Here is a 53,685-nt window from a genome sequence, read left to right as displayed (position 1 = left end):
TCACGGGCCGGCGACCGAGCGTGACCTCGCGTACTGGGCCACCCTCACCGTGACCGACGTGCGGCGCGGGATCGCGGGTGCCGCCGACCGGCTCGTATCGTTCGACCACGATGGACGCACGTTCTGGCATGGGCCCGGCGACGTCCCGACGTCGGCGTCGCCCGCCGGTCACCTGCTGCAGGTGCTCGACGAGATGTACCGCGGCTACCAGGACTCGCGCTGGATGATCGACGGGGAGGGCGTGGTGCCGCGGGTGCGCGAGACGGCGATCGGCATGGCGCTCGTGGATGCGCAGTTGGTCGCCGGCATGAAGCGCACGGTCAGCCCGAAGGCGGTCACGTTCGAGGTACGGCCACACCGGGCGCTGGAGGAGCGCGAGGTCGAGGCCATCACGGATGCCGCGGCGCGGTACGCCGAGTACCTCGGCCTCGAACCGCGGTTGGAGGTCGTCGACGGGTGACCGGAGCCTACGGCTCCTTCGTCGGCCGGATGACGCGGCGCGCCACGTTCTCCGCCGCGTCGGCAGGCACCTCCTCGGTGATCCACGGGCCGGTGCCCTCGCTGGGATCGATGATGCCCTGCTCGAGCCAGGTATAGCTGCCGTCGAGCACCAGTGCGGCAAGGCGCTCATCGGCGGCATCCGTGTTGTGCCAGAGCGCATCCAGCAGCCGCTCGATACGAAGACGGGACTGCTCGGCGAACGTGTCGGCGAGCTGGTAGGCGGCCTTGCCCTGATCCGGCGTGTCGGCGGCGATCATCGCCGCGCGCACGCACGACGCCGAAATGGCGAAGAGCTCGGCGCCGATGTCGACGACGCGGGCGAGGAAACCCTGCTTGCGTTCCAGACCGCCCTGCCAGCGGGCCATCCCATAGAAGGTCGCGCGCGCCAGCTTGCGACTCGTGCGTTCGACGTAGCGCAGATGGGGTGCGAGTGCGCCGAACTCGTCGTACGCGGTGGGCAGATCGCCTTTGCCGGTGACCAGCTGCGGCAGCCAGCGGGCGTAGAACCCGCTGGCCGAGGCGGCGGCCTTCAGCCGGCGGGCCATGTCGAGGTGCGGGTCGATCAGGTCGCCCGCGGCTTTGAGGTGCGCGTCGACGGCCTCGCGCGCGATCAACAGGCGCATGATCTCCGTCGAGCCCTCGAAGATCCGGTTGATCCGCATGTCGCGCAGCACCTGCTCGGCGCCGACCGCGCGTTCGCCGCGAGCCGCGAGCGACGCCGCCGTCTCGAACCCGCGTCCGCCGCGGATCTGCACGAGCTCGTCGGCGATGCGCCATCCCATCTCGGAGGCCCACATCTTGGCGAGCGCCGCCTCGATGCGGATGTCCTTGCGGTCCTCGTCGGCGAGCATGCCCGACAGGTCGACCACCGCTTCGAGCGCGAACGTCGTCGCGGCGATGAAGGCCACCTTGTGCGCGACTGCGGCATGCTCGCCGACGGGCCGGCCCCACTGAACGCGTGCCTTCGACCACTCGCGCGCGATCTTCAGGCTCCACTTGCCGACGCCGGCGCAGATGGCCGGGATCGCCAGCCGGCCGGCGTTGAGGGTCGTCAGCGCGATCTTGAGGCCTTCGCCCTCGCGGCCGATCAGGTTCTCAGCCGGAACTCGCACGCTCCGCAGCGAGGTCAGTCCGTTCTCGAGCCCGCGCAACCCCATGAAGGCGTTGCGCCGGTGCACGGTGATGCCGGGGGAGTCGGCCTCGACGATGAAGGCGCTGATCCCGCCGCGGTGTTCGTCGGACTTGGGCACGCGCGCCATCACGACGAGCAGTTCGGCGACCACCCCGTTCGTGGTCCACAGCTTGGTGCCGTCAAGTACGTACGCGGTGCCATCCTCGGTCGGCACCGCGGTGGCCCGCAGTCGGGCAGGGTCCGAGCCGACCTCGGGCTCGGTCAGCAGGAAGGCGCTGATCGCGCCCTTCGCGCAGCGCGGCAGGTACTGCCGCTTCTGCACGTCGGTGCCGGCGAGCATGAGCGGCTCGGGCAGTCCGACGGACTGATGTGCCGAGAGCAGCGCGCCGATGCTGGCGTTCATCGCCCCGATCATCACCAGCGCGCGGTTGTAGTAGTGCTGTCCCAGCCCCAGTCCGCCGTGCTCGACCGGGATCTTCATCCCGAAGGCACCGATCTCAGCGAGCCCAGCGAAGACCTCGTCGGGGATGCGCGACTCGCGCTCGATGAGCGCGACGTCGACGGTTCGCAGGAACGACTCGAGGTCGGCGAGGAACCTCTCGCCGCGCTCGATGCGGCCAGGTTCCGGTCGCGGGTGCGGATGGATCAGCGACAGGTCGAACTGCCCCAGGTAGAGGCCCTTGGCGAAGCTCGGCTTGCGCCATTCCTGCTCGCGCGCGGCCTCAGCGACGGCGCGCGACTGCTGCTCGTCGACGTGTTCGACAGGCGGGACGGTGGACTCACGAATGCTCACGCGAACCTCCTCGTTGAGCCCAATCTACGCCGCCGGAAGGCGCACGCCATGAGGTTGACGATGCCGCGTCGGATCAGGAAGCGCGGAGCAGCGTCGTGCGACCGAGCTCGGCGCCCTCGCGGCGCGCGGCATCCCGCGCCGACCTCCGCCCCAGCTCGGCGTCGGCAGTCGCGAGGTTCGGACGGAAGCCGATCGACGAGACATCCGTGATTCCCGTCCAGCGCAGCCAGTCCTCGAAGTAGGGCTGCTGGAAGTCGCTCCCGAACACGGCGGGCCGGCCGTCGCCGTACACCGCGCTCGTGTACACGACCGCCGCGCGGCGGCCGCTGAGCAGGCCGGTGTACCCGGTCTCGGGGTCGAAGTCGAACACCATGCCAGGCTGGCTGACGACGTCGATGAACTGCTTGGCGATGTACGGGATGCCGTGGTTCCACATCGGCAGGCTGAACAGGTAGAGGTCCGCCGCCGCGAAGCGCTCGAAGGCGAGGCGGGCGCGATGCCATGCGGTCTCCTGCGGCCCCGCCGGCTGCTCGCCGGCGAAGACCCGCATCTTCGCGCCCGCGCCGTCGGGGCCGAATTCGGGCAGCGATCCGTCCCACAGGTTCCACTCGTCGACGGATGCCTCGGGGTTCGCCGCTCGGAACGCCGCGACGAACTCGTGGGCGATCGCACGTGACTCGGATGCCTCGCCACGAGGTGACGCGGAGATGTGCAGCAGCGTGGTCATTGGTCCAGCCTTTCTTGTGTGCAGACGCACATAAATTGGATGAGACTGGACAGTAGCATGTACGTGCGCACGCACACAATTGCGCTAGGCTCGCATCATGCCGACGCCGAGTGATGCCGAACGCACGTGGGAGGCGATGCTGCGCCTGCACGCCGCACTGCTTCCGCGCCTCGACCGCGTCGTCGCCCGAGAAGGCGACATGCCCCTGAGCTGGTACGACGTGCTGCTCGAACTGCGCGACGCCGGTGGCCGCCTGACCATGGGGCAGCTCTCCGAGCGGGTGGTGCTGAGTCGCACGCGCGTGAGCCGGCTCGTCGATGAGCTCGTCGACGCGGGCCTCGTGGCCAGGGAGCCGAATCCCGACGACCGCCGCTCGGCATTCGCGCTGTTGACCGGCGACGGGCGGCGCAGGTTCCTCGCGGCGGCGCGGGTGTACCTGCCGGCCATCGATCGGGAGTTCGCGACCGTCGATCCCGCGCGACTCGCCGACGTCGCCGATGGGCTCGAGGCGTTGCTCGAAGCCGTGACGGGCGACGCGCCTCCCGGCACGCGCCCAGGCTAGCGCAGTCGTCAGTCGTCGGGCATCGAGCGGCGGTCGCCGACCGGACCGTCGGCGAGCGGGAAGACGAGCGAGCCGGCGCGCACCCACCACTCCATCACGTCATAGGAGAGCCGCCCCGCCGCAACCGATGGGTCGCCGTCCGACAGCCGTGCAGCCTCGGCATGGTCGCAGGCGAAGATCGACATGCCGCGATACGACGGGTCGCTCTGCTCGTCGAACGGCCCGTTCACGACCACCACGCCTTGCCGCACGAGCTCGGCGCGGTAGGCGAGGTGGCGTGCCTGGAGCGCGTCGAGCTCCTCGTCTGAGAACCTCGGCGCATCGGCCGGCCGCCGCAGCACCACGACCGTGTAGACGTCGAACGCATCGGGGATGTCAGGATTGCGTGGCATCCGAGAGCCCGTCAGGCGTTCTCGAGCTCGGAGATCACGATCTTCTTCTGGCCCAACATCACCTGCATCTAAACCTCCTTGTTCGGCCCGTCGCTTCGTCGCCTACGCTACGCGGATGCGCCGACGGCGGCGAGGCTCGCGTCGTGACCCACCACCGTCACCGGGATGCCAGGTGATCTTCGATCACGGCGTCGATCGTGCGCCGGGCCTTGAGTGCCTCTGATGCGGGGGAGTGCGAGCCCGCGATGCCGGCGGCCACGATCAGCGCCTTCCAGATCGCCCAGCCTCGGGCCCGGGCCCACGTGTCGGCGTCGAGCGCTCGGTGCTCCCGGAACGCCTCGCGGGCTTCCCCGCGGAACGTGGTCAATCCGATGACGAGGTCGCAGGCCGGGTCGCCGATGCCCGACGTGCCGAAGTCGATGACGGCGGCAAGCCGTCGGCCGTCGACGAGCAGATTCCCCTCGCTGACATCACCGTGGAACCACACGGGCTCCGCCTGCCACCGGGTCGAGAGCGCGGCGTCCCAGACGTCGCGAACGATGGCGGCATCGATCGTCTCGCCGAGGGCCTCGATCGCCTGCCGGGTCTGCGCGTCGTAGACGGCCGGCGAGTCGCCGCGAGAGAAGTTGTGAGCGCCCGGGAGCGGGCCGCCGGATGCATCCGCCCGCTGGAGCTCGGCGAGGAAATCGCCGAGATCGGCGGCGAACGTCGCGTCATGAGCGATCAGGTCGGCGGATGCCGCGTGGCCCGGCAGCCACCGGTACACCGACCATGGGAACGGGAAGCGCTCCGACGGCTGCCCTATTCCGACCGGCTCCGGCACCGGGACGGGCAGCTGCGGTGCCAGGAAGGGCAACCAGCGCTGCTCCTTCTCGACCTGGAGCACATAGTTCTCGTGGCTCGGCAGGCGCACGCTCAACTCGTCGCCGAGCCGGAAGGTGCGGTTGTCCCATCCGCCGGGCAGCACTGGGGTGACGGGCAGCTGGCTCCACTGCGGGAACTGTTCGGAGACGAGGGCAGTGACCAGTTCCACATCGATGCTCACGTCGACATCCATCTGCCAATACTTCGGGATCTGCGCGCCGGATGGCAAACGGCGGCCGGGCTCAGCGCTCGAGCTCGACGAGCAGCGCACTGCTTGCAGCGTCGCGCGCCACAGCCTGGCCGAGTCGCTCGGCGGCCTCGCGATAGGTGGGGTCGCCGAGCACCTCGGCGACGGCCCAGGCGATCTTCCGCGCCGGTGCGCGGCGTGATACGGCGACGCCGACACCTCGGGCCGTGACCCGAGCGGCATTGTCGGCCTGGTCGCGGCCGTGATGGAGGATGACGAGCGGCAGGCCCGCGGCGAGGGTCTTGATCACGGTGCCGTGGCCGCCGTGCGTGATGACGAGGCCGGCGTGACGCATCACCTCGCGGTGCGGCGCCGAGGCGACCACGGTGACGTTCGCCGGTGCCCGAATCGCGTACGGTGCGACAGCGGGGCCCGTGGTCACCAGACCTCGCACAGGCAGGCCCCCGAGCGCGTCCACGATTCGCTGCAGGCACGCCACATGATTCTGGAACGTCGAGGACATGGCCACCAGCACGAGCGGCCCTTCTCCAGCCGGCGGGGTCCAGGCCTCATCGGCCGCCCAAGCCGGATCGTCGAGGATCGGCCCCACGTAGCGGGCGTTCTGCGGCAGCGTGGCCGGGAAGTCGAAGGCCGCGGAGGTGAGCACCAGCTGACGACTCGCTCGCTGCATCTGGCTCCACGTCGTCGCGACCGGGTCGAGGCGGTGCTCGGCGCGGAGGGCGTTGACTCGTGCGAGCGCGTACCGGTCGATCAGCCGAGTGCTCGCGGCCGTCACGACCCGATCGCGCAGTCGCCCGAGCGGACCGCGCGCGGGCGACATTCCGGCGCCGAGCGGCGGCATGCCCGGCGCGGGCAGCGTGTAGATGTTCGGGATCAGGATGTCGAACGGAAGCCCGCGCGCCTCGGCCGCGATCATGGCGCCGAGGCCGACGAAGGAGGTCACCACGAGGTCGGGCAGCGTCGCGTCGATTGCCGCGGTCGCGTCATCCGCCTGGCCCGGAGCCGGTCCGACGAGCATGTGATCGACCATGCCTCGCGCGAGGCTCGTCGGGGTGCGCAGCTCCCAATCGCGGAACTCGCCGGCGCTCGACGTCCACGGCAGGAACACCGCCCCGGTGCGGCGCACCTGGTCTGCCATCGACTCGTCGGCGAGCACCGTGACACGGTGGCCCCGGTCGACGACTCGACGTGCGACACCGAGCTCGGGGGGAACGGTGCCGCCGGCGTCGGTGAGTGCGAACAGGTAGCTGCGAGGGGTGGTGGAAGTCGTCAGTCGTTCAATCTGAATCCGACTCATGTCTGAGGATACGACCGCCCCGTGGCTCGGCAACAGGCGCCGATACGGAGCGTCAACGACCTTCCCAAGCCATTCTTTTCGTCGTGGAACTTTAGCCGTCAGCAAGATATCTGCGTTGTCGCCAAAACAAGCGAATGGCACTTGTGAAGCTGAGCCAAAGTCACTAGGTTTCTTCCAACAATGAAGTTAATCGGAGGACCAAGTGGTGACGACGGTGGCAACGAAGCCAATACGGCGCAGTGATTTCAGATCGGCAATGATCTTCCTCATACCCGCCCTCATCGGGTTCCTCGCGTTCTTCGCGTGGCCCACGGTGCGCGGTGTGTATCTCAGCTTCACCGAGTTCAACCTCCTGCAGCCTCCAGAGTGGGTCGGCCTCGACAACTACGTGGCGATCGCCGGCGACCCCGTCTTCTGGAACTCGCTCGTCGTGACCTCCGAGTACGTGGTCATCAACATCGGAGTGCAGACGATCGCAGCACTCGTGCTCGCAGTGCTCCTCCAGCGGTTCACCCGATCGATGATGGTGCGCGGCGTGGTGTTGCTGCCGTACCTGATCGCGAACGTCGTGGTCGCGCTCGTCTGGTTCTGGCTGGCAGATTACAACCTCGGACTGATCAACTCCGGTCTCGATGCCCTGGGCTTCGATCGTGTCGGCTTCTTCGGCAATGAGGCACTCGCGATGCCGACGATCGCCTTGATCAACGTGTGGCGCCACCTCGGGTACACGACGCTGCTCATCTTCGCCGGGCTGCAGGCCATCCCGCGCGACGTCTACGAGGCTGCCGAAGTCGACGGCGCCGGTGAGGCTCGCACGTTCTTCGGGATCACGCTGCCGCTGCTCCGGCCGGTTCTCGCCTTCGTGCTTGTGATCACGCTCGTGGGTGCGTTCCAGATCTTCGACACGATCGCGGTGACCACCGGGGGAGGGCCCGTCGACGCCACTCGCGCGATCACCTATTACATCTACGAACGAGCGTTCGGCCGGTTCGACTTCGGGTACGCCTCGGCGATGTCGGTCATCCTCATGCTCATCCTCGGTGCTGTGGCCCTCATTCAGCTCCGGGTGCTCCGCGCCAACGACTCAGACCTGGAACGGTGAACATGTCGAACCTCACTCGCCTCCGCCCCGACGCCACCGGTAGCCCCGACACCACCGACGGCCCCAGCGTTTCCGAGAGCGCTCCCTCCACCGGTCGCGTCCGCGTCACCAAACGCTCCGGAGCAACCGATGAGGGATTCCGCACCTCGTCGCGCCGCTCACGGATCTTCGGCGGCATCGCCCTCGGCATCGTCGTGGTCGGCACGCTGTTTCCGTTCTGGTGGATGATTCGCACCGCGTTCAGCACGAACAACGCGATGTTCTCCGATCCGCTGAGCCTGCTGCCGGTCGAGTTCACCCTCGGAGCGTTCGAGCGGGTGCTCGGAATCGCCAGCACCAGCGATGCCCTCGCGGAGGGCGGGTCGGGCGCCGACATCAACTTCGGTCTCTACCTGCTCAACTCGGTCATCGTCTGCGTGCTCATCACGGTCGGGCAGGTGGCGTTCTCGTCGGCAGCGGCCTATGCATTCGGAGTGCTGCGCTGGCGGGGCCGGGACACGGTGTTCGCGATCTTCCTCATCGCCCTGCTGGTACCCGGGATCTTCACGCTGCTTCCGAACTTCATCCTCGTCAAGGAACTCGGCCTGCTGAACACCTTCGTCGGCATCGCATTGCCGTCGATCTTCATGTCGCCGTTCGTCGTGTTCTTCCTTCGCCAGTTCTTCCTCGGGGTGAACCGGAGCATCCTCGAGGCCGCCGTCATCGACGGGGCGGGAACCTGGCGGATCTTCTATCGGATCGCAGCGCCGTTGGTCGCGCCGCAGATCGTCACGATCGCGATCCTGCAGTTCATCTTCTACTGGAACGACTACCTCTGGCCCCTGCTGGTGGGTCAGACCGAAGACAGCAAACTCCTCACCGTGGGGCTCGGCATCTTCAAGTCGCAGACCCCGCAGGGCAGCCCCGACTGGGCAGGCCTCATGGCCGGTGCGCTCCTGGCGGCTGTGCCGATCTTCATTCTCGTCATCATCTTCGGTCGCCGGATCATCGGCTCCATCCAGTCGTCCGGGGTCAAGTAGCGCTCTGCTCGCTGCTGCGACTCCCGACGGGGCACCATCGCCCTTCCCACCCACCAACCCTTCCCACCCCCACCAAGGAAAGAAGCAGGACCATGAAGCGAATCACAATCGCCAGCACAGCCGCTGTCGGGATAGTTGCACTGCTCGCAGGGTGCTCAGCAGGAGCCCCGAGCGACGGCAAGGTGACCCTCAGCTACGGACTCTGGGACTCCAACCAGTTGCCCGCCTACGAGCAGTGCGCCGCCGACTTCGAGAAGACGCAAGACGACATCAAGGTCAAGGTCGAGCAAGTCGGTTGGGACGACTACTGGAACAAGATCACGACCGGGTTCGTGTCGGGTGAGAACTTCGACGTGTTCACCAGCCACGTCGCGTTCTACCCCGAGTTCCAGGCCAGCGGGCAGGTGCTGCCCCTCGACGACTACATCGCAGCCGACAAGCTCGACACGAGCATCTACCAGGACGGTCTCCTCGAACTCTGGCAGGACCCCGACGGCGTGCAGTACGGCTTGCCCAAGGACTTCGACACCATCGCGCTGTTCTACAACTCCAAGTTCACGGACGCCGCCGGGTACACCGCCGACGACCTCGCATCGCTGACCTGGAACCCGCAAGACGGCGGCACGTACGAGGACGTCATCGCGCATCTCACGGTCGACGCCAACGGCGTGCGAGGCGACGAGCCCGGCTTCGACAAGAACAACGTCGCGACCTACGGGCTCTGGATGGAGGCCTCCGGCGGTGCCGACGGCCAGACCCAGTGGTCGTTCCTGACCGCGTCGCTGGGCTGGAGCCAGACCGACAAGCCCTGGGCTGACTCGTACAACTACGATGCGCCCGAGTTCGCCGACACCATCTCGTGGTGGCACTCGCTCGTCGAGAAGGGCTACATGCCCTCACTCGAGGCGCAGACCGGCATCAGCTGGGCTGACCAGCTCATCGCCGGAAAGGCGGCCCTGGTGCCGAACGGATCGTGGATGACCGGTTACGTCTTCGACTCGGCGAGCGACGGCTTCGCGCCGGCGATCGCCGCGACCCCGGTAGGCCCGGACGGCAAGAGCTGGTCGATGTTCAACGGCCTCGCCGACAACATCGCCGCCACCACGAAGCACCCTGACGAGGCATGGGAGTGGCTGAAGTACCTGGCCTCCACTGACTGCCAGGACGTCGTCGCCGATGCTGCCGTCGTGTTCCCCGCCATCAAGACCTCGACGGAGAAGGCTGTCGCAGCCTTCGAGGCCAAGGGCGTGGATGTCGCGGCATTCGCCGACCACGTCACCGACGGCACGACGGTGCTCTACCCGATCACCGATCACAAGTCGGATGTGAACGCGACGATGACTCCGGTCATGGAAGCGATCATGTCGGGCAAGTCGGGAACGGATGCGCTCATCGCCGCCAACGATCAGGTCAACGCCCTCTTCAAGTAATTCTCATCAACCCGGTCGGCGTCAGGGGCAGCGAGCTGCTGACGCCGACCACTGTGTTCGGAGATCTTCACGTGGTTTCGCATCGCGACCAAATCGTCCTGACCGCCCACGGCGTCCAGCTCGTTCTCGACCTGTCATCGGGCGCACCGGTGGTCCGCCACTGGGGTTCGCCCTTGGGTGACGTCGAGAGCGATGCCCTTCGCCGGATGACGACGCCGCCGATACCGCACAGCATCGTCGATACGCCGCAAGACCCGGGTGTCATGCGCGAGCGGGGAAGAGCCTTCCACGGACGCCCCGCCCTGAGCGGGAATCGGAACGGACTCGACTGGGCGCCCCTGTTCACGATCGTCGAGCACCACGCGTCGGAGACTGAGGCGAGCGTCCGGCTCCGCGATGCCGAGGCGCGCCTCGCGATCGACTTGCGATATCGCATCGAGCCGAGCGGAATCGTGCTCGTCGACCTTGCGGCGGTCAACGACGGCTCGGAGCCCTACCGTCTCGAGGAACTGACCACCTGGATGCCCCTGCCCGAGCGAGCGGCCGAATCGCTCGACTTCACCGGGCGGTGGCTCAAGGAGCGGCAGCCGCAGCGCCGACCGATCGCGGTGGGCAGTTGGGTGCTCGAGTCCCGCGAGGGCCGCTCGGGCCACGGAGCATCCGTGGTGCAGTGCGCCATGACCGGCGGGGCCGGGTTCGCCGACGGAGAGGTCTGGGCGCTCGGCCTGCTGTGGAGCGGTGAGCACCGGCACCTGATCGAGCGGGGAACCGACGGCCGCTCGGCCATGGGCGCGGGCGAGCTCCTGCAGTCGGGGGAGATGGTACTGCAACCCGGCGATCGCTACGAGGCTCCGACGGTCGCCGCGGCGTACTCCGACGAAGGCCTCGACGGGCTCAGCTCGCGCTACCACGAGTGGCTGCGTGCCCGACCGGAGCACCCCACCCGGGTGCGACCGCGCCCGGTGACGCTCAACGTGTGGGAGGCGGTGTACTTCGATCACGACCTCGAGCGACTGAGTGCACTCGTCGATGTGGCGGCCGAGGTCGGCGTCGAACGTTTCGTGCTGGACGACGGATGGTTCGGAGCGCGCCGCGACGACCGTGCAGGCCTCGGCGACTGGGTGGTCTCCGACGAGGTCTGGCCCCAGGGCCTCGATCCCCTGATCGATCGGGTGACGGCCGCGGGAATGGAATTCGGGCTGTGGTTCGAGGGCGAGATGGTCAACCCCGACTCCGACCTGTATCGCGCGCACCCCGAGTGGATCCTCCATGTGCCGGGTCGCATTCCGCCCACCGGTCGCAACCAGCAGGTGCTCGACCTGACGCACGACGGAGCTTATGAGCACGTGCTCGGGCAGGTCGATGCGCTGCTGTCGAAGCATCCGATCACTTACATCAAGTGGGACCACAACCGGCCGCTCGTCGACCCGGCACATCTCGGACGCGCCGCGGTGCACAACCAGACCGTGGCGATCTATCGTCTCTTCGACGAGCTGAAGTCGCGTCATCCGGGGCTCGAGATCGAGTCGTGCGCCTCGGGAGGCGGCCGTGTCGATCTGGGCATGGCGATGCACGTCGACCGATTCTGGGCGTCGGACTCCAACGATGCCCTCGAGCGGCAGGAGATCCAGCGGTACTCGATGATCGCCATCCCGCCCGAGATGCTCGGCACGCACATCGGGCCATCGACCTCCCACTCGTCGAGTCGCTCGCATTCGCTTTCATTCCGTGCTGCCACGGCGCTCTTCGGTCACGCGGGCATCGAATGGGACATCACGGAGACGACGAACGCAGAGCGGTCGCTCCTCGCGGAATGGGCGGCCTACTACAAGGCGAATCGCGAACTTCTGCACTCCGGTCGCGTTGTCAGAGTCGATCACACCGACTCCGCGGCGCTCGTGCATGGAGTGGTGGCACACGACCGTTCCGCCGCGATCTTCTGCTACGCGCAGGTGGCTGCGGCGGGCGGGGTGCTGCCGTCGCCCGCACTCATTCCGGGCCTCGACCCCGACGCCCGGTACCGCGTGCGCCGAGTCGAGCCGGCAGGGCGTGCACCCGCGATGCAGCACGCCGATCCGATGTGGGTGGACGGGGTGATCACCACAGGGGCGGCCTTGGCCACGATCGGCCTGCGCCCGCCGATTCTGCATCCCGAGCAGGCTATTCTCATCGAGATAGTCCGCGCATGACCGGACAGCCCAGGGGGGTGGTGTGGTGGTAGAAGCAGTGCGCGCTGAGAGCGCGATTTCCGGCCCGACGCTGGAACTCGCTCGCACGGTGCTGATTCACGGCCCGATCTCGCGCACCGACGTGATGCGATTGCTCGACATGTCGCCGCCGACGCTCACCCGCCTCGCGCGTGAGCTCACGGCGGGAGGGGTCTTCGTCGAAGACGCCGAACCCGGCGGCGCCGTCGGTCGACCGCCGAAGTTCCTCGATGTGCGCTGGGACAGCCGGCGCTACCTCGGAGTCAAGCTCACCGGCACATCTGTTGTCGCGGTTTCGACCGACCTGCGGGCCACTGAGCTCGATCGGCGCGAGTACGTCTTCTCCGAGCAGTCCGTCGACGCGGTCTGCGACGCGGTGGTTCGCGCCCACGACGAGCTCTCGGGCGGGGGAGGGTTCGACGCCGTCGGAGTGAGCCTCGGCGGCACGGTCACGGATCGCCGCTTCGTCATCCGAGCGCCGTTCCTCGGCTGGCGTGACGTGGATCTCGGGCCCGAGCTCGAGCGCAGGCTCAGGGTGCCGACGGTGGTCGAGAACGACATCGTCGCGCTGACCGAGGCCCAGCACTGGTTCGGCGAGGGCCGTGGGCTCACCGACTTCGCCGTGATCACCATCGGGGCGGGCGTCGGCCACGGCTATGTCTGCGACGATCGCGTCGTACGATCCGACAAGGGCATCGGCCTCGCCGGGCACATCCGACTCGATCCGCTCGGCCCCGTCTGTCCAGAGGGCCATCGCGGATGTGCCACGGCAATGTTGACCATTCCCAGCCTCTGCGCCCAGGCCTCCGTCGCATTCGGGCGTGGCGTCGAGTTCGACGAGCTGATCGCCCTGGCCGCCGGGGGAGACCCCGTGGCCCTGGCCATCACCGAACCGGCGGGGCGAGCCCTCGGTCGACTTCTGGCGCTGGCGGCCAATCTCGGCATGGTGAGCACGATCGTGCTCGCCGGAGAAGGGCTGCCGCTCTACGAGGTGACCGAGCCCATCGTGCTCGAGGCGATGCGCGCCGATCGCGACGACGAAGCCGATGCGATCGATCTTCGGCTGGACGCCGCTGACTTCGTGGGTTGGGCCCGGGGTGCTGCGGCCGTCGCGATCCAGTCGTCAGTGCACCGTCTCATCTGACCTCGGAGCTACCCCGGCGGTCGAGTAGCGCCGCGAAGCGACGCGTATCGAGACCATTCCTCAGCCGCCGATCGGCGAGATCGAGCGATCCGCCCGCCCGCCGGCCGGGCCCGTCTCACCCGTGATCCACTCACTGAACCGGGTCGGAGCGATCGTCGCGTCGGGGCCGGGCAGCAGCTCGCGCTCATCGAGGTCGGTGCCGAAGTACCGCGCGAGCGGGTCGGCGACCAGCTCGCGAGGATCGTCGCGAATCCGGAGATCTTCTCGCATGAGCTTCCCGAGCCGGAACAGGTCCGGCCCGGCGAACTCGACGATGCCGTTCACGGGCGTGCCGAACGCGACCGCCTCGATCGCGGCCGCGACATCCTGCGCGGCGATCGGCTGGATGAGCGCATGCGAGAGGCGTGCGATGTGCTGGCTCGTCGCGGCATCCGCGATGCTCGCGATGAACTCGAAGAACTGGGTCGCGTGCACGATCGAGAAGGGGCGCCCTGATCCGCGGATGAGTCGCTCCTGCGCCGCCTTCGCGGCGAAGTAGCCGCCCTCGGTGCGCGCGAGCCGGTCGGTGCCGACCACCGAGAGTGCGACGTGATGCCGCACGCCCGCCGCAGCGCCGTGGGTCAGCAGATTGAGGGTCGAGCCGTAGAAGAAGTCGTTGGCGCCCCGCTCGTCGAGGTATCCGGAGTTGGAGACGTCGATGAGGATCTCCGCCCCGGCGAGGGCCTCCGCGAGACCCTCGCCGGTGTAGGAGTTGACGCCGGTCGCGCGCGACACGGAGACGACATCGTGGCCGTCGGCGGTGAGCCCCGCCACGAGTCGCGTGCCGATGAGCCCGGTGCCGCCGATGACCGCGACCTTCATGGCCATGAGTTTACGCGGCCGACTCGGCGGCCAGCCAGTCCGAGAACGTGGCCGATGACAGCTGCGCGCCGGGGCCGGGCACGAGCTCGTCGCCCGAGAGCCGCGCGCCGAAGTACTGCGCCTCGGGGTCGGAGATGACGGAGCGGGTGTCGCCCTTCGCCGCCAGGCCCGTGCGGATGAGCTCGTCCATGGCGACCTGTTCCGGTCCGCCGATCTCGAGGGTGCCGTTGATCGGGTCGCCCGCGGCGACGCGGGCGACGACGGCCGAGACATCCGCTGCAGCGATCGGCTGCATGAGCCCCGTGCTGAGGCGTGCCGTGCCGTCGACGGTCGCGGCATCCGCGATGCGCCCGACGAACTCGTAGAACTGCGTCGCCCGCACGATGGAGTAGGGCAGGCCCGAGTCCTCGATGAGCTGCTCCTGTGCGACCTTCGCGCGCAGGTACCCGCTCGAGGGCAGGCGGTCGGCGCCGACGACGGAGAGCGCGACGTGGTGCGTCACGCCGGCTTCGCGCTCGGCGGCGAGCAGGTTCGTGGTCGAGATGGTGAAGAACTCGAGCACGTCGGCGTCGGCGAACGACGGCGAGTTCGAGACGTCGACCACCACATTCGCGCCTGTGAGCACCTCGGCGAGTCCCTCGCCGGTGATGGTGTTCACGCCCGAGTTGGGCGAGGCGGCGATGGCCTCATGGCCGTGCTCGGTGAGGTGCTCGACGACCTTGGATCCGATGAGGCCGGTGCCTCCGATGACGACGATCTTCATGACTGGTGCCTTTCCGTCGTGGCGGCGGTGATTCCGCTGCCGTTACCAAGCTCTGACCGGACCGCCGCTGTATCTGTGACGCAACCGACGAATTCAGCCCGCATTCGGCCCTCGGCGCGTATCGAGACCACTCACGAAGTGTCGCTACCCCCGATGCGCGGCAACGGCCCGGGCAGCGACCGCGGCAGCCCGAACCAGGGCAGGACGCTGTTCTCGAAGCGGGTGAGGGCGCTGATGCGGTCGCCCGCGAGGGTCAGCACGAAAAGACCCACTCCGTGGTGCGTCTCGACGGGCCCGTGCAAGTACGCCCCGAACGCCGGCTGGCCGTTGGCTCGCGTCGGCACCAGGTCGAACCGTCGACCCGCGCCGAAGATGGCCGCGAAGAACCGTGCCGCCGCCTCGCGGCCCTCGTACTCGAAGGGCATCGGGGGCATGGAGATGAAGACGTCGTCGGTGAGCAGCGCCACGAGTGCTTCGAGGTCGGCTGATTCATAGGTGCGGGCGAATCGTGCCGCGAGCGCAGCCTCGGCCGGCGAGCCGGGACTCGGAGGCGACTCATCGCCGGCGGTCGATGGAAGCCGTTCATGAAGGGTCGCGCGCGCCCGCTTGAGCGCGCTCGTAACCGAGGCGACGGTCGTGTCGAGCATTTCGGCCACCTCGTCGGCGTGGTAGTCGAGCACGTCGCGCAGCACGAGCACGGCGACCTGACGTGGCGGCAGCAGTTGCAGCGCGGTCACGAACGCGAGCGAAATGGACTCGCTCTGCTCGTAGCGGGCCTCGGGGCCGAGTGGAGCCGTCGTGATGAGCGTGTCGGGGATCGGCTCGAGCCACACGACCTCGCCCAGTCGCGTCGACTCGGGCGGGTCGACCTTCGGTATGTCCCATGACTTCGCCGGTTGTCGAGCGGCGGTGCGTCGCGCGTTGAGACACCGGTTGGTGGCGATCCGGTAGAGCCAGGTGCGCAGCGACGAGCGGCCCTCGAACGACGCGATGCCCTGCCACGCGGCCAGCAGCGTGTCTTGCAGGGCATCTTCGGCGTCGTGGAGCGATCCCAGCATCCGGTAGCAGTGCACCTGCAATTCGCGGCGGTGCGGCTCGACCAACTCCCGGAAGGCGTCATCATCGCCCGCCTGCGCCCTCGAGATGAGTTCGGCGGCAATCGCGCTCACGTCAGGTCACCTCCTCGGGCACGGAGTGCTCCTCCACTGTATGGACACCGGGCGACGACCGAAATGGGCGGTCGGATGGCGCCCAGTTCGCGGCATCCGCGGTGTCTGCATCTTCGACGAAAGGAAACCTGATGATGCTGGAGAACAAGGTCGCGGTGGTTTATGGAGCCGGAGGCTCGATCGGCGGCGCCGTCGCTCGCGCCTTCGCCGAGGAGGGGGCCGAAGTCTTCCTCACCGGGCACCTGCTGGCAGGCGTCGACGCGGTCGCGGCCGACATCGTGGCAGCAGGCGGATCCGCGGATGCCGCGCAGGTCGACGCACTCGATGAGGGCGCGGTCGATGAGCACTTGCAGTCCGTCATCGAACGGGCAGGCAAGGTAGATATTTCGTTCAATGCGGTCGGCATCCCCGATGCCGGAGTCGTGGACGTGCCGCTCCTGGAGGTCGACGTCGAACGGTTCCTGCTGCCGATCGACGCGTACACGCGGTCGTACTTCCTCACCGCGCGGCTCGCTGCACGCCGCATGGTCACGGCTGGATCTGGCGTCATCATGCGCGTCACCGCCCTGCACGCGCGCACCGGAATCCCATTGGTGGGTGGCTACGGTCCGGCGATGGCAGCCATGGAGGCGCTCACCCGGCAGCTCTCGGCGGAGCTCGCGCCTCGAGGCATCCGCGTGGTCGGAATGCGGCCACAGGCCATGCCGGAGTCCAGCACGATCAGGGAGGCCTTCGAGCCACGTGCCGCGGCAACCGGGCTGACGTGGGAGCAGTGGGAGGAGCAGCTCGCCGGCAGAACGCATCCGCGACGACTCATGACGCTCGACGAGATGTCCGGCGTGGCCGCCTTCCTCGCCTCCGACCGGGCCAGGGGACTGACGGGAACCATCGTCAACCTCACGATGGGCAGTCTCGACGACTGAGCGGACGAATGCAACCTAAGGGTTGCAGTCTGGTTGACGATCTGCAACTATGGGGTTGCATCAATCCCGAAAGGAAGATCATTGTGAGTATGACCGACAACCAGCCATCCGTCATCGACGAAGACACGTTCACTGTTCGGCGCACCATCCGCATCGCCGCTCCCATCGAGAAGGTGTGGAGCGCCGTCACCGAGCCCCAGCACATCTCGCGGTGGTTCGGGCGCACCGTGCTCGATGGAACGGGCGCCGGGGCACTCGGCACCATCACGTTCCCCGACTACGGCGCCGTGCCATTGCGGGTCGAGGCTGTGGATGCCCCGCGCATGGTCTCCTACCGCTGGGGCAACGACGATGCCGCCGAACAGCTGCCCGACAAGCTCGACGAGGACCACTCGACCGTTTTCACCTTCACCCTCGAGCCCGTGCCCGACGGTACCCGGCTCACCGTCGTGGAGACCGGGTTCGACCGCACCTCCGACCCGGCCGCGAACATGGCGAGCCACAGCGAGGGATGGGTCTCCGAACTCGACAAGCTCGTCGCCCTGCTCGAGGGCGACGCGTGACCACGGGAACGCTGGTCCCGGTGTTCGCCGCACTCGGGGACGAGACCCGGTGGAGCATCCTGGCTGCACTCGGCGAGGGCGACGCGTCGGCGTCCGCCCTCGCCGGGCGCCTGCCTGTCTCACGCCAGGCCATCGCGAAGCACCTCGCAGTGCTGCAGGAGGTCGGCCTCGTCGAACCGATCCGCGTCGGGCGCGAGGTGCAATACCGGGTGATCGGGTCGCAACTGAGCGACACCGCCCGCCGGCTCGAGGCCATCGGGGCCGAGTGGGACCGCCGCCTCGCGACGATCAAGGAGATCGCCGAGGGGCTCTGACCGACGGATGCCGCGTTGCGCCGTCGTGGCCTCGGCGGGTGGCATCCGTCGGGTGTGCTCAGCTGGTGGGGGAGGCGCTCATCGACGCGAAGTCGAATCCGCGTTCATACGGAGCCGACCGCGCAAGAACGGCAGCGCCGGTGCCCGGTACACGAGCGCTGGCGGATGATGCGGTTCGAGAGCGAACTCGGCACGGCCGAAGCGCCATAACCGGTTGAACAGGAACACCCCGACAACTACGGTCTCGTCTGCCGGCACTTGCCACGTGCCGATTCCCCACTGGGCCGGCTGACCTCGTCCGGCGATCACGAGGGTCGGCTTGATCCGGGCGTGCAGCGCAAACCAGGGCTTGCGCAGCGTCAGTTCGATGCGGCGGGCCGCCTCGTCGTCAGAATGCATCGGGAGTTCGGCGGCATGAGCACGAACGCGCCCTGATCAGGGTCGGTTGTCCGCTCAAGCCGCACTGCCTTTCGTGGTTCGCTCCGGCTAAGGGTAGTCGTTGCCTCGGGCACTCGACACCGCCTGCGTTCGATCACACGTGCCCGATCCCGAAGTTCCACGGCGCGAACACCGCGTTGGACGACCCTTGCCACTCCCATGCGTTCACCGCGACCGAGTACGCGTTCTCGTAGTCGGAGTACGGCTGTTGCTCGCCGATCGGCTCGCCCGTCTCGACGCGCACCTGGTCGGCCCCGTTGCCGTACCACGGCTCGCCGAGTTCGGCGGCCAGCGCTTGCGCGTCGCCGCCGGGCTGGAATCCGTTGACGGTGCGCACCGTCACGCCGTCGCCCACGGTGGGCGCGGTGAAGACCACGCTCACGTTCATGTCGATCGGGCCGTTCCCCTCGTGGTCGTCGGTGGCCAGGAGTCCGTCCCACGAGTAGTCGGTGCGGGGAGCACTTTCCATGCCGCCGCTCAGCTCGCTCTGTTCTGGTGCGGCACCGAGCACCGTCGAGAGCGCAGCCATGAACAGGGATGCTTCGTCGTCATAGGAGAGCGTCGCAACGACCACGCCCTCGGCGTCATGGAGTTCCAGCAGTTCGGGGCGAACCACGATCTCGGTGACCGTGGTGAGCGGGTCGATCGGTTCAGCGGTCGGCGTCGGGGTCGGCGTCGGCGTGGATGCTTCGACCTGCTCAGGCGACGGGGTCGGCACCGGGCTCGGGCCGAACGCGCAGCCCGACAACACGAGCGCGGTGGCGATCGCAACGATGCCGGAGGAGCGGCGGGCTGAGGGTTCCATGGATCTCCGATTCGTGCGGTGAGCGGCTGGCGGCCTGCGCCCACCTTATGGTCTGCTTCCGGAGTGAGACGGATGCCGCGACATCCGAAATCCCAGAAGCTTCCGTGCGTTCGAGCGGGGCGTGTCGCCTTCGTCGCTGAGCAACCGGCGGGATGATGGGCGGATGTCTCCTGCATTCACCATCGCCGTGCCCGACGACGTGCTCGACGACCTGCGGTCGCGGCTCGCGCGCACCCGGTTCACAACCCCCAGTGCAGACGGCTGGAGGGCCGGCGTCGACCCGGCGTACCTGCGCTCGCTCGTCGCGTACTCGGCCGACGAGTTCGACTGGCGCGCGGCCGAGGCGAGGCTCAACGCGTATCCGCAGTTCATCGAACGCGGCATGCACTTCGTGCACCTCCGTCGTGACGCGACCCGACCGCCCGTGCTGCTGACCCACGGCTGGCCCAGCAACTTCGTCGAGTTGCTGCCGCTCGCCGACCTGCTCGACGTCGACGTCGTCATCCCGTCACTGCCCGGATACCTCTGGTCGGAGCTCCCCGACGGCCCGGCCACCCGTGCGGCCGTCGCCGAGACCTTCCACACGCTCATGACCGAGACGCTCGGCTACGAGCGGTACTTCGCCTTCGGCGGTGACATCGGCGGGTCGGCATGCGGATGGCTCGCGACCATGTATCCCGATGAGGTCGCCGGGTTGCACGTCATCCACGGGCCATTCCCCGCCGACTACGACGAGCCGATCACGCCGGCCGAACAGGTGTGGCTCGACTCCGAAGACGAGCGCAACGAGCAAGACGGCGGGTACGGCGCGATCATCGGAACGCGACCCGACACCATCGCGGCGGCGCTCATGGACTCACCCGCCGGCCTGGCCGCCTTCATCATCGACAAGCTCTGGGCTTGGAGCGACTGCGGCGGTGACCTCGAGTCGCGCTTCGACCGCGACAGCCTGTGCGAGTTGCTCACGCTCTACTGGGTCACCGATTCGATCGGCACGTCGTTCCGGCAGGACCTCGACTGGCCGCACAACGGCAAGCGGGCGACGATCCAGGTGCCGATGGCGGTGACGCAGAGCCACGAGTGGAACATGCCCCTCTTCCCGCGCTCGATCGCAGAGCGCGCAGCGAGCGACATCCGCCGCTACTCTGCGCCTGACCGCGGCGGCCACTTCATGGCGTTCGAGGAGCCCCGGCTGGTGGCCGACGAGCTCACCGCCTTCATGCGCGAGGTCGGCTAGGCGCGTCGCCTGCTGCCTCGACCTCGACCGGATAGGGGCGAGAATAGGAGGCGACGCAAAGGGGCACGACATGAGTGAGCTGACGACAGATTCGACGACGGATGCCTCGGCACCGACGCCGGCACCGGATGCCTCGCGCTCACCGCACGGCCCCGGACACCACGCCCTCGATTGTCCTCAGTGCTTCGAGGAGCTGCAGCGCAACCGCGACTGGTGGAAGGCGCGCCCCGAGGGGTCGCGTCTTGTGGGGCTCGTCGTCGCTCGTGACGACATGCCGTCGGTCGTCGAGCAGCGGAATGACCTGGCTGCCTTCGGCGTCGCGATCCTCGACTTCAAGCACCCGGCGGCGGAGGCGCCCGAGACCTGGGAGCAGCGGCTCGGCCGCTTGTTCGACACGCTGCGGGCCGGCGATGTGCTCGTGGTGGCGAACGAGCGCGCGCTCGGCCGCGATCGCGACGAGGTCACGCGCACGGTCCGAACCCTGCGGCGGCACAACCTCGTGGTGAAGGTGCTGAACCACGGTGCGCCGCACCTGGAGGATGCGCGCGGCTGAGTCCGCGCTCATGCGCGAAGTCGGGCGCGTCCGGCTCACGACGTATTGAGCTCCGTCGCGCGAGTTACGCAGCCACCTCGGTGGCGAGTGCCGCGGCGAGCCCGTTCAGCTGAAGTCGAGCGCTGCCTTCGAGGTGTGCCATGTCATGCGCGCTGTTGTCGGTGAGCTCGAGGAAGGTGTACTGCTCCGTCCATTCGAGCCGGGTGCCTTCCCCATCGGGCGCGAGGATGATCGTGCGGAGCGCGGCCCAGCGCACCACGTCGTCGAGCCGGACGGCATAGCTCAGCACGATTCGCTCGTCGGGCACGATGTCCCAGAATGTCGAGGCGTACTCGATGTGCTCTTCAGCTTCGAGCGGTGCGAACACGGCGGTCGCGATCTCGCTGCCGCCGGGGCGGAAATCCAAGTGGTACGTCTGACGAGCTCGGTCGCCTGGTTGACGGAACCATTTGCGACGCAACCCGGCTTCCGCGAACGCGGCAAAGACCTGCGACGGGGGAACGTCGAGCCGAACCGAATGGGTGAAGGAACCGCGAAGAGGCGCTGGCACGGCGTCAGCCTACCGTCCGCTCAGCGCGAGGCGCGCTGCAGACCCTTCACAACACGCTCGAGAACCGTGACATCCGGCGTGGAACGGGGGATGCTGGGGCGCATGGGAAGGGTGACGATCTCATTCGAAATGACGCTCGACGGGGTATTCGACCAGATGGAGCACTGGTTCAACGTCGAGGATCCGGAATTGGTGCGCCACTCCGATGAGCTGGTCTTCGGGGCCGACGCGGTGCTGCTCGGCCGGGAGAGCTACGAGTTCTTCCGCGAGTACTGGCCCGCGCAGACCGATGACCGCGGCTTCGCCGCGCACTACAACGCGCTCCCGAAGTACGTCGCGTCGACGACGCTGTCGGGCCCGCTCGACTGGAACGCGACCCTCATCGAGGGCGACCTGGCCGAGGCGGTGAGGCGCCTGCGCGACCAGTACGAGTCGATCATCTCGCACGGCTACGGCGGCTTGGCCGCCACACTCGTCGACGCCGGGCTGGTCGACGAGATCCACGCCGGCATCCATCCGTTCCTGGTGGGCAACGCCGAGAACCGGCTGCGCACGCCGCACCCGGTCGGCCTGCGACTGCTCGCCGTGCGGACCTACGAGTCGGGCATCATCGCCGCCAAGTACGCGCCGGCGTCAACCTGAGTCAGCCGCTGAAGCGGAGGTCGCGCCACCCGCGTCGTGAACTGCCGGATCCTGCTCGCCGAAGGCGCTCGCGTCCCAGACGCCGCTCGGCCCGAGGATCATGCGCCAGAGCCACTCGGATGCAGTCGCGACGGGCGGACGCGGGTCGCGAGCGAGCCACACCTCGATGACGCCGAGCGCCGACCCCGCGATGCCGGCGCCGACTACGTCGAGGGGGAGGCCTTCGAACGCGCGTACGCCCGACCTTGCGATGCCGTCACGCACGATGGACTCGAGGCGGTCACGCAGGCGTGCCATGACGACGACCGACCCCTGCGGTCCGAGCACGCGCCGGTAGACCTCGGCGTTGTCATCGAGGTGCGTGAGGTAGTCGAACATCGACGGCGGCGGTCCGGCGGGCGGTTCGGCAAGCTCAGGCAGCTCGGCCAGCGCGGCGCCGGCCTGCTCCACGGCGGCGTCGAGCGCATCGGCGAGGAGTGTCTCCTTATCGGAGTAGTGCTGGTAGAAGCTGCTGCGGTTGACGCCGGCTCGGGTGACTATGTCGGCGATCGTGAGTTCCTCCAGTGGGCGCTCCCGCGCGAGCGCGAAGAGCGCCTCCTGCAGGGCGCGGCGCGTGCGCTCGATACGGACATCCATACCTGAATTCTGCCAGCCGGATGCGCCGAAGCCTGACAATTTCCAACGAATGTTGGAAATCCGACAATTGTCGGTTATCCTCGAGTCCGGCCCGCCCAACTGCGCCGCCCACCACGAACCCGAAGGGCATTCCCCCATGGCTGAACTCCTCTACCGCCTCGGCCGCTTCTCCGCGCGTCGACCGTGGGTCGTGATCGTCGGATGGATCGTCGCGCTCGCGCTCGCCGCCGGCGCGCTGCTCACGCTCGGCGGCACGTTGACCTCGAGCATGAGCATTCCTGGAACCGAGACCGACCGGGTGAACGCGCAGTTGCAGGATGAGCTCGACGGGCTCGGCGGCGCGACCGGCACGGTGGTGTTCCAGTCCGACGACGGCTCCGAGTTCACCACACAGCAGCAGGAGCAGATCGGCGACCTGCTCGGTGACATCGGCGAGCTCGATGGCGTCGCCGACGTGGTGGATCCGTTCGCCGCGGCATCCGATCGCGCCGATCAGGAGCAGCAGCTCGAGGATGGCGCCGCCCAGCTGGGTGCGGCCGAGGAGCAGCTCGAGGATGGCGCGGCACAGCTCGACGCGGCGCAGGCCGAGCTCGACGCCGGGCAGGCCCAGCTGGATGCGGCGATTGCGCAAGCGCGCGCGCCCGGAACCTACGAGCAGGCTGCGCCGCAGTTCGAGGCGCAGCAGACCCAGCTCGACGCGAGCCAGGCGCAGCTCGACGAACAGCGCTCCCAGCTCGAGGATGGCGAAGCGCAGCTCGCCGACGAGCGAACGCAACTCGATGACGGCCAGCGACTCGTCGACGCGGCATCCGAGATCCGTACCGTCTCGACCGACGGCAGCGTCGCGACCGGGGCCGTGATGTTCGAAGACGACCTCTTCGCCCTGTCGAGCGAGCTCAAGGCCGCCGTGGCGGCCGAGCTCGACGGCGCCGACATCGAGGGCGTACAGGTCGACTACTCGAGCGAGATCGCCGCCTCCACCAGTGGGCTCATCGGCGTCGGTGAGATCGTCGGCGTCTCGCTCGCGCTGCTCGTGCTCATCATCGTCTTCCGCGCGCTGCTCCCCGCCGTGTTGCCGATCGTCTCGTCGCTCGTCGGCGTCGGCGTGGGCGTCGCGGGGTCGCTCGCGTTCTCGGGCGCCGTCGACATGTCGTCGGTCACGCCCGTGCTCGGCGTCATGCTCGGGCTCGCCGTCGGCATCGACTACGCGCTGTTCATCTTCAACCGCCACCGGCGACAACTGCTCGCGGGGATGGAACTCGGCGAATCGATCGCGCTCGCGAACGGCACGTCGGGCAACGCGGTCGTGTTCGCCGGCTCGACGGTGCTCGTCGCCTTGCTCGCGCTGAACATCACGGGCATCCCGTTCCTCGGCGTGATGGGCACTGTAGGGGCCGTGTGTGTGCTAGTCGCCGTGCTCATCGCGGTCACGCTGACGCCGGCGCTGCTCGGGCTCATCAAGCTGCGCGTGCTGAACCGAAAGGCCCGCACGCGGGTCGACCACGGCTCGCACAGCGAACCGGAGCTGACGCCCATGAAGACGTCACGCGCGCTGCTGCGCGCGGTGGTCGCCATCGTCGCGCTGCTCGTCGTCGCGATCCCGGCGCTGTCGCTGCGGCTCGGGCTGCCCGACGGCTCGTCGGAGGCTGCCGACTCGACGCAGTACCGGGCCTACACCGCCGTGGCCGACGCGTTCGGCGCCGGCCAGAACGGCTCGCTGCTGGTGACCGCCGCACTGCCCGAGTCGGTCGACGAAGCCGACGTCCTCGCGACCCAGGCCGACCTCGCCGACCGGCTGCTCGAGCAGGATGGCGTCGTCGCCGTCGCCCCGGTCGGCGTTTCGGACGACCGCGACTTCCTGGCGTTCCAGGTGGTCCCCGCCGACGGCCCGTCGAGCGAGTCGACGGAGCAGCTCGTGCACGTGCTGCGCGGCCTGTCGCCCCTTCCTGGCGAGGTTGCGGATGTCGGCGGCGTGATCGGCCTCGGCGTCGCCGGCCAGGCGAGCGGCAACATCGACATCTCCGAGAAGCTCGCCGGGGTGCTGCCGATCTACCTGGCGCTCGTGGTCGGCCTCTCGCTCATCATCCTGATCCTCGTGTTCCGGTCGATCCTCGTGCCGCTCATCGCGACCGCCGGCTTCGTACTGTCGCTGTTCGCCGCGTTCGGCGCGGTGGTCGCGATCTTCCAGTGGGGATGGTTCGGGGCGGTGTTCGGCGTGCACGATCCCGGTCCCGTGCTGAACTTCGCGCCGATCATCATCATGGGCGTGCTGTTCGGGCTCGCGATGGACTACCAACTCTTTCTCGTCTCGGGCATGCGCGAGGCGTGGGTGCACGGCGTACCCGCCCGCAAGGCGGTCGTCGCGGGCCTTCGGAACGGCCGTGCGGTCGTGACCGCGGCAGCGATCATCATGACCGCGGTGTTCGGCGGGTTCGTGTTCTCGCACCTTACGATGGTGCGCCCGCTCGGCTTCGGCCTCGCGATCGGCGTGCTGTTCGACGCGTTCATCGTGCGGATGCTACTGATCCCGGCCGTCATGCACCTGCTCGGCGAGTCGGCGTGGTGGCTGCCGAAATGGCTCGACCGAATCCTCCCGGACGTCGACGTCGAGGGCGCTGCACTCGAGCGGAGCCACCCCGTTCACGGCGCGGCCGACGGCCCGCCCCGGGGCATCCGACCATGACCGTCGAGCGAGCGGATGACGCGGCCGCGGCCGCGACGCGGCTGCGCATGTCCGACGTGCACCCCGAGCTGCAGCGCGCGTATCGCCGCCTGCCGCGCACGGGGATCCGCCATGGCTGGCAGCGCCGGCTGGTGCGCGCAGCAATGCGGTTCATGCCCGAGGCGACCCTCTCCGACGGGCAGAGCCTCGAGCGGATCGACTTCGAGACGCGCGGTACGGGCGTGCGGGTCGTCACGCCCGCGGGCGGCGGCAGCGGCGGCGCGCTGCTGTGGATCCACGGTGGCGGCTTGGTGATCGGCGCCGCGACAATGGACGACCGGCTCTGCGCGCAGCTCGCCGCGCGGCTGGGCATCGTGGTCGTCTCGGTCGAGTACCGGCTGGCCCCGGAGCATCCGTTTCCGGCACCACTCGACGATTGCGCCGCCGCCTGGCAGTGGCTGCGGGATGCCGCATCCGCGCGTGGCGTCGACCCGCACCGCATCGCGGTCGGCGGGCAGAGCGCCGGGGGCGGACTCGCGGCCGCGCTCGTGCAGCGTGTGCACGACGCCGGCGGGCCCCAGCCGATCGCACAACTGCTGTACTGCCCGATGCTCGACGACCGTACCGCGGCCCGCCGCGACCTCGACGCCGTGCGCCACTTCGCATGGAACAACCGCGACAACCTCGTCGGCTGGTCGTCGTACCTCGGCGGCCCGCCCGGCGCGGCCAGGGGGCCCGACCACGCCGTGCCCGCGCGTCGAGCGGATGTCTCGGGGCTGCCGGCGGCGTGGATCGGCGTCGGCGACATCGACCTCTTCCACGACGAGGACTTGGCCTACGCCGCTGCGCTCCGCGACGCAGGCGTCGAGTGCACGGTCGACGTGGTGCCGGGGGCGCCGCACGGTTTCGAGCCGATCGGCTGGGATGCGGAGCTCGTGCGGGCCTTCCAGGCACGGGCGCAGGCATGGCTGGGGGAGCGGCTCACCGCGACGCGGGGCGTGTGAGGCGCCGACGCCCCACCCGCTCCGCCTTCGACTGCTCTCGGGCAGACATACGACCGCGCTCAGTCCTCGATGTGGGTGGAGGCTCCGTTATCTCCGGAGATGCGGGAGACGATCTCTTGCCCGAGGCTGTGAAGCTTCGTGTTGCGGGTGTTGGAGACCGGCTAGCCATACAGGCCAGTGCTCAAATAGCGGAGGCCGGAGTCGACCATAACCGTGGCCACTGTTGCTTCCGGCCCAAGCCGCTTAGCCGCTCGAAGAGCGGCAACAACGTTTCCCCCGGACGAGGTACCGGCGAAAATACCTTCCTCCCGGGCGAGCCGACGGGCCATATCAGCGGCTTCCTCAGAGGACACTTGGTCGACCACATCGACCTCCTGCGGTTCCCACAGCGGCGGGATAAAGCCGATCCCAATCCCTTCTATGCGATGGGACCCTGTCGGCCCTCCCGACAGTACCGCCGACTCGGCTGGCTCCACAGCAATGACATGAAGCCGTGGTTGATGGCTTCGAAGGGCGCGGGCCGCGCCGTGGATGGAGTGGGCGGTACCGACGGACTGGACAAGGGCATCTACCCGCCCGCCTGACTGGTGCCAGATTTCCTCCCCCAAGGGCAGGTACCCATTGATGGCGTCATGGTTGTTGAGTTGGTCGCAGGGCCAGTGGCCCGGCAGGGTGCTCACTTCCCCCGCCCTGGCAATCATCGCTTTGATCAGCTTCTCGGTGATCCGTCCCTGGTCGCTGGGGACATCCTCCACTATTGCCCCGAGCGCCTCCATGGTGCGTCGTTTCTCGTTGCTGAAGGCGTCAGAGAAGACGACGTGAAGCTTGTACCCTTTTGCCGCGCAGACGAGGGCCAGGGAGATGCCGGTTGTGCCTGCTGTGTATTCGACGACGGTGTCCCCAGGTCGTATCTCGCCACGTTCCGCAGCACCATTAATGGCCGCCAGCGCCATCCGGTCTTTCATGCTTCCGGTCGGATTCGCCCATTCCAGCTTGGCCAGTATTCGAGCCGATCCCGTAGGGACGATGCGTTGCAGCTCAACCAGGGGCGTAGAGCCAATTGCTGCGAGGACCCCGGGACCAAAGTCCGTTATGCCTTCCATACCGTCGCTCCTCGCATTACGCAAGCATCTTGGTGGTATCGGATAGTGCATACCGGTGAGGGAGCAATATGCAACTCCGTATAGGGCTCCACTGCTCCTCGGGTGGACCGCCGTGGCCCGATACGCCCAGTCCTACTCGTCGCCCTCTGCCAGTGTCAAGAGTCTGCAGGAAACCGAGCAAATCCCCGGTCGGGGCTCTGACCTGTGGTGCCGCACCCTTGCAACGACCGCGAGCCTCGGACCCCGCGATTTGGAGGACTCGGAACGCCCCGCGATCGTGGAGTTCCACGATCGCGGGGCGTTCCATGCGGCTCATGCCGGCCCCGTGACGACGACGGCTCAGTTCATCTTGCGACGGTAGATGGCGATCGCGAAGCCGTAGGAGATGACGAGGATGCCGACGCACCAGGCGAGCGCGATCCAGATGTCGCCGCCAACGGGTTCCTGCGCGAACAGGGCTCGGATGGTGTCGACGATCGACGTCACCGGCTGGTTCTCGGCGAACCACGCCACCGGGCCCGGCATCGTGTCGGTGGGTACGAACGCCGAGCTGATGAACGGCAGGAAGATGAGCGGGTAGCTGAACGCGCTCGCGCCGTCGACCGTCTTCGCGGACAGGCCGGCGATCACCGCGAGCCACGTCAGCGCGAGGGTGAACAGGATCAGGATGCCGGCGACCGCGAGCCACGCGGCCACGCTCGCCCCGGTGCGGAAGCCCATGATCAGGGCGACCCCGATGACGATTGCCACCGACAGCAGGTTGGCGACGAGCGACGTCAGCACGTGCGCCCACAGCACGGACGACCTCGCGATCGGCATCGACTGGAATCGTTCGAAGATGCCGCCCTGCAGGTCGAGGAAGAGCCGGTACGCGGTATACGCGATGCCCGACGCGATCGTGATCAGCAGGATGCCGGGGAGCATGTAGTTGACGTACGACTCGTCGGATCCGGTGTTGATCGCGCCGCCGAGCACGTAGACGAACAAGAGCATCAGCGCGATCGGGGTGACCGCGGTGGTGATGATCGTGTCGGGGCTGCGGAGGATATGGCGCAGTGAGCGGCCGGTGAGGACGCCGGTGTCGCCGAGGACATGCGTGGTCATCGCGATTCCTTTCCTGCCGGCACCGGACCGCGGTCGCGGTCGTCGTCGGCGTCGTTCGTGCCGTCGTCACCGACGAGCGTGAGGAAGACCTCTTCGAGGGTCGGCTGCTTCTCGACGTACTCGACCTTCGCGGCGGGAAGCAGCTGCTTGAGTTCGGCGAGGCTGCCGTTCTGGATGATCGTGCCCTTGTGCAGGATCGCGATGCGGTCGGCGAGCTGTTCGGCCTCGTCGAGGTATTGCGTCGTGAGGAGCACGGTGGTGCCGGCGTCGGCGAGCGACTTCACGGTCTGCCAGACCTCGATCCGCGCCTGCGGGTCGAGGCCGGTGGTCGGTTCGTCGAGGAAGATGATCGGGGGATTGCCGATCAGGCTCATCGCGATGTCGAGGCGGCGGCGCATGCCGCCCGAGTACGTGGACGCCTTCCGTCCGCCGGCCTCGCTCAGCGAGAAGCGTGCGAGCAGGTCGTCGGCGATCGCACCCGGGTTCTTCAGGTGGCGGAGCCTGGCGACCAGCACGAGGTTCTCCCGGCCGCTGAGCACCTCGTCGACGGCGGCGAACTGCCCGGTGAGGCTGATCGATTCCCGCACGTCGCCGGGGCGCGCCGCCACATCGAAGCCGTGGACCGAGGCGGTGCCCGCGTCGGCCTTCAGCAACGTGGACAGGATCTTCACGACCGTGGTCTTGCCGGCTCCGTTCGAGCCGAGCAGGGCGAAGATGCTGCCCCGCGCCACGTCGAAGTCGACGCCCTTCAGCACGTGCAGGTCTTTGAACGACTTCTGCAGGCCCTGCACCCGGATGGCTGCTTCGGCGGTCATCGCTGCTCCCCTCGCTCGGCGTCTTCGACCGCCTTGAGCAGGCGGGCGCGTTCCTTGTCGATCCACTGCGTGCCGCCGTAGGCCTGCGTGAACGTCTCGGCGAACTCGACCGGGTCGTCTCCGACGATCGCGCTCACGGGCGTTCCGTCGACTGCGGCGCGCTCCCAGAGGTCGGCGAAGTCGCCGAACATCTTGACGATGGTGTCGCCGTCGGTGATGCCTCCGTAGTACATGAAGTACCGCTCGAAGGCCTTCGCGGCGGTGGCGTACGGCTCGGGGAGGGCCTCGATGCGGGCCTTGTACTGCTTGTACTGCTTCTTCTGCTCGAGCGACCCGGTGAGGGTCTCGATCCACTTCGCGGCCATGGTCACTTTCCTTCTTCCTTGCGGAGCTGTTCGATACGTTCTGCGAGGAAGCTCCACGTCCCCCAGAACTCTTCGAGTTCGTTTCGTCCCTGCGTATTGAGCGAGTACACCTTTCGCGGCGGACCCTTCTCGGACGGGACCTTCTCGACGTCGACGAGGCCGCGCTGCTCGATCCTGACGAGCAGCGCGTAGATGGTGCCCTCGGCGATGTCGGAGAAGCCCTGCTCTCGCAGCCGCGCGGTGATCTCGTATCCATACGCCGGCTGCCCGGCCAGGATCGCGAGGACGATGCCCTCCAGAGTGCCCTTGAGCATCTCGGTCATCTGCTTTCCCATCACTCCTCCTTTCACTACTCGGTGTTGCTGGGTACCGGTACATAGTTACACAGATGACCGGTAGATAGCAAGACTGAATACCAGTACTCGGTCTAACTGATGAGCGGCGCTTCGCGGCCCCGTCACGACCCGCCTCCCGAAGCGTCGACGTGAACGACCACTCGCCGTGGCGGAGCATCCGCGAACCGACCGTGCTGGAGCGCATGGAGCGATCGGATGCCGCAGCCGAGGTTCGTTCGATCCGAGTCGCCCGCCCCGACGGTGCGGTGATCGCCGCCAAGTACGCGCCCGCGTAGCGGGCCTCCCGTCGGTCGTGCACTACCGACGGTCGCCCGCAGTGTCAGGCTCGCGACGGGCCTCAGGCAGGCCCGGACCCGGCCCGGGACGCGGCCATCGCCTCGCTGAGCACGGCGCGTGGGTCGCGCGGGGCTCGGCCGATCGCGTGGAACTCGTCGAACCCGACCGGGAAGTACCGAACCTCGTTGCCGCTCAGCTCGGCCAGCATGGCCGCCACCTCGGCGACCGGGGCATCCAATTCGTACACCGACGCGAAGTGGCCCGCTGCGAGACCCACCGCGAGTTCGTCCTCGAACGCGAGCCTGGCCCGATCGAACCGGTGAGGCCCGGGCGAGCCGCCCCGCCCGGGCACCTTCTCCAGCGGACGGCTACATCATCGACTGCAGCAGCTGCGTGGCTCGCTGGTTGTCGCTCGTCGCGAGGACGACGCGATTCCTGGACGCCACGTAGACGAGGGCGATGTTGATCCCGGCGTCGCCGAGCGCGCGCGTCATCGCGCCGAACCGGCCCGGCGTGTCCACGTCGGGGTCGGACAGCGGTGGACTGACGAGCACGTCCGTCTCGGCCTCGACCGTGATGCCGGCACTCTCAAGCGCCGCCTTGGCACCGGCGACGTCATCCACGAGCACGTGGACGGCATTCTTCCCCCCGACCACCACGACGCAGAGGCCCTCGATGTTGACACCCGCGTTGCCGAGCGCCTCGCCGAATCGAGCCCCAGAGCCGGGCACGTTCTCGAGGTTGACCAAGAGATCCTTCGCCATTGCGGCACCTCCTTCTCGGATGCCTCAGGTCTACGCCCGAGCCCGCCGCGCGTCAACGCTTGGCCAGCCTGTTGTCCGCAGCCCGTCGACGACGATGGCGACGACCTCAGGGGCGCAGCGCCCGAACCCTCGCCGCAGCGTACGTGGAGAGCCCAGTTCAGTCGGCGCTCGGTGCGATATCCACGTTCTTCGGCGTCGCTGGAACCTCGGGCACGCCGGCCCGAAGGATCAACTCGACCATTCGGATGGCCCGCTCGGGAAGCACTTCACCCGAGTAGTACTCCTCGTAGAGCTCTTCGGCTTCGGCGAGCGTCGCGATGCCGCAGATCGCCATCAGCTTCGCGGCATCCGTGTCATCTCGGCCGGGTCGGTTGGCCTTGAGCTTCATCGCCAGCAGCGCTTCGGGCGAGGCGACCTCGATGACGACCTCGCCGTCGTCGTGGAGCGTGACCCACTGCACCGGCGTGGCGCCGTATTCGGGGATGAAGCCTGCCGCCTTGTTGTTGAGCCAGTCGTCGGGCCAGTCGTTGGCGCGCGCGATCGCCCTGGCGGCCGCTTCGACGGCGTCGGTGGAACCGATGAAGTGCGCATCGATGTCGACGGTGGAATCCCGTTCGAAGTAGCGCAGGGCGATGGCGGCGCCGCCGACGATGCGGATGCCGCTGCGGGTGCCCGATTCCCGGAGTCGAGCGACGAGTTGACGCAAGCTCTCTTCGAGCAGGTCGCGGTCGAAGAGGGTCATACGCTGCGCAGGGTGTCTTCGTCGATGAGCACGCGCCGCTCACGGAACGCTGGAGGCACACGATCGGACTCGGGCGCCAGTGTGTACGGGCCGACCCCGAACACCCAAGAACGCTTCAAGAAGCGTGACGGATGCGTCGCCCACTCGGGAACCGGCAGGTGCTCCTCGGTCAGGTGATGCGCGACGAGGGCTGCGATCGCGGCATCCCACTGCTTGGAGCCCGTCGATTCGGGTTCGGCGATCGCGAGTGCGAACCGAACCGCGCCGTGCTCGGAGACCAGGTTGTCGTTGAGCTGGATGAAGCGTCGCAACGCTCGCTCGGGGCGCCCGAATGCCAGGTCGGCGCGGATCTCGGAGCCGATCACGGCCGCGTCATCTCGGAGGGTTGGCACGGCGACCAGGCGATGGCCGGCGCCTCGAAGCGCGCGCTCGACGGTGTCGAATGACGGGTTCTGGCGGTCGCCCTCGATGAGCGAGAGGTGCGACTGTGTCAGGCGCGTGCGGCGCCCGAGGCTCGCCTGCGTGAGCCGTCGACTCTTTCGAGCCGAGCGAATGAGGGTACCTGCGGTCATGAAGCCCTCCTAAAAATACGCTCTGTTGAATATTCTACTCCATTGCTGCGCGTCACGAGATCTCGACGACGCGGTCGGGCACGCGATGAACGCTCAGCGATCGGGTACGGCTCGCAGCGCCTAGCCGAGTTCGTCGCGGCGGTGTGACAGGTAGGCGGTCTCGGCGGTGTTGCCCGCGAGAGCGATGGCCCGGTCGTAGGCCGCGCGCGACTCCGCGCGGCGCTCCAGCCTGCGCAGCAGTTCGGCGCGAGTGGCATGGAAGGCGTGATATCCATTCAGCGCGTCGGTGAGGCGGTCGATGATCGCCAACGCGACATCCGCACCATCGAGCTCTGCGACCGCGATGGCACGGTTGAGGGCGACTATCGGCGAGGGGTCGAGGCGCACCAGCTGGTCGTAGAGGGCGACGACCTGCGACCAGTCGGTGTCGCGGGCGTCTCGCGCGTCGGTGTGCACGGCGTTGATCGCCGCGAGCAGCTGGTAGCGGCCGGGAGCGGCCCCGGAATCCAGGCGTTCTCGCACCAGCCGGTGGCCCTCCGCGATCAGCTCAGCATCCCAGGCGTCGCGGTCCTGCTCGCCGAGAGGGACGAGCTCGCCCGCCGCTGAGACGCGGGCGGGGCGACGAGCCTCGGTGAGCAGCATCAGCGCCAGCAGGCCGGCCACCTCGCCGTCGTCGGGGAGCAGCTCGCGGATCAGACGCGTCAGCCGGATCGCCTCGGCGGTCAGGTCGTGCCGCACGGGGTCGGTGTCGGGGCCGGTCGCGAGGTAGCCCTCGTTGAAGACGAGGAACAGTACGGCGAGCACGCCCGTGATGCGCGCCGGCAGATCCGACGCGGACGGCACTCGGTAGGGGATGCCGGCAGCCGCGATCTTGCCCTTCGCGCGGGTGATCCGCTGCCCCATGGTGCTCTCCGACACGAGGAAGCCGCGGGCGATCTCGGGCACGGTGAGGCCTCCGACCAGGCGCAGCGTCAGCGCCATCCGTGCCTCCATCGCCAGGGCCGGGTGACAGCAGGTGAAGATCAGCCGAACCCGGTCGTCGTCGATCGCGCCGAGCGGCTCGGGCGGGGAGTCATCCGTCAGCATCAGAGCCTCCCTTTGCTTGTCAGTGCGCTTGTGCTCGCGCCGGATCCGGTCGATCGCCTTGCGATTCGCGGTCGTGGTGAGCCACGCGCCGGGGTTGGGCGGCACGCCGTCGGCCGGCCACCGCTCGACGGCGGTCGCGAATGCCTCGGCCGCCGCCTCTTCGGCGATGTCGAGGTCGCCGAAGCGTTTGGCGAGTGAGGCGACCACCCGTGCCCACTCCTCGTGATGGGCACGGGTGATTGCGGCGCTCGCGTCGATCAGGCTCCTACCGCCAGGATCGGTCGCACCTCGAGGCGACGGTTGCAGGCCTTCGACCCATCGGCCATGAGCTCGAGCGCGACGTCGAGGTCGGGGGCGTCGATGATCCAGAAGCCGGCCATGTGCTCCTTCGACTCGATGAAGGGCCCGTCGGTGAACACCGGCTCGTCACCTCGGCCGTCGATGACCGTCGACGTGCTCGGTGCGGCGAGGCCGGCCGCGAACACCCAGTGGCCACCCGCCCGGAGGCGGTCGTTGAACTCGTCGATCGCCCGTGCCTCTTCCGGCGTGCCTGAGTTGGTCTTGTCGTGGATCACGGAAACGAGGTACTGCATCTCACACCTCCAGGATGTGGTTCACGGCCATACTGCTACGAACGCTGCCTGCTACGCATACTGCGGGCGCCCGCCCGGCCGGTAGGTCTGCACCGTAATGCCAGTCGGGAACGTGCGCGATTCCACCAGGTCGAGTGCGATGTCCCTGCCCGCGTCGGGGAACAGCCGCGTGCCCGCGCCGACGATCACGGGGAAGACGATCAGCGTCATCTCGTCGACGAGTTCGTGTTCGAGCAGCCAGCGGATCAGCTGGCCGCTTCCGTGCACCTGCAGCTCGCCGCCCGGCTTGGCCTTCAGCTCGCGGATGGCTGCCTCGAGATCCCCGGAGAGCACGGTCGTGTCGGCCCACTGCGGGTCGGTGATCGTGTTCGACGCGACGAACTTCGGGCGTGAGTTCAAGGAGCTGACGAACGGATTGTCGAAGTCGTCTCGCACGCCCCAGTAGCCGGCGAACAGGTCATAGGTGCGCCGGCCGAAGAGGAACGCGTCGGCGCGCTGGTAGAAGTCGCCGATGTAGCCGGCTGACTCCTCATCGCCGAGCGGCAGCGACCACCCGCCTCGGTCGAACCCGGGGTCGAGCTGCGGATTGTTCCCACCATTCGCCTGCATCACGCCGTCGACGGTGATCTGGGTGTTGGTGATCAGCTTCATGATCGTGGTCCCTTCTCAGGGCGCCCCTCGCGGGCGACCTCTCACCCTTGCTACGAACGAGGTTGACGTGATCCGACACCGCCCGCGAAGAATTCTCTGAACGACGGATGCCGCGGGCGGCTCGCGCGGTCGCGGCATCCGTCACGCTCGAGCGTCAGCCGACTCGCGCGAGGAACTCGAGCACGCGATCTGTGAGGAGCCGGGTCGCGCCAGCGTCGTAGCTCGGCAGGCTGGAGTCCGCGAAGTAATGCTGGTTGCCGGGATAGAGGAAGAGTTCAGCGTCGTCGGCTGACTCGACGAGCTCGCGGGCGGCATCGACGTCGCCTTCCCCCATGAAGATCGGGTCGGCGTCCATCCCGTGGATCTGCGCAGGCAGGTCGGCCGGCCACGCGCCGAACTCCGAGGGCGGGAGGCAGGAGTAGAAGAACAGCGCGCCCAGTGCACCAGGGCGGGTCTGGGCGAGTCTCTGCGCGGGCACGACTCCGAGCGAGAAGCCTGCGTAGACGAGCTCGTTCGTCAACGCCTCCGCCGCGCGCTCGCCTCGCGCCATGATCTCGTCCCAGCCGACCTCGCTGGCGTACCCGACGCCCTCTTCGATCGAGCCGAAGGTGCGCCCCTTGAACAGGTCGGGCGTGTGCACGGTGTGGCCGGATCGGCGCAACTCGCTCGCGAAGGCATGCAAACCCTCGGTCGGGCCGAGTGCGTGGTGGAAGAGCAGTACATCTGACATCGTGATCTCCTCGTTCGCCGATGGATCTCCGATCGAACGAAAGCTACTCGCTCGACCCAGCGATGTCGATCGGTCAACGCATCACGGTGCGCAGGATGACCGACCGACGTGCGCCGCGGCCTCGCCCCGTACGTGTCGGAGTACCTCATTCCGCCCTCTCTCTATCCCGAAGACGTGGAAGTCCTCCTCGATGAGGAGGGCTTCCACTACAAGGACGGCGCACGCGGCCGCAACCTGCTCCTCTCGGCGCTCGCCGCACCGATGCCGGTCTTCGGCGAAGACGTGCATCCGACGTTCGATGAGAAGGCGGCGGTGCTGCTCCTGGCGGTGATGCGCAATCACGCGCTCGCCGACGGCAACAAGCGGCTGGCGTGGTTCGTGACGGCCGCGTTCCTCGAGCTCAATGGCGTCGATCTGGTGGTCGACGATGTTAATGGGGCTGATCGGATTGTTCGCTCGGTCGCGTCGGGAGACGTCGAGCTGGGAGACGTTGCCGATTGGGTTCGAGAACGGATGCATCCGCTCGCGTAGCACTGCACCGCGCGAACGTGACATCACTCGCCCCGAGGTGCCTCTGCCTCTCAGCCGCTGATCCGCAGATCACGCCACCTGAACCCGCCGGGCTGGGCAGGCTCTCGCGGATCTGCTCGGCCGTGAACATGCGCCGCGGTCGCAGGTCATCGGGTACGGATGCCGCGGGCGGCGCGGCATCCGTCACGCCCTCGGCGAGCATGCGCACCTGCGCCTTCGAGACGAGCGGCACCTTCATCGTCCACTCGGTCACCTGCGCCAGCGCATATTGCGCCCACACCGGCCACGGCACCACGACCACGCGACGATCGACGACGGATGCCACGCGCCGCACGGCCGTCGATAGCATCAGCTGCTCAGGTCGAGCGACGCTCCGAGCAGGTCGAGCAGCTCGATGGTGCCGCGTTCGCGCTCCGCCGGGTCGTCGTGGCCGTCGAAGAACGCGCCCTGCTCGGTGAGCGTGAGGCGCGTGCCGCCGTCGATCGGCTCGAACACGAGCGTCGCGAGCGAGGCCGAGAGCTTCGCGCCATCGACGATCATCGTGTAGCTGTACACGATGCGCTCGTGCTCGACGATGTCGTGGTAGATCGCCTCGAAGGTGTGGATCCGCCCTTCGTAGGGCCCGCTGTTGAGTTCGCGACCACCCTCACGGAAGTCGAACTCCCAGGTGATCTCGGGGCCACCGGCGGGATCGGCGAACCATTTCGCCTTCTCCCGTTCGTTCGAGAACGCCCCGAACACCCGCGTCGGAGGGTGCGGGTACTGCCGTTCGAGGGCGAAGGTCGAGTGAACGGTCGTGTGCTCGGTCATGCGGATTCTCCTGTCGGTCGTGGTTGCTCGATGGTCGAAGCGGATGGTTCGGTCGTGGAGCGCTCGGTGGTCGCCCCGCCCGTGCGAAGGAGTATGGCGGTAAGCACGGCAAGCGTCACGAACACGGCCGAGCCGATGCCGGCCGCGACACCGACACCGGCAGTGAATGCCGCGCGGGCGGCATCGAGCAGCGCCCCGGCAGCTTCTGCGGGCAGGCCCCCCGCTGCCGTGGCGGCCGACGTGATGCCGTCGAGGGCATCACGGCCCGAGTCATCCGGAACCGACAGCGGCAGGGTCGCGGCCAGCTGGACGCGGTAGACCAGGTTCGCCAGGCTGCCGATGACTGCGATGCCGATCGCGATGCCGAACTCGTTCGCGGTCTCGTTGACTGCGGCGGCCGAGCCTGCCTTCTCGGGTGGGGCCGCACCGAGCATCAGCGCGGTGAGCAGCGACATCGGGAACGAGAGCCCGAAGCACGCGAGGACGAACCCGCCGATGATGAGCACCGGGCCATCGACGAGCCCGGTCTGGGTCACGAGGGCGAATCCGATCGCACCCAGCCCGAAGCCGAGGGCGACGATGGTCGGCGCGCTGAGCCACTTCGCGAGCAGCGGTGGAACCTGGAAGCCGATGATCATCGCGATGCTCTGGGGGATGAGCCAGAGCCCCGCGACGAGCGGTGAGAGGCCGAGCACGGACTGCAGGTACAGCGCGATCAGCAGCGAGAATCCCGACATGATGATGCCCGCGACGAGCATCGTCCCCAGGGCCGTTCCGAAGACCCGGTTGCGGAACAGGCCGAGGTCGAGGAGCGGATCGCCGATCCTCGACTGCCGACGCACGAAGAGCACGCCGATCGAGATTCCGATGATGATTGCGACGGCCGGAGCGACCTGCAGTCCATTCCGGGCGAGGTCCTTCAGCCCCCAGACCACGGGGAGAATCGCCGCGAGCGAGAGCGCGACGCTGACGAGATCGATGCGGCCGGGGTCGGCGGCGCGGTACTCGGGAAGGAAGATCGGGCCGAGCACCAACAGCAACCCCATCACCGGGACGCCGATCAGGAACACCGAGCCCCACCAGAAGTGCTCGAGAAGTGCGCCGCCGATGAGCGGGCCTACGAGCATTCCGCCCATGAAGCAGCTGAACCAGACGCCGATCGCAATACCCATCTGCCTGGGATCGTGGAACATGTTCCGGATGAGCGCCATCGTCGAGGGTGCGAGTGTGGCTCCGGCGATGCCGAGCAATGCCCGCGCGGCGATGAGCATCTCGGGTGTCGTCGAGAACGCTGCGAGCACGGATGCCGCAGCGAACATGCTTCCTCCGATGAGCAGGAGTCGGCGTCGACCGATGCGGTCACCGAGGTTGCCCATCGTCACGAGAAGTCCGGCAAGGAGGAACGAGTAGATGTCGAGGATCCAGAGCTGCTGGGTCGCGTCGGCGTCGATCGCGGCGCTGAGTTGCGGCAGCGCGAGGAAGAGCACGCTCACGTCGATCGACAGCAGCAATGTCGGCAGCGCGAGGACGCCTAGGCCGACCCATTCCCGACGGGTGGCGACGGCGGCATCCGCTTCGACCTGAGTTCTCGTCATGACGACACGACCCGATCGGCGGCGAACTCGGCCGTGACGAGTTCGCTCACTCCCTGCAGGATGCTCATGTCGACGGGGTTGAAGCGGTTCTTCGTCACGGCGACCGACACACCGGTCGCTCGATCGGCATGTGCACCGCTGCCTCCGATGCCCACCATGCCGAACATCGTCGGGAAGTCCTCCGCGGCGGACGTGCCGGGCCACCCGACGCAGTACCCGAGCGACCACACTGACGGGCCGCCCGTCATCTCGTCGATGAAGCCCCCGGTCGCGAGGGTCGACATCTCGGCGAGCCGCTCTGGCGAGACGAGCCGAACACCGTCGACGTCGTCGAGCAGCGCAGCGTACATACGTGCGATCGCCCGAGCACTGAGCGTTCCCTGGTACGGAAGATCGGCGGTGAGCACGTCGACACGGTTGCCGAAATCGGCGTCGGGCACGACTTGCCGTGGCGCGGCGGCGAAGAGCGGGAACTCATCCGGCAAAGATGCGAAGATCGCGTGCCCCTGGGGATCGTTCTCGAGCACGGCGACACGCTGGAGTTCGGCAGCGGGAACCCCGAATCGAAGCTCGTGTTCGATTCCGAGCGGTCCGCCGATTTCTTCGGCGAGCACCTGCGAGATCGTCTTGCCCGTGGCGCGCCGGACGAACTCGCCGAGCAGGTGACCGAACGTGCCGGCGTGGTAGCCGACTCGCTCTCCCGGCGCCCACAGCGGCTCGGCGTCGGCCAGCATCGCGGTCATCCAGTCCCAGTCGCAGAGCTGCTCGACCGACACGTCGCGCGGCAGCGCCGGCACGCCGGTCGAGTGAGTGAGGAGGTGGCGCAACGTGGTCGACTCCTTTCCATGCGCGCCGAACTCCGGCCAGACCTCCACAAGCCGTGAGTCATAGCCGAAGGCGCCGCGCTCGACGAGCACGTGAGCTACGGTGGATGCCACGGCCTTGCCCGTCGAGGCGGAGTAGACGAGCGTGTCGCGCGTCATAGGCCGTCGGGATGCCGCGTCGGCGAGGCCGGCCGCGATGTCGAGCACGAGCTCGCCGTGGCGATACACGGCAACCTGCACTCCCTGCTCGGTTCCGTTCTCGATCGCGGTGGCGACGAGCCCTTCGATGCGGTCGGGGAGGTCAGTCATGGCTACTCCTGGTGGTCTGGGTGGTGGGGTCCTGTGTCAGCGCTTCGGCGTCGGCGTCGAGGTGATCGCCGAGTCGATCGAGCCGCTGATCCCAGATGGTGCGGCGATCGTGGATCCATTGCTCCGCCCGGCTCAGCACGTCGGATTCGAGCGTGCACGTGCGCACCCGGCCGGCCTTCTCGGAGCGCACGAGCCCGCTGGCTTCGAGAACCGAGAGATGCTGCATCACCGCCGGCAAGGACATGTCGAACGGCTCGGCGAGCTGCGACACCGATGCCGGCCCGCGGCTCAGCCGATCGACGAAGCTTCGTCTGGTCGGGTCCGCGAGTGACTGGAATACACGATCCAGATCGAGATAGTTAGGCACGTACTTAACTATAGGGAGATTCGAGCGATAGTCAAGTAATCGCTTAAGTGTGCGCTGCCTGGGCCGTCTTCACGCGGACTCGACCTGCGGCCATTGACCTGCAATCAATGGGTTGCAATTCGTGCAGGAACCTGCAATCATAAGGTTGCAATAACCGACGAGTGAGAAATGGAGGCGGCGTGATGCTGCTGGAGAACAAGGTGGCCGTGATCCATGGCGGTGGCGGTTCGATCGGAGGGGCGGCGGCACGAGTGTTCGCCCGCGAGGGCGCACGGCTGTTCCTCGCGGGGAGGAGCCTGCCGCGGCTCGAGGCCGCGGCATCCGTTGCCAGAGCCGAGGGGGCGGATGTCGCGATCGCCGTCGTCGACGCGATGGACCAGGCCGCGGTCGACCGGCACGTCGATGAAGTGGCGGATGCCGCCGGCCGCATCGACATCGCCCTGAACACGGTGGGTTTCGACCACGTGCAGGGCCTGCCGATCGCCGAGACGTCGCTCGAGGACTACCTGCACCCCGTGGTCGGGTACCTGCAGACGAACTTCGTGACCGCGAAGGCCGTGTCGCGGCACATGATCGCGCAGGGGAGTGGCGTGATCCTCACGATCTCGACGCCCGGTGCGCGGCTCACCGGTCGCGGGCTCATCGGCAACGCGGCGCAATCTGCCGCGCTCGAGGGGTTCTCACGCGCGCTCGCCGGCGAGCTCGGGCCCGACGGCGTGCGGGTGGTCTGCGTGCGTCCGCACGCGATGTCGGATGCCCTCGCCACCTCGTACACGGGCGAGATGTTCGGCCGCATCGCCGACGCAAGTGGGGTCCCGATGGAGCAGTGGCTCACCGGCTTGGTGGGCATGACACTGCTCGGCCGGCTCCCGGTGCTGGGCGAGGTTGCGGAGTACCTCGCGTTCGTGGCATCCGATCGCGCACGCTCCATCACCGGAGCGATCGCGAACCTGTCGGCCGGGGCGCTCGTCGACTGAGCCCGATGTCGGCACGGGCTCGCTGGGGCACGCAAACGAGCGAGCGGTCAGGCATGACCGCCTCGTAGCGGGCTTCAGTCTGCGAAGCGAATCGAGTCCGCGATCTCGGAGTACTCCGAGAGGTTCGCACCGCCCTCGGCGTCGTCGACCTCGATGGCCAACGTGCCATCGCCATAGGCCAGCAGGTAGAGCCGCATGGTCAGTCCGGGAATCATGGCGTGCTCGAGCTCCGAGGGTGGCTGGCCGATGAACAACGGAACGATCCGGAAGTCCTCGCGACCGTCACAGTTGAGGCCGCCGCCGGCCGCGAGGGTCAGGTCCAGCACGCGACCGTCGAGGCCGCCCACTTCCACCGCTCCGCCGTCGGACACTACGAGAGCCGGCTCGGCGGCCAGCCGCGCGGCGATCTCATCCGGTGTGCGTCCGGTGCCCGCCAGCGCGGCCGTGCAACTGAGCTCCAGGGCCGCAATCGACGTATAGATCCCGATGTAATCGCTCGTGCCGGCGTCCACCCCTTCAAGGCTTCCGGTGGGCGGCACGAGTAGGAAGTTGCCGGGGAGGTCTTCGAAGTTGGCCCAGCCTTCAGGGACCTCGTAGGTGATACCGGGGGTGAACCGCTGCGTCGTATAGGTGCCAGGGTCCAACGGACCGAGGCAGCTGCCTCCATGCGGATTCGGGCACGCGGGGACGCTCGGCGATGCCTCCGGAGGAGGTGCGGGGGAAGCGCAGCCGGCGAGCGCTGCGATGAGTGCTCCGACGAGGACGGCCGACGCGTGTCTGAACTGAGTCCGACTCATGATTGAGGGTAGGGCACGTCGGAGCTCGGTGAAAATGCAGCAGACGTCGCAGTCGAAGTGCGGTCGGCACATGCTCGCGGTGGCGGGCGAGAGGGTGCTGCGGCGGCGACCTCCCCGGGAGCGGGCACAATTGGGACATGGTCGAGATCTCCGATGACGACTTCGAGCGGTTGGTCGCAGAGGAGTTCGACGCGCTTTCCGACGACATGGTGCGGGGCATCGAGAATGTCGCGATCCTCATCGCGAACCAGCCGCCGGGGGAGCGCCCGCGGCTCTTCGGGTTGTACAGCGGGCGTCCGCTGAAAACGCGCGGGGTGTACGGGTACGGCGAGCTTCCCGACCGCATCACGCTGTTCAAGAACAACATGCAGGAGCACAGCGCCGACCTCGACGCGCTGCGGTCGCGGGTCCACATCACACTCGTGCACGAGATCGGTCACTACTTCGGGCTCGACGATGCCCGGCTTCGAGAACTCGGCTGGGCGTAGGCCGCTGACCCGTTCGCGTGAGGTATCAACTTGATACCTCCGCGGTAGAATGAGCTTCGACGAAAGGAGCTGCCATGGCGATGACCCTGCGCCTCGACGAGGAGCACGACCGCCTGCTCGCGGCTCTCGCTGCGAAGTTCGGGCGCTCGAAGACCGAGGTCGTCGAGATCGCCCTCGACGAACTCGCGGCTCGCGCCGACAAGTCGGCTCGCACTCGGGCCGCGTTCGAGCGTGTTCGTGCCCGCGATGCCGACCTCCTCGACCGCCTCGCCCGGTGACAGAGTTTCTCGACCCGGAAGACGTGGAAGCCCTCCTCGATGAGGAGGGCTTCCATTACAAGGACGGCGCACGAGGTCGCAACCTGCTGCTCTCGGCGCTCGCCGCACCGATGCCGGTCTTCGGCGAAGACGTGCATCCGACGCTCGATGAGAAGGCGGCGGTGCTCCTCTTGGCGGTCATGCGCAATCACGCGCTCGCCGACGGCAACAAGCGCCTGGCGTGGATCGTGACGGCAGCGTTTCTCGAGCTCAATGGCGTCGATCTGTTGGTCGACGATGTCGATGGGGCTGACCGGTTTCTTCGATCGGTCGCGTCAGGAGACGTCGAGCTGGGAGGCGTTGCCGATTGGGTTCGAGAACGGATGCATCCGCTCGTGTAGCTCTCCGGTCGAAGGCCGAACGGGTGTTGGCAACGAGTTCAGCGCCTTGGCTGACCTTCGCCGCTGACCCGCAGGTCCCGCCATCCGAACCCGCCCGGTTCGGGCAGGGTGCTGCGGATCTGCTCAGCCGTGAACATGCGCCGCGGCTTCAGATCATCGGGCACGGATGCCGCGGGCGGCGCGGCATCCGTCACGCCCTCGGCGAGCATCCGCACCTGCGCCTTCGCGACGAGCGGTACGGTCATGGTCCACTCGGTCACCTGCGCGAGCGCGTACTGCGCCCACACCGGCCACGGCACCACGACCACGCGACGGCCGACGACGGATGCCACGCGCCGCACGGCCTTCGACAGCAGCAATTGCTCGGCGCCGACGACGGCGACGGTCTCACGCGGCATCCGACCATTGACCGCGGCCTCGAGGATGTCGGTGAGGTCGTCGATCGGGATGGGCCGGATGGGCTTCTCGCGGAAGCCGACCGTCGCGAACACGGGAAGTGTCTGCACGGTGCGGCCCAGGTGATCAATGAGGTGATCGCCGCGGCCGTAGACGACCTCGCACTCCTCGAATGCTCGCGTCAGCGCGTCGACGTCGCTGGTGTCGACCCCGGTGCGTCGCGAGATGACGACGGATGCCTCAGGGCCGAGCCGTGCGGCCAGGTGGCGTCCGACGAAGCCGGTGCCGCCGGTGATCGCGGTGCGGGGTGGGGTCATGGGGCGAGTCTACGGATGCGGCGTGACGCATCGTGACGAGCGGATGCCGGCGCGACGGTCACGTTCGACAGCCTCGCTCCGGTCGGATCATGCCCCTGCGATCCGCCGCAGGATCCGGTGCGCGAGGCGCATGAACTGCCCGGTCGCCGGCGAGATCGCTCCGCCGCGGCGGGTGACGAACGCGTAGTGCTCCTCGATGGGCGGGTCGAGCGGCGCCCAAGTCATGCCGCGCGCGGCGATGAGTGAGCGGCCAACGTGGTACGACACGAGCGAGTCGCCGACGCCCTCGGCGGCGAGCTCGAGCGCGTGGGTCTGGAACTCGACCTCTACGATCGGCTCGAGGGTGATCCCCTCCCGCTGGGCACGCTCGAGCAGCGAGACGCGCAGCGGGTCGTCATGCGACCAGCGGGCCTCTGACAGAATGAGGGGCCGCGTCGCGAGGGTGCGGATGTCGACCGGCGCCTGGGTGTGCTCAGGACGCTTCGAGACGTACACCACCTGGTCGGTGAAGACGGATGGCGTGACCTCGAGTTCGCGGTCGTCGACGGGCAGTTGCACGAGCCCGGCCTCGAGCCGGCCCTCGCGCACCCCGTCGGCGACCTCCGACGAGTTGAGTCCGACGACCTGGATCCGCACACTCGGGTGGAGCGTGTGGAAGTCCCTGATCAGGTCGGTCAACAGGTAGAGGTGCGCGCTGTTGAACGTGCCGAACGAGACGGTTCCCTCCTCGATCGATCGGACGCGTCGGCTCCACTCCGCGAACTCCCGCATGTCGGTCACGGTCTGCTCGGCGAGGGGAAGCAACTGCTTGCCGGCATCCGTCAGCAGCAGCCGACGCGACGTTCGCGTGAACAGCGGCACCTCGAGCGACCGCTCGAGCACGGAGATCTGCTCCGAGAGGCTCGGCTGCGCAATATGGTGCTCCGCAGCCGCGCCGGCGAACGTGCCGATGCGAGCTGCGGTGATGAAGTATTCGAGCTGCCGGATGGTCGGAAGCACCATGAAATGCCCTTCTGATCAAGGTTCTACCTATGTCTAGCATCGCGGAATAAGCATTGTCCTGTGAATCCTCGGCTGGTGCACTGGATTTCCAACACCACGAACGTTAGGAACCGTCGAACATGCAGGACACCACGGGCACCGTCATCGTCACGGGCGCCGCATCGGGAATGGGACTCGCGACCGCCGAGGTCTTCCTCCGCCACGGCTGGACCGTGGTCGGCCTCGACGTCGTCGAAGCCCAGCCGGCGCTGGCCGCCGACACCGATGGAACTGCGGGCACGTTCCTCGCCGCGGTCGCCGATGTGCGCGACCGCGACGCTGTCACGGCGGCGATCGACGCCGTGCTCCCGGCCGGCGCCGCGATCGACGCGGTCGCGAACATTGCCGGCGTGTACCCGCCCACAACGCTCGACACCTACGACGAGGCGTCCTTCCGCCGCATCTTCGACATCAACGTCCTCGGTGTCCTCAACGTCTCCGCTGCCGCACGGCCGCGCATGGGCGCCGGCTCGGCCATCGTGAACTTCGCCTCGGTCGACGCCTTCACGGTCTCGCCGGGCCAGCTGCTCTACGGCGCCTCGAAGGCCGCCGTGGTGATGCTCACCAAGTCCCTCGCGCTCGAGCTCGCGCCCGCCGGCATCCGGGTCAACGGCATCGCGCCCGGCTGGGTCGCCACCCCCGGCAACGCCGCGACGGGCCGAATGGATGCCGCGGCCGCGTCGATCCCGCTCCGCCGGGTCGCCCAGCCCGGCGAGATCGCCGAATGGGTACGGTTGCTCACGAGCTCGCAGGCCGGATTCATGACGGGGGAGACGGTCGTGCTCTCCGGCGGGGACGTGATGCGCTGATGACCCCGTCGACCTCCGTCGTCGTCGTGACGGGCGGTGCACGCGGCCAAGGCGCCGCGCACGCGGCGCATCTCGGACGCCCCGGCACTCGCGTCATCCTCACCGACGTGCTCGCCGACGAGGGCGAGCGCACCGCGGCGGTCCTCCGCGCCTCGGGCGTCGACGCCGTCTTCCACGCGCTCGACGTCGCCGACGAGCGCGCGTGGGCCGGGCTCGCCGACCGGATCGCCGCCGAGGGCATTCCGCTGCGCGGCCTCGTGAACAACGCCGGCATCCTGCGTCACGCCTCGATCGCCGACACCACGGTCGACGCGTGGACGCTGCACGAGCGCGTCAACGTGCACGGGACGTTCCTCGGCATCCGCGCACTCGCGCCCCTCATGGCGGCGTCGGGCGGCGGGGCCATCGTCAACGTCTCGTCGACCGCGGCCCTCGTCGGCTCCGCCGGCTACGCCGCCTACTCCGCATCGAAGGCCGCGGTGCTCGCGCTCACCCGCGTGGCCGCTGTGGAACTCGCCCCGACCGTGCGCGTCAACGCCATCACCCCCGGCGGCGTCGCCACGCCCATGAACGACGACGAGCCGGCCGGCGGCACGAGCAGCGCTACGCCGCTCGGCCGTCGCGCCCAGGCCGAGGAGATCTCGCCGCTCATCGCCTACCTGCTCTCACCGGCGTCGTCGTTCGTCACCGGCTCGGTCGTCACCATCGACGGCGGCCTGACCGCCGTCTGATCCCGCACCGCAACGCACAACCGATCAACCCGTTCCCCCACCGAAGGAGTCATTCCATGACCGCCACTCGCACCGCCACTCGCACCACCATCCGCGCCCTCTCCGCCGCGACCGCCCTCGGGCTCGCCTCCATCGCCCTCGCCGGCTGTGCCACGTCGTCCGCCTCCGGGTCGGCCGTCGCCGAGGACTGCACCCCCGCCCACGACGGCCTCACGACCTACACCGAGGGCGTGCTCACGGTCGGCGTGCCCGAGAACCTCCCCTACACGCAAACCGAGGGTACGGATGCATCCGGCCTCGAGATCGACGTCATCAAGAAGGTCGCCGAGGCCGAGTGCCTGGGCATCGCGTTCGTGCCGATCACCTACGCCAACGGCATCCCGATGATCAGCGAGCAGAAGAAGACCGACCTGATCAGCGGCGGATGGTACGTCACCGAGGCCCGCGCCGAGCAGGTCGGGTTCACCACCGCGACCTTCTACGACACGATGGGCATCATCTCGGCCGACGGCGCCTCGACCGTCGAGGAGCTCGAGACGATCGGCGCGGTCGGCAGCGGCGCCGGGTTCTCGTGGGAGGCCGACGTCAGCGCCATCCTCGGCGACCAGTTCAAGACCTACCCCGGCACCATCGAGATGAAGCAGGACCTGCTGAACGGCCGCATCCAGGCCGCGCTCGACGGCTATGCAGTGGCGGTCGCCGCCTACGCCGACACCGATTTCAAGGTCGAGCCTGCCGAGGTCGACGACCGCGTCGCGATCACCACCGAGATGCCGCGAATCGCGTTCCCGATCGCGAAGGAGAACACCGAGCTCACCGCCGCGATCAGCGCCCTGATCGACGAGTATCGCGAAGACGGAACGCTCGCCGACCTGCTCGCCGACTACGACCTGCCGGCCGACCTGCTCGTTCCCGCCGACCAGTCGTCGACCGAGTTCTGATCCCCTTCCGGGCGCCGGCCCCGACCGGCCGGCGCCCGGCCCCAGCCACCATCCGGCCCCAAGCCCAGTCCCAGCCGCCTGAGGAGCCATCCGTGAACGTCCCACTCATCACCGAGGCGAACGAGCTCGCGATCGCCGGCGTCGAGATCTCCGACCTGTCCAAGCGGTTCGGAGACCACCTCGTGCTCGACGGCATCTCCATGAGCGTGAAGCCAGGCAGTGTCACCGCGCTGATCGGCCCGTCGGGCTCGGGCAAGAGCACGCTGCTGCGCTGCGTGAACCTGCTCGAGACACCCGACGGCGGCACCGTCACGGTCGGGTCGCAGACCATCCGCGCCGGCGAGCGCGTGAAGGACCGTGACCTGCTCGCCCTCCGTCGCCAGGTCGGCATGGTCTTCCAGTCGTTCAACCTCTTCCCGCACTTCACGGTGCTGCGGAACATCGCATTCCCGCAGGAGCGGATCCTCGGCCGCAGCCGTGAGGAGGCCGAGGCGCGCGCCCGCGTGCTCCTCGAGCGCGTCGGCCTCGCCGAGAAGGCCGACCAGCACCCCGGCAAGTGCTCGGGCGGTCAGCAGCAGCGCATCGCGATCGTGCGCGCGCTCGCGCTCAACCCGCGCGTCATGCTGTTCGACGAGCCGACGAGCGCCCTCGACCCGGAGGTCGGCGTCGAGGTGCTCGCCGTGATGCGTGAGCTCGCCGACGCGGGCATGACGATGATCGTCGTCACCCACGAGATGCAGTTCGCGCGGGATGTCTCCGACCACCTCGTCGTGATGGCCGAGGGTCACATCATCGAGGAGGGCGACCCGGCGCAGATCATGGCGAACCCCCGCGAAGAGCGCACGCGGCGGTTCCTCAGCGCGGTCCTGGAGCGCTGAGATGGGCGACGCGCTCCTCGTCGTGCTGCTCGGCCTGCCGATGACGCTGCTCGTGACCGCGCTCGCGTTCGCGATCGGCCTCGTCGGCGGGATCCCGCTCATGATCGGGCTCCGCTCGCGGATCCGCGCGGTGCGGCTCGCGTGCCGGTTCGTCGTCGACCTCATCCGCGGGGTGCCGCCCATCGTGTGGCTGTTCCTCCTCTACTTCGGCGTCTCGATCGGCGCGTTCCGGTTCGACTCGCTGACCGCTGCGGTGTGGGGGCTCGGGATCATCTCGAGTGCGTACCTCGCCGAGATCTACCGGGGTGGGTTCGCGACCGTGCCGCGTGGGCAGTCGGAGGCTGCCAGCGCGCTCGGCCTCGGTCGAACGGTGACGTTCGGCCGCGTCCTCGCACCGCAGGCCCTGCGCACGGCGCTGCCCTCGATCGCCACCTACCTGCTGTCGCTGCTGAAGGACTCGTCGATCGCCTCCACGATCGGCGTCGCCGACATGGTGTTCAACGCGACGATGTTCGCCCGGCAGAACCCCGCGACGGCCGGCATCGTGCCGTTCTTCATCGCGGCCGCCGTCTACCTCATCATCAGCGTTCCCGTGGCCGTCACGGCCCGGCGCCTCGACACCCGGCTGAGGAGGACCCACTGATGGATCTCACCGAGTACCTGCCCCGGCTCGGCCAGGGCCTTCTCGTCAGCCTCCAGTTGACCGCGCTCTCGGTCGTGTTCGGCTACGTCATCGGGCTCGCCTTCGCGCTCGGCGTCTCGTCGCGGCGGCCCTGGCTGAAGTGGCCCGCGCTCGTTGTCGTCGAGATCGGCCGCGGCATCCCCGCCCTGGTCGTGCTCTACATCGTCTACTTCGGTCTTCCCGCGCTCGGCGTGCTGTTCGAGAATTTCTGGGCGGCGGTCATCGGTCTGACATTCACGGCAGCGGCGTATTCGTCGGAGATGATCCGCGGGGGCATCCAGTCGGTGCCGGCCGTGCAGCGCGAGGCGGCGTCGGCGCTCGGGCTCTCGCGCACGACCTCGTTCGTTCGCATCGTGCTCCCGCAGGGCCTGCGGTCGTCGATCCCGGCATTGATGGGCCTCGCGATCATGTCGTTCCAGGCCACGTCGCTCGCCTACTCGATCTCGGTCAACGAGCTGATGAGCCAGGCGTATCAGGTGTCGACGATCACCTTCCAGTACCTCGCGGTCTACACGATCACGGGCCTCATCTTCGCCGCGATCGCGGTGCCCGCCACATGGCTGTCGGTGTGGGTCGAGCACCGACTCGCGCGCGGGGCGGTGTGACGGATGCCTCGTCGCCGACCGCCCGCGCAGCGACCTCCGTTGCGCCCCGACCTCAACCCAACCCCGCGACCGGATCGACCCGGCCGCCTTTCAAGAAGGAGCCACCCATGACCCGTTATTGCGTGATCGGCGCCGGCGCAGCCGGCATCTCCGCGCTGCAGCAGCTGCGGCATGCCGGCTACGACGTCGACTGCTACGAGAAGACCGATCGCGTCGGCGGCCACTGGCACACTGACTACGACGCGCTGCACCTCATCACCTCGCGCGACACGACCGGCTTCGAGGGCTTCCCGATGCCGGCCGACTACCCGCCCTTCCCGCGACGCGACCAGGTGCGGGAGTACCTCGAGTCCTACGCGCGGGCGCACGGGCACTACGACGTCATCCGCTTCAATACGGCCGTGACCTCGGTCGAGCCGATCGCGACCGACGGCCCGGTCGGCTCGGCGGGCTGGACCGTCACGCTCCACACGGGTGAGCGCGTCGAGTACGACGGGGTGCTCGTGGCCAACGGGCACCTGTGGGACCAGAAGGTGCCGACGGTGCCGGGCGAGTTCATGGGGACGCAGATCCACTCGGGTTCGTACCGCAACACGGGCGACATCTCCGGCACGCGAGTGCTCGTTGTGGGTGCGGGCAACTCGGGGTGCGACCTGGCGGTGGATGCCGCGCAGCACCGTCTCGAGGTCGACATCGTGATTCGCGAGGGCACCTACTTCCAGCCGAAGGCGTACTTCGGCGTGCCGCGGCAGGAGGTGCCGTGGATGGGGCAGTTCTCGCCCGACGAGCAGGACCTCATCGCGCGCCTGCTCGCGCGGGTCTCGATCGGGGAGTGGCACAACTACCCGGGCATGCCCGAGCCGAAGTACCGCACCCTCGCCGAGGGCCGCACGGTCGTGAACGACCTGCTGCTGTACTGGGTGCAGCACGGCCGGGTGCGCATCGTGCCGGGTATCACCCGGTTCGAGGGCCGCACCGTGCACTTCTCTGATGGCACGGCGCGCGAGTACGACACCATCCTGTGGGCGACTGGGTTCCACGCGAGCCTGCCGTTCATGGAGGCCTCGCTCGTCGAGCGTCGTGGCGGGGTGCCGCTGCGCTACGCGGGCGGGATCGTGCCGAAGGGGCTGGAGAAGCTGTACTTCATCGGGCTGGCCGCGCCGCGCGGTCCGCAGATCCCGGTGTACGGGGTGCAGACGAAGTCAGCGATCCGGATAATCGCGCTGCACGAGGCCGCGGACGGCGGGTTCGCAGGTGTCGAGCGGTACCTCGCCGCGCTGCAGGACGACGACGACCGGATCGACATCGTTCGGGCGGTGTGGAACGAGCAGATGGCGGACACGGTGCGGCTGCTCGACGCCTTCGCCGAGGCGAACGCGGTGCTCGCGCCGGATCGCGCCGTCGCCTGAGGCGTGACCCCGGTGCCCACGGTGCGGCGCCGCGTAGCGGAATGCCAGGGAGCACGGATGCATCCGCTCGCGTAGCACTGCACCGTCCGATCACCCCGGCCCACGCCGCCCGAACCCCCGGCGAACAGGGCGTGCAGAAGCCGCGCGACCGTGCCTGCGAACGACAGCGCCTCCTGCCCGAGCGCCTGCACGATGTTGCCGCGCTCGTCGCGCAGGAGTTGCGCGGCGTAGGGCTCGACGGCGTCCCACATGTTGAAGTCGGGGTCGAGCGAGCTGCACATGCCTGATGTCAGCGACATCGCCCCGGATGATGAGCAGAAAGTTCTCTGGCAGTTGGAATGGCAGCGACCGCATCACCTCGCCGAACTCGATCGCGAAGCTGCGCAGTTCGCGCTGGTCGATTTGCCGCACCTCGGCGAGGCCCATCCCCCCGAAACGCGCGAACAGCTCGGCCATCGCCCCTGTGTTACCGTGTCGCCGGTGATCCGATCGACGCACCACCGAGCAGATTCGACACGAATGCACTGAGCTCGTGGCGGAGCCCGCTGTGCGCCGACGGATGCGGCGCTTCCGCCTCAACCACCTCGGCGATCTGCTCCAGTGTCGGCCGTACCAACGCGCCGGCGGCGCCCGACCACGACCCGAGCTGCGCCTCGAGGTCGTCGACGGTGATGTCGGCGTGCCGGTAGACGGCGTTAACGGCGAACGCCATCCGCCCGTCGTTCGGCTGGTGCCGCAGCGGCACGGTGTCGTAGGCGGGCGCGAGCGTCGAGGGTGCGTCGAACGGATGCAGCAGCGCGAGGTTCTTCGCGTGCAGGTCGACGTTGCCGATCGCGACGGCGAGCACCACCATCCGGGCGAGCTGCTCGACCGAGGCGGCGCCCGCGTGCGAGCGGACGAGCGAGTGGATGCGGTCGAGCGTCGCCGCGCCGCCCTGCTCCTGGTACTTCTGCGTGCGCGGCACGCCGAGCGCCTGGCACATGTCCTCCTGGTGCACCCGCCCGGTCGGGGCGTCCGTTGACCGGTCGTACCGTTCGATGACGAGCGCGCGGATGTCGCCGAACTCCTCGATCCACGTGTCGTACTCGATGAGGTCGAGCGCGCGAGCGATGCGGGCGCCGTACGCCTCATCGAAGATCATCGTCGGGTACCGGGCGACCTCGGGCTTGAGGATGTGCGTCGAGGGGTATCCGTCGTGCACGCGATGCCATGCGTCGTCGATTCGCGCGAGCACGACCTTGGGTTGCACGCCGTTGAGGGAGGTCTTGCCGGTGGTCAGGTCGTTGCCGAGGGGGAGTGCGGCCGGATTCCGGAGGAGCCGGCCGATCTCGGCTCGATCGATCGGAGTGATGAACGGGGTGCGCGGCTCGCCGGGTGCCGCAGGATCGTAGACCTGCAGGGCGCCGGCGACGTCGCGGCCATAGTGGGCGAGCAGACCGAGCACGTCGTACTCGGGCAGGCGCGCCTGCGCGGCGAGGTCGGTGAGCAGATCGCCCTCGGGGAGGAGTTCGGCGAAGAAGTTGCGGCGCCGTGCGACGTGCGAGCGGTTCCCGAACGGCACTAACGGCACCGACGTCGACAGCAGTGTGCTGCCCAGCCCGAACCGTTCGATCGCGCTGGCGGATGTCTCGAAGTCGAACCGTCGCCAGTCGGCGCCGACCAAGCGGCCGACCTCCTGCCCGTACAGCTCGACGGCGAGCTCAGGCATCGCCGGGCTCCTCGCGCTGATCCTTCGGCGGGTCGAGTTCGGCGTACAGCCGCACGCCGGTCCCGTCGAGCATCGCGAACAAACGCTCGGTGAGCTTGCCCGGCTTGCCCGCCTCCATTTCGGAGACCCAGCGCTGCGTCAGCCCGAGTTCGGCCGCGAGTTGCCGCTGGCTCAGCCCGCGGGCAAGTCGGCCCTGCTGCAGCATGAGGCCGAGGGTCTCGGCGTTAGGGACGCGGCCGCGGTAACTCATGAGCGCTCCATTCACTACGAATTCGTACTCACAGTAGATGACTACGTTTTCGTAGTCAAGATATGTCACTACGTTTTCGTAATGTCGAGTACGCTCAACCGCCCGATCACCCCGGCCCGCGCCGGCCGAACACCCCGGCGAACAGGGCGTGCAGGAGCGGGATCACCGACACCGCGATCAGCGCGCCGCCCCACACCGGCTCGTCGACGCGGAGCAGGATGCCGCCGATGAACAGGCCGACGAACAGGACCGCCGAGGTGATCCGCCGGGCCGAGCGCTCGAGCCTCGCCATCCGCTGCTCGAGTCGCGGAGCGTTCGCGACGAGGCGCCCTTCCTCGATGCGGTCCGCGAGCGCATCGAGGCGCTTCGGCAGCCGCGCGATCGTGCCTGCGAAGGACAGCGCCTCCTGCCCGAGCGCCTGCACGATGTTGCCGCGTTCGTCGCGCAGGAGTTGCGCGGCGTAGGGCTCGACGGCGTCCCACATGTTGAAGTCGGGGTCGAGCGAGCTGCACATGCCCGAGGTCAGCGACATCGCCCGGACGATGAGCAGGAAGTTCTCGGGCAGTTGGAACGGCAGCGCCCGCATCACCTCGCCGAACTCGATCGCGAAGCTGCGCAGCTCCCGCTGGTCGACCTTCTGCAGCTCGGCGAGGCCCATGCCCCCGAAACGCGCGAACAACTCGGCCATCGCTCGCTCGAGTTCCTCCGTGTCGGCCGACGGCAGCAGGATGCCGACACCACGGATGCTGTCGACCAGGCGCTTCCCGTCACGCGCGGCGACCGCGAGTATGACTTGCTGCAGGCCGCGCCGCAGCGAGTCGGGCACTTCGCCCATCATGCCGAAGTCGATGAAGGTGAGCCGCCAGTCGGGGGACGCGGCATCCGTCGCCCTCGAACCCGGCGACGC

Annotated in this window: 63 protein-coding genes and 1 pseudogene (2 of these 64 running past the window's edge); 28 read left to right on the top strand and 36 right to left on the bottom strand. The window is 68.2% G+C overall.

Translation table 11 applies throughout. From position 1 onward, the window contains the following. On the top strand, window positions 1-460 hold the 3' end of the coding sequence (locus J7E25_RS09345) for a winged helix DNA-binding domain-containing protein (RefSeq protein ID WP_214869854.1). The gene continues 608 nt to the left of window position 1, outside the view; 460 of the gene's 1,068 nt are visible here — the last part of the coding sequence; its start codon lies off the left edge, out of view; the stop codon is at window positions 458-460. A 7-nt stretch (window positions 461-467) separates the two neighbouring features. Here the strand turns inward: J7E25_RS09345 and J7E25_RS09340 are convergent, their stop codons facing one another. Both J7E25_RS09340 and J7E25_RS09335 read right to left on the bottom strand, forming a co-directional pair. Beyond that, entirely contained in the window at window positions 468-2,426 is a 1,959-nt protein-coding gene (locus J7E25_RS09340; RefSeq protein WP_214869853.1) for an acyl-CoA dehydrogenase family protein, read from the bottom strand. Window positions 2,427-2,499: 73 nt separating this feature from the next. After that, complete coding sequence (locus J7E25_RS09335) at window positions 2,500-3,153, bottom strand: FMN-dependent NADH-azoreductase (RefSeq protein ID WP_214869852.1); 654 nt, start codon at window positions 3,151-3,153, stop codon at window positions 2,500-2,502. 97 nt (window positions 3,154-3,250) lie between these two features. On the opposite strand from J7E25_RS09335, the gene J7E25_RS09330 reads away from it, so the two are divergent. Further along, entirely contained in the window at window positions 3,251-3,715 is a 465-nt protein-coding gene (locus tag J7E25_RS09330) for a MarR family winged helix-turn-helix transcriptional regulator (protein WP_214869851.1), read from the top strand. Between the two features lie 8 nt (window positions 3,716-3,723). Here J7E25_RS09330 and J7E25_RS09325 read toward each other — a convergent pair whose 3' ends face one another. The 3 genes from J7E25_RS09325 to J7E25_RS09315 all read right to left on the bottom strand — a co-directional run bounded on the left by J7E25_RS09325 (window position 3,724) and on the right by J7E25_RS09315 (window position 6,476). Beyond that, entirely contained in the window at window positions 3,724-4,107 is a 384-nt protein-coding gene (locus J7E25_RS09325) for a YciI family protein (protein ID WP_214869850.1), read from the bottom strand. A gap of 157 nt (window positions 4,108-4,264) precedes the next feature. Continuing rightward, window positions 4,265-5,152 (bottom strand): aminoglycoside phosphotransferase family protein, encoded by an 888-nt coding sequence (locus J7E25_RS09320; protein WP_308164466.1) that lies wholly within the window; start codon window positions 5,150-5,152, stop codon window positions 4,265-4,267. A gap of 61 nt (window positions 5,153-5,213) precedes the next feature. Further along, entirely contained in the window at window positions 5,214-6,476 is a 1,263-nt protein-coding gene (locus tag J7E25_RS09315; protein ID WP_214869848.1) for a glycosyltransferase, read from the bottom strand. Between the two features lie 256 nt (window positions 6,477-6,732). On the opposite strand from J7E25_RS09315, the gene J7E25_RS09310 reads away from it, so the two are divergent. From J7E25_RS09310 to J7E25_RS09290, 5 genes are all read left to right on the top strand, one after another. Further along, complete coding sequence (locus J7E25_RS09310) at window positions 6,733-7,578, top strand: carbohydrate ABC transporter permease (protein ID WP_214869847.1); 846 nt, start codon at window positions 6,733-6,735, stop codon at window positions 7,576-7,578. A 2-nt stretch (window positions 7,579-7,580) separates the two neighbouring features. Then, a complete protein-coding gene (locus tag J7E25_RS09305; RefSeq protein WP_214869846.1) occupies window positions 7,581-8,597 on the top strand; it encodes a carbohydrate ABC transporter permease in 1,017 nt (338 codons plus the stop codon). A 92-nt stretch (window positions 8,598-8,689) separates the two neighbouring features. Next, the gene (locus tag J7E25_RS09300) at window positions 8,690-10,027 is read left to right on the top strand and encodes a sugar ABC transporter substrate-binding protein (protein ID WP_214869845.1); all 1,338 of its coding nucleotides are present in this window, start codon (window positions 8,690-8,692) and stop codon (window positions 10,025-10,027) included. Between the two features lie 53 nt (window positions 10,028-10,080). Then, window positions 10,081-12,216: an alpha-galactosidase gene (locus tag J7E25_RS09295; RefSeq protein ID WP_308164465.1), complete on the top strand. Its 2,136-nt coding sequence runs from the start codon at window positions 10,081-10,083 to the stop codon at window positions 12,214-12,216. 37 nt (window positions 12,217-12,253) lie between these two features. After that, a complete protein-coding gene (locus J7E25_RS09290) occupies window positions 12,254-13,378 on the top strand; it encodes an ROK family protein (protein ID WP_215009038.1) in 1,125 nt (374 codons plus the stop codon). A 60-nt stretch (window positions 13,379-13,438) separates the two neighbouring features. On the opposite strand, the gene J7E25_RS09285 is transcribed toward J7E25_RS09290, so the two are convergent. From J7E25_RS09285 to J7E25_RS09275, 3 genes are all read right to left on the bottom strand, one after another. After that, window positions 13,439-14,239, bottom strand: coding sequence for an SDR family oxidoreductase (locus J7E25_RS09285; protein WP_214869843.1), 801 nt, complete (start codon window positions 14,237-14,239; stop codon window positions 13,439-13,441). A 10-nt stretch (window positions 14,240-14,249) separates the two neighbouring features. Beyond that, entirely contained in the window at window positions 14,250-15,002 is a 753-nt protein-coding gene (locus J7E25_RS09280) for an SDR family oxidoreductase (protein ID WP_214869842.1), read from the bottom strand. A gap of 131 nt (window positions 15,003-15,133) precedes the next feature. Beyond that, a complete protein-coding gene (locus J7E25_RS09275) occupies window positions 15,134-16,171 on the bottom strand; it encodes a sigma-70 family RNA polymerase sigma factor (protein ID WP_214869841.1) in 1,038 nt (345 codons plus the stop codon). A 131-nt stretch (window positions 16,172-16,302) separates the two neighbouring features. On the opposite strand from J7E25_RS09275, the gene J7E25_RS09270 reads away from it, so the two are divergent. From J7E25_RS09270 to J7E25_RS09260, 3 genes are all read left to right on the top strand, one after another. After that, entirely contained in the window at window positions 16,303-17,094 is a 792-nt protein-coding gene (locus J7E25_RS09270; protein ID WP_214869840.1) for an SDR family NAD(P)-dependent oxidoreductase, read from the top strand. 89 nt (window positions 17,095-17,183) lie between these two features. Next, entirely contained in the window at window positions 17,184-17,657 is a 474-nt protein-coding gene (locus tag J7E25_RS09265) for an SRPBCC family protein (RefSeq protein ID WP_214869839.1), read from the top strand. Further along, entirely contained in the window at window positions 17,654-17,971 is a 318-nt protein-coding gene (locus J7E25_RS09260) for a metalloregulator ArsR/SmtB family transcription factor (RefSeq protein ID WP_308164464.1), read from the top strand. The genes J7E25_RS09265 and J7E25_RS09260 overlap by 4 nt, the downstream gene beginning before the upstream one ends. 78 nt (window positions 17,972-18,049) lie before the next feature. Here the strand turns inward: J7E25_RS09260 and J7E25_RS09255 are convergent, their stop codons facing one another. Both J7E25_RS09255 and J7E25_RS09250 read right to left on the bottom strand, forming a co-directional pair. Continuing rightward, a complete protein-coding gene (locus tag J7E25_RS09255; RefSeq protein ID WP_214869837.1) occupies window positions 18,050-18,370 on the bottom strand; it encodes a hypothetical protein in 321 nt (106 codons plus the stop codon). A 133-nt stretch (window positions 18,371-18,503) separates the two neighbouring features. Then, entirely contained in the window at window positions 18,504-19,214 is a 711-nt protein-coding gene (locus J7E25_RS09250) for a hypothetical protein (protein ID WP_214869836.1), read from the bottom strand. Between the two features lie 163 nt (window positions 19,215-19,377). On the opposite strand from J7E25_RS09250, the gene J7E25_RS09245 reads away from it, so the two are divergent. Next, the gene (locus tag J7E25_RS09245) at window positions 19,378-20,451 is read left to right on the top strand and encodes an epoxide hydrolase family protein (protein ID WP_214869835.1); all 1,074 of its coding nucleotides are present in this window, start codon (window positions 19,378-19,380) and stop codon (window positions 20,449-20,451) included. A gap of 70 nt (window positions 20,452-20,521) precedes the next feature. After that, on the top strand, window positions 20,522-21,004 hold the full coding sequence (locus J7E25_RS09240) for a recombinase family protein (RefSeq protein ID WP_214869834.1): 483 nt from the start codon (window positions 20,522-20,524) through the stop codon (window positions 21,002-21,004). Between the two features lie 64 nt (window positions 21,005-21,068). On the opposite strand, the gene J7E25_RS09235 is transcribed toward J7E25_RS09240, so the two are convergent. Continuing rightward, window positions 21,069-21,554 (bottom strand): SRPBCC domain-containing protein, encoded by a 486-nt coding sequence (locus J7E25_RS09235; protein WP_214869833.1) that lies wholly within the window; start codon window positions 21,552-21,554, stop codon window positions 21,069-21,071. Window positions 21,555-21,665: 111 nt separating this feature from the next. Here J7E25_RS09235 and J7E25_RS09230 point away from each other — a divergent pair, with 111 nt between their 5' ends. Continuing rightward, on the top strand, window positions 21,666-22,196 hold the full coding sequence (locus J7E25_RS09230) for a dihydrofolate reductase family protein (protein WP_214869832.1): 531 nt from the start codon (window positions 21,666-21,668) through the stop codon (window positions 22,194-22,196). On the opposite strand, the gene J7E25_RS09225 is transcribed toward J7E25_RS09230, so the two are convergent. Next, window positions 22,188-22,832 carry a TetR/AcrR family transcriptional regulator gene (locus J7E25_RS09225; protein ID WP_214869831.1) on the bottom strand — a complete coding sequence of 215 codons (645 nt, stop codon included), beginning with the start codon at window positions 22,830-22,832 and terminating at the stop codon, window positions 22,188-22,190. The two genes, J7E25_RS09230 and J7E25_RS09225, sit on opposite strands and share 9 nt — an antisense overlap. A gap of 136 nt (window positions 22,833-22,968) precedes the next feature. Here J7E25_RS09225 and J7E25_RS09220 point away from each other — a divergent pair, with 136 nt between their 5' ends. After that, on the top strand, window positions 22,969-25,515 hold the full coding sequence (locus J7E25_RS09220) for an MMPL family transporter (RefSeq protein WP_214869830.1): 2,547 nt from the start codon (window positions 22,969-22,971) through the stop codon (window positions 25,513-25,515). Next, a complete protein-coding gene (locus J7E25_RS09215) occupies window positions 25,512-26,498 on the top strand; it encodes an alpha/beta hydrolase (protein WP_214869829.1) in 987 nt (328 codons plus the stop codon). Before J7E25_RS09220 ends, J7E25_RS09215 begins: the two co-directional genes overlap by 4 nt. Before the next feature lie 161 nt (window positions 26,499-26,659). Here J7E25_RS09215 and J7E25_RS09210 read toward each other — a convergent pair whose 3' ends face one another. The 5 genes from J7E25_RS09210 to J7E25_RS09190 form a co-directional block, all read right to left on the bottom strand. After that, window positions 26,660-27,601: a PLP-dependent cysteine synthase family protein gene (locus tag J7E25_RS09210; protein ID WP_214869828.1), complete on the bottom strand. Its 942-nt coding sequence runs from the start codon at window positions 27,599-27,601 to the stop codon at window positions 26,660-26,662. A 339-nt stretch (window positions 27,602-27,940) separates the two neighbouring features. Then, a complete protein-coding gene (locus tag J7E25_RS09205) occupies window positions 27,941-28,705 on the bottom strand; it encodes an ABC transporter permease (RefSeq protein WP_214869827.1) in 765 nt (254 codons plus the stop codon). Then, complete coding sequence (locus J7E25_RS09200; protein ID WP_214869826.1) at window positions 28,702-29,520, bottom strand: ABC transporter ATP-binding protein; 819 nt, start codon at window positions 29,518-29,520, stop codon at window positions 28,702-28,704. Before J7E25_RS09200 ends, J7E25_RS09205 begins: the two co-directional genes overlap by 4 nt. After that, on the bottom strand, window positions 29,517-29,885 hold the full coding sequence (locus J7E25_RS09195) for a DUF1048 domain-containing protein (RefSeq protein WP_214869825.1): 369 nt from the start codon (window positions 29,883-29,885) through the stop codon (window positions 29,517-29,519). Before J7E25_RS09195 ends, J7E25_RS09200 begins: the two co-directional genes overlap by 4 nt. Before the next feature lie 2 nt (window positions 29,886-29,887). Next, window positions 29,888-30,220 (bottom strand): PadR family transcriptional regulator, encoded by a 333-nt coding sequence (locus tag J7E25_RS09190; RefSeq protein WP_214869824.1) that lies wholly within the window; start codon window positions 30,218-30,220, stop codon window positions 29,888-29,890. Between the two features lie 149 nt (window positions 30,221-30,369). Between J7E25_RS09190 and J7E25_RS09185 the strand changes: the two genes are divergently transcribed. Next, window positions 30,370-30,516, top strand: a complete 147-nt coding sequence (locus tag J7E25_RS09185) for a hypothetical protein (RefSeq protein WP_214869823.1) — start codon at window positions 30,370-30,372, stop codon at window positions 30,514-30,516. A gap of 62 nt (window positions 30,517-30,578) precedes the next feature. On the opposite strand, the gene J7E25_RS09180 is transcribed toward J7E25_RS09185, so the two are convergent. The 8 genes from J7E25_RS09180 to J7E25_RS09145 form a co-directional block, all read right to left on the bottom strand. Continuing rightward, window positions 30,579-30,794, bottom strand: a complete 216-nt coding sequence (locus J7E25_RS09180) for a hypothetical protein (RefSeq protein WP_214869822.1) — start codon at window positions 30,792-30,794, stop codon at window positions 30,579-30,581. 91 nt (window positions 30,795-30,885) lie between these two features. Further along, window positions 30,886-31,281: a hypothetical protein gene (locus J7E25_RS09175; RefSeq protein WP_214869821.1), complete on the bottom strand. Its 396-nt coding sequence runs from the start codon at window positions 31,279-31,281 to the stop codon at window positions 30,886-30,888. Between the two features lie 157 nt (window positions 31,282-31,438). Continuing rightward, entirely contained in the window at window positions 31,439-32,023 is a 585-nt protein-coding gene (locus J7E25_RS09170) for a hypothetical protein (RefSeq protein ID WP_214869820.1), read from the bottom strand. After that, window positions 32,020-32,595, bottom strand: a complete 576-nt coding sequence (locus tag J7E25_RS09165; RefSeq protein WP_214869819.1) for a helix-turn-helix domain-containing protein — start codon at window positions 32,593-32,595, stop codon at window positions 32,020-32,022. Before J7E25_RS09165 ends, J7E25_RS09170 begins: the two co-directional genes overlap by 4 nt. Before the next feature lie 120 nt (window positions 32,596-32,715). Then, on the bottom strand, window positions 32,716-33,942 hold the full coding sequence (locus J7E25_RS09160; protein ID WP_214870051.1) for a DUF6596 domain-containing protein: 1,227 nt from the start codon (window positions 33,940-33,942) through the stop codon (window positions 32,716-32,718). Continuing rightward, complete coding sequence (locus J7E25_RS09155) at window positions 33,939-34,274, bottom strand: YciI family protein (protein ID WP_214869818.1); 336 nt, start codon at window positions 34,272-34,274, stop codon at window positions 33,939-33,941. The genes J7E25_RS09160 and J7E25_RS09155 overlap by 4 nt, the downstream gene beginning before the upstream one ends. Window positions 34,275-34,325: 51 nt before the next feature. Beyond that, window positions 34,326-34,925: a dihydrofolate reductase family protein gene (locus tag J7E25_RS09150; RefSeq protein ID WP_214869817.1), complete on the bottom strand. Its 600-nt coding sequence runs from the start codon at window positions 34,923-34,925 to the stop codon at window positions 34,326-34,328. Between the two features lie 154 nt (window positions 34,926-35,079). Then, window positions 35,080-35,655, bottom strand: a complete 576-nt coding sequence (locus tag J7E25_RS09145; protein ID WP_214869816.1) for a dienelactone hydrolase family protein — start codon at window positions 35,653-35,655, stop codon at window positions 35,080-35,082. 108 nt (window positions 35,656-35,763) lie between these two features. Here J7E25_RS09145 and J7E25_RS18325 point away from each other — a divergent pair, with 108 nt between their 5' ends. Further along, on the top strand, window positions 35,764-36,186 hold the full coding sequence (locus J7E25_RS18325) for a type II toxin-antitoxin system death-on-curing family toxin (RefSeq protein ID WP_214869815.1): 423 nt from the start codon (window positions 35,764-35,766) through the stop codon (window positions 36,184-36,186). A 348-nt stretch (window positions 36,187-36,534) separates the two neighbouring features. Here J7E25_RS18325 and J7E25_RS09135 read toward each other — a convergent pair whose 3' ends face one another. The 4 genes from J7E25_RS09135 to J7E25_RS09120 are packed head-to-tail and all read right to left on the bottom strand — an operon-like array spanning window position 36,535 to window position 40,091. After that, entirely contained in the window at window positions 36,535-36,996 is a 462-nt protein-coding gene (locus J7E25_RS09135) for an SRPBCC family protein (protein WP_214869814.1), read from the bottom strand. Further along, on the bottom strand, window positions 36,993-38,591 hold the full coding sequence (locus tag J7E25_RS09130) for an MFS transporter (RefSeq protein ID WP_214869813.1): 1,599 nt from the start codon (window positions 38,589-38,591) through the stop codon (window positions 36,993-36,995). The genes J7E25_RS09135 and J7E25_RS09130 overlap by 4 nt, the downstream gene beginning before the upstream one ends. Continuing rightward, on the bottom strand, window positions 38,588-39,724 hold the full coding sequence (locus J7E25_RS09125; RefSeq protein ID WP_214869812.1) for a serine hydrolase: 1,137 nt from the start codon (window positions 39,722-39,724) through the stop codon (window positions 38,588-38,590). The genes J7E25_RS09130 and J7E25_RS09125 overlap by 4 nt, the downstream gene beginning before the upstream one ends. After that, a complete protein-coding gene (locus tag J7E25_RS09120; RefSeq protein ID WP_214869811.1) occupies window positions 39,717-40,091 on the bottom strand; it encodes a helix-turn-helix transcriptional regulator in 375 nt (124 codons plus the stop codon). Before J7E25_RS09120 ends, J7E25_RS09125 begins: the two co-directional genes overlap by 8 nt. A 182-nt stretch (window positions 40,092-40,273) precedes the next feature. Here J7E25_RS09120 and J7E25_RS09115 point away from each other — a divergent pair, with 182 nt between their 5' ends. Next, a complete protein-coding gene (locus tag J7E25_RS09115) occupies window positions 40,274-41,068 on the top strand; it encodes an SDR family NAD(P)-dependent oxidoreductase (RefSeq protein WP_215009264.1) in 795 nt (264 codons plus the stop codon). A 74-nt stretch (window positions 41,069-41,142) separates the two neighbouring features. Here J7E25_RS09115 and J7E25_RS09110 read toward each other — a convergent pair whose 3' ends face one another. Then, window positions 41,143-41,712 (bottom strand): hypothetical protein, encoded by a 570-nt coding sequence (locus tag J7E25_RS09110; RefSeq protein ID WP_214869810.1) that lies wholly within the window; start codon window positions 41,710-41,712, stop codon window positions 41,143-41,145. 290 nt (window positions 41,713-42,002) lie between these two features. Here J7E25_RS09110 and J7E25_RS09105 point away from each other — a divergent pair, with 290 nt between their 5' ends. The 3 genes from J7E25_RS09105 (at window position 42,003) to J7E25_RS17865 (ending at window position 43,011) form a co-directional block, all read left to right on the top strand. Continuing rightward, complete coding sequence (locus J7E25_RS09105; RefSeq protein ID WP_214869809.1) at window positions 42,003-42,353, top strand: metallopeptidase family protein; 351 nt, start codon at window positions 42,003-42,005, stop codon at window positions 42,351-42,353. 74 nt (window positions 42,354-42,427) lie between these two features. After that, the gene (locus tag J7E25_RS09100; protein ID WP_214869808.1) at window positions 42,428-42,631 is read left to right on the top strand and encodes a ribbon-helix-helix protein, CopG family; all 204 of its coding nucleotides are present in this window, start codon (window positions 42,428-42,430) and stop codon (window positions 42,629-42,631) included. Continuing rightward, window positions 42,628-43,011, top strand: coding sequence for a type II toxin-antitoxin system death-on-curing family toxin (locus tag J7E25_RS17865; protein WP_214869807.1), 384 nt, complete (start codon window positions 42,628-42,630; stop codon window positions 43,009-43,011). Before J7E25_RS09100 ends, J7E25_RS17865 begins: the two co-directional genes overlap by 4 nt. Before the next feature lie 38 nt (window positions 43,012-43,049). Here the strand turns inward: J7E25_RS17865 and J7E25_RS09090 are convergent, their stop codons facing one another. After that, window positions 43,050-43,724, bottom strand: coding sequence for an NAD-dependent epimerase/dehydratase family protein (locus J7E25_RS09090; protein WP_214869806.1), 675 nt, complete (start codon window positions 43,722-43,724; stop codon window positions 43,050-43,052). Between the two features lie 87 nt (window positions 43,725-43,811). Then, entirely contained in the window at window positions 43,812-44,726 is a 915-nt protein-coding gene (locus tag J7E25_RS09085; RefSeq protein ID WP_214869805.1) for a LysR family transcriptional regulator, read from the bottom strand. A 119-nt stretch (window positions 44,727-44,845) separates the two neighbouring features. Here J7E25_RS09085 and J7E25_RS09080 point away from each other — a divergent pair, with 119 nt between their 5' ends. The 7 genes from J7E25_RS09080 to J7E25_RS09050 all read left to right on the top strand — a co-directional run bounded on the left by J7E25_RS09080 (window position 44,846) and on the right by J7E25_RS09050 (window position 50,820). Beyond that, window positions 44,846-45,574 (top strand): SDR family NAD(P)-dependent oxidoreductase, encoded by a 729-nt coding sequence (locus tag J7E25_RS09080; RefSeq protein WP_214869804.1) that lies wholly within the window; start codon window positions 44,846-44,848, stop codon window positions 45,572-45,574. Next, the gene (locus J7E25_RS09075; protein ID WP_214869803.1) at window positions 45,574-46,305 is read left to right on the top strand and encodes an SDR family NAD(P)-dependent oxidoreductase; all 732 of its coding nucleotides are present in this window, start codon (window positions 45,574-45,576) and stop codon (window positions 46,303-46,305) included. The genes J7E25_RS09080 and J7E25_RS09075 overlap by 1 nt, the downstream gene beginning before the upstream one ends. Window positions 46,306-46,361: 56 nt before the next feature. Next, the gene (locus tag J7E25_RS09070; RefSeq protein ID WP_214869802.1) at window positions 46,362-47,246 is read left to right on the top strand and encodes an ABC transporter substrate-binding protein; all 885 of its coding nucleotides are present in this window, start codon (window positions 46,362-46,364) and stop codon (window positions 47,244-47,246) included. 92 nt (window positions 47,247-47,338) lie between these two features. Continuing rightward, window positions 47,339-48,124: an amino acid ABC transporter ATP-binding protein gene (locus tag J7E25_RS09065; RefSeq protein WP_308164459.1), complete on the top strand. Its 786-nt coding sequence runs from the start codon at window positions 47,339-47,341 to the stop codon at window positions 48,122-48,124. A gap of 1 nt (window position 48,125) precedes the next feature. Next, window positions 48,126-48,767 (top strand): amino acid ABC transporter permease, encoded by a 642-nt coding sequence (locus tag J7E25_RS09060; protein WP_214869801.1) that lies wholly within the window; start codon window positions 48,126-48,128, stop codon window positions 48,765-48,767. After that, window positions 48,767-49,411: an amino acid ABC transporter permease gene (locus J7E25_RS09055; protein ID WP_214869800.1), complete on the top strand. Its 645-nt coding sequence runs from the start codon at window positions 48,767-48,769 to the stop codon at window positions 49,409-49,411. Before J7E25_RS09060 ends, J7E25_RS09055 begins: the two co-directional genes overlap by 1 nt. Window positions 49,412-49,518: 107 nt before the next feature. Continuing rightward, window positions 49,519-50,820, top strand: coding sequence for an NAD(P)/FAD-dependent oxidoreductase (locus J7E25_RS09050; protein ID WP_214869799.1), 1,302 nt, complete (start codon window positions 49,519-49,521; stop codon window positions 50,818-50,820). 137 nt (window positions 50,821-50,957) lie between these two features. On the opposite strand, the pseudogene J7E25_RS17860 reads toward J7E25_RS09050, so the two are convergent. The 4 genes and pseudogenes from J7E25_RS17860 to J7E25_RS09030 form a co-directional block, all read right to left on the bottom strand. Further along, window positions 50,958-51,279 (bottom strand): annotated as a pseudogene (locus tag J7E25_RS17860) (AarF/ABC1/UbiB kinase family protein); the annotation flags it as partial. Window positions 51,280-51,286: 7 nt separating this feature from the next. Next, window positions 51,287-52,528 (bottom strand): HipA domain-containing protein, encoded by a 1,242-nt coding sequence (locus J7E25_RS09040; protein ID WP_214869797.1) that lies wholly within the window; start codon window positions 52,526-52,528, stop codon window positions 51,287-51,289. After that, window positions 52,521-52,733, bottom strand: a complete 213-nt coding sequence (locus tag J7E25_RS09035) for a helix-turn-helix domain-containing protein (protein WP_215009079.1) — start codon at window positions 52,731-52,733, stop codon at window positions 52,521-52,523. The genes J7E25_RS09040 and J7E25_RS09035 overlap by 8 nt, the downstream gene beginning before the upstream one ends. Window positions 52,734-52,884: 151 nt before the next feature. Next, a protein-coding gene (locus J7E25_RS09030) for an AarF/ABC1/UbiB kinase family protein (protein ID WP_214869796.1) crosses the window boundary here: on the bottom strand, window positions 52,885-53,685 show its 3' end. The gene runs 960 nt beyond the window's last position; 801 of the gene's 1,761 nt are visible here — the last part of the coding sequence; its start codon lies off the right edge, out of view; the stop codon is at window positions 52,885-52,887.

This window comes from Agromyces sp. ISL-38 (assembly GCF_018613935.1).
Lineage (GTDB): Bacteria > Actinomycetota > Actinomycetes > Actinomycetales > Microbacteriaceae > Agromyces.
The sequence above is the reverse complement of the archived record's forward strand: the minus strand, read 5'-3'. Positions and strand labels throughout refer to the sequence as shown.

Excerpts from the sequence above, each read along its gene's own strand:
- J7E25_RS09335 (WP_214869852.1), bottom strand. The coding sequence starts at position 3,153 with ATGACCACGCTGCTGCACATCTCCGCGTCACCTCGTGGCGAGGCATCC.
- J7E25_RS09330 (WP_214869851.1), top strand. The coding sequence starts at position 3,251 with ATGCCGACGCCGAGTGATGCCGAACGCACGTGGGAGGCGATGCTGCGC.
- J7E25_RS09325 (WP_214869850.1), bottom strand. The coding sequence starts at position 4,107 with ATGCCACGCAATCCTGACATCCCCGATGCGTTCGACGTCTACACGGTC.
- J7E25_RS09315 (WP_214869848.1), bottom strand. The coding sequence starts at position 6,476 with ATGAGTCGGATTCAGATTGAACGACTGACGACTTCCACCACCCCTCGC.
- J7E25_RS09310 (WP_214869847.1), top strand. The coding sequence starts at position 6,733 with ATGATCTTCCTCATACCCGCCCTCATCGGGTTCCTCGCGTTCTTCGCG.
- J7E25_RS09305 (WP_214869846.1), top strand. The coding sequence starts at position 7,581 with ATGTCGAACCTCACTCGCCTCCGCCCCGACGCCACCGGTAGCCCCGAC.
- J7E25_RS09300 (WP_214869845.1), top strand. The coding sequence starts at position 8,690 with ATGAAGCGAATCACAATCGCCAGCACAGCCGCTGTCGGGATAGTTGCA.
- J7E25_RS09285 (WP_214869843.1), bottom strand. The coding sequence starts at position 14,239 with ATGAAGGTCGCGGTCATCGGCGGCACCGGGCTCATCGGCACGCGACTC.
- J7E25_RS09280 (WP_214869842.1), bottom strand. The coding sequence starts at position 15,002 with ATGAAGATCGTCGTCATCGGAGGCACCGGCCTCATCGGATCCAAGGTC.
- J7E25_RS09270 (WP_214869840.1), top strand. The coding sequence starts at position 16,303 with ATGATGCTGGAGAACAAGGTCGCGGTGGTTTATGGAGCCGGAGGCTCG.
- J7E25_RS09265 (WP_214869839.1), top strand. The coding sequence starts at position 17,184 with ATGACCGACAACCAGCCATCCGTCATCGACGAAGACACGTTCACTGTT.
- J7E25_RS09255 (WP_214869837.1), bottom strand. The coding sequence starts at position 18,370 with ATGCATTCTGACGACGAGGCGGCCCGCCGCATCGAACTGACGCTGCGC.
- J7E25_RS09250 (WP_214869836.1), bottom strand. The coding sequence starts at position 19,214 with ATGGAACCCTCAGCCCGCCGCTCCTCCGGCATCGTTGCGATCGCCACC.
- J7E25_RS09245 (WP_214869835.1), top strand. The coding sequence starts at position 19,378 with ATGTCTCCTGCATTCACCATCGCCGTGCCCGACGACGTGCTCGACGAC.
- J7E25_RS09240 (WP_214869834.1), top strand. The coding sequence starts at position 20,522 with ATGAGTGAGCTGACGACAGATTCGACGACGGATGCCTCGGCACCGACG.
- J7E25_RS09225 (WP_214869831.1), bottom strand. The coding sequence starts at position 22,832 with ATGGATGTCCGTATCGAGCGCACGCGCCGCGCCCTGCAGGAGGCGCTC.
- J7E25_RS09220 (WP_214869830.1), top strand. The coding sequence starts at position 22,969 with ATGGCTGAACTCCTCTACCGCCTCGGCCGCTTCTCCGCGCGTCGACCG.
- J7E25_RS09215 (WP_214869829.1), top strand. The coding sequence starts at position 25,512 with ATGACCGTCGAGCGAGCGGATGACGCGGCCGCGGCCGCGACGCGGCTG.
- J7E25_RS09210 (WP_214869828.1), bottom strand. The coding sequence starts at position 27,601 with ATGGAAGGCATAACGGACTTTGGTCCCGGGGTCCTCGCAGCAATTGGC.
- J7E25_RS09205 (WP_214869827.1), bottom strand. The coding sequence starts at position 28,705 with ATGACCACGCATGTCCTCGGCGACACCGGCGTCCTCACCGGCCGCTCA.
- J7E25_RS09200 (WP_214869826.1), bottom strand. The coding sequence starts at position 29,520 with ATGACCGCCGAAGCAGCCATCCGGGTGCAGGGCCTGCAGAAGTCGTTC.
- J7E25_RS09195 (WP_214869825.1), bottom strand. The coding sequence starts at position 29,885 with ATGGCCGCGAAGTGGATCGAGACCCTCACCGGGTCGCTCGAGCAGAAG.
- J7E25_RS09190 (WP_214869824.1), bottom strand. The coding sequence starts at position 30,220 with ATGGGAAAGCAGATGACCGAGATGCTCAAGGGCACTCTGGAGGGCATC.
- J7E25_RS09175 (WP_214869821.1), bottom strand. The coding sequence starts at position 31,281 with ATGGCGAAGGATCTCTTGGTCAACCTCGAGAACGTGCCCGGCTCTGGG.
- J7E25_RS09170 (WP_214869820.1), bottom strand. The coding sequence starts at position 32,023 with ATGACCCTCTTCGACCGCGACCTGCTCGAAGAGAGCTTGCGTCAACTC.
- J7E25_RS09165 (WP_214869819.1), bottom strand. The coding sequence starts at position 32,595 with ATGACCGCAGGTACCCTCATTCGCTCGGCTCGAAAGAGTCGACGGCTC.
- J7E25_RS09155 (WP_214869818.1), bottom strand. The coding sequence starts at position 34,274 with ATGCAGTACCTCGTTTCCGTGATCCACGACAAGACCAACTCAGGCACG.
- J7E25_RS09150 (WP_214869817.1), bottom strand. The coding sequence starts at position 34,925 with ATGAAGCTGATCACCAACACCCAGATCACCGTCGACGGCGTGATGCAG.
- J7E25_RS09145 (WP_214869816.1), bottom strand. The coding sequence starts at position 35,655 with ATGTCAGATGTACTGCTCTTCCACCACGCACTCGGCCCGACCGAGGGT.
- J7E25_RS09135 (WP_214869814.1), bottom strand. The coding sequence starts at position 36,996 with ATGACCGAGCACACGACCGTTCACTCGACCTTCGCCCTCGAACGGCAG.
- J7E25_RS09130 (WP_214869813.1), bottom strand. The coding sequence starts at position 38,591 with ATGACGAGAACTCAGGTCGAAGCGGATGCCGCCGTCGCCACCCGTCGG.
- J7E25_RS09125 (WP_214869812.1), bottom strand. The coding sequence starts at position 39,724 with ATGACTGACCTCCCCGACCGCATCGAAGGGCTCGTCGCCACCGCGATC.
- J7E25_RS09115 (WP_215009264.1), top strand. The coding sequence starts at position 40,274 with ATGCTGCTGGAGAACAAGGTGGCCGTGATCCATGGCGGTGGCGGTTCG.
- J7E25_RS09105 (WP_214869809.1), top strand. The coding sequence starts at position 42,003 with ATGGTCGAGATCTCCGATGACGACTTCGAGCGGTTGGTCGCAGAGGAG.
- J7E25_RS09100 (WP_214869808.1), top strand. The coding sequence starts at position 42,428 with ATGGCGATGACCCTGCGCCTCGACGAGGAGCACGACCGCCTGCTCGCG.
- J7E25_RS09090 (WP_214869806.1), bottom strand. The coding sequence starts at position 43,724 with ATGACCCCACCCCGCACCGCGATCACCGGCGGCACCGGCTTCGTCGGA.
- J7E25_RS09085 (WP_214869805.1), bottom strand. The coding sequence starts at position 44,726 with ATGGTGCTTCCGACCATCCGGCAGCTCGAATACTTCATCACCGCAGCT.
- J7E25_RS09080 (WP_214869804.1), top strand. The coding sequence starts at position 44,846 with ATGCAGGACACCACGGGCACCGTCATCGTCACGGGCGCCGCATCGGGA.
- J7E25_RS09075 (WP_214869803.1), top strand. The coding sequence starts at position 45,574 with ATGACCCCGTCGACCTCCGTCGTCGTCGTGACGGGCGGTGCACGCGGC.
- J7E25_RS09070 (WP_214869802.1), top strand. The coding sequence starts at position 46,362 with ATGACCGCCACTCGCACCGCCACTCGCACCACCATCCGCGCCCTCTCC.
- J7E25_RS09060 (WP_214869801.1), top strand. The coding sequence starts at position 48,126 with ATGGGCGACGCGCTCCTCGTCGTGCTGCTCGGCCTGCCGATGACGCTG.
- J7E25_RS09055 (WP_214869800.1), top strand. The coding sequence starts at position 48,767 with ATGGATCTCACCGAGTACCTGCCCCGGCTCGGCCAGGGCCTTCTCGTC.
- J7E25_RS09050 (WP_214869799.1), top strand. The coding sequence starts at position 49,519 with ATGACCCGTTATTGCGTGATCGGCGCCGGCGCAGCCGGCATCTCCGCG.
- J7E25_RS09040 (WP_214869797.1), bottom strand. The coding sequence starts at position 52,528 with ATGCCTGAGCTCGCCGTCGAGCTGTACGGGCAGGAGGTCGGCCGCTTG.
- J7E25_RS09035 (WP_215009079.1), bottom strand. The coding sequence starts at position 52,733 with ATGCTGCAGCAGGGCCGACTTGCCCGCGGGCTGAGCCAGCGGCAACTC.